51 protein-coding genes, 1 pseudogene and 1 riboswitch (2 of these 53 cut by a window edge) are annotated in these 57671 nt (G+C 47.6%); of the genes and pseudogenes, 21 read left to right on the top strand and 31 right to left on the bottom strand.

Annotated features, from left to right (window positions below; translation table 11 throughout):
* Positions 1–410, bottom strand: partial view of a PspA/IM30 family protein gene (locus tag GIW82_RS06040; protein WP_154748965.1) — the 5' portion only. The gene continues 307 nt to the left of window position 1, outside the view; only the first 410 of its 717 coding nucleotides appear in the window; it begins with the start codon at positions 408–410; the stop codon falls past the left edge of the window.
* A 256-nt stretch (positions 411–666) separates the two neighbouring features.
* Between GIW82_RS06040 and GIW82_RS06045 the strand changes: the two genes are divergently transcribed.
* Entirely contained in the window at positions 667–1032 is a 366-nt protein-coding gene (locus GIW82_RS06045; RefSeq protein ID WP_154748966.1) for an ArsR/SmtB family transcription factor, read from the top strand.
* The gene (locus GIW82_RS06050; protein WP_154748967.1) at positions 1025–3181 is read left to right on the top strand and encodes a heavy metal translocating P-type ATPase; all 2157 of its coding nucleotides are present in this window, start codon (positions 1025–1027) and stop codon (positions 3179–3181) included. Before GIW82_RS06045 ends, GIW82_RS06050 begins: the two co-directional genes overlap by 8 nt.
* A gap of 107 nt (positions 3182–3288) precedes the next feature.
* Here the strand turns inward: GIW82_RS06050 and GIW82_RS06055 are convergent, their stop codons facing one another.
* The 3 genes from GIW82_RS06055 to GIW82_RS06065 form a co-directional block, all read right to left on the bottom strand.
* Positions 3289–3516: a helix-turn-helix domain-containing protein gene (locus GIW82_RS06055; RefSeq protein ID WP_154748968.1), complete on the bottom strand. Its 228-nt coding sequence runs from the start codon at positions 3514–3516 to the stop codon at positions 3289–3291.
* 10 nt (positions 3517–3526) lie between these two features.
* Positions 3527–4006, bottom strand: coding sequence for a DUF2975 domain-containing protein (locus GIW82_RS06060; RefSeq protein WP_154748969.1), 480 nt, complete (start codon positions 4004–4006; stop codon positions 3527–3529).
* A 166-nt stretch (positions 4007–4172) separates the two neighbouring features.
* Positions 4173–5345: a M20 family metallopeptidase gene (locus GIW82_RS06065; RefSeq protein ID WP_154749626.1), complete on the bottom strand. Its 1173-nt coding sequence runs from the start codon at positions 5343–5345 to the stop codon at positions 4173–4175.
* A gap of 273 nt (positions 5346–5618) precedes the next feature.
* Between GIW82_RS06065 and GIW82_RS06070 the strand changes: the two genes are divergently transcribed.
* Positions 5619–6080 (top strand): MarR family winged helix-turn-helix transcriptional regulator, encoded by a 462-nt coding sequence (locus GIW82_RS06070; RefSeq protein WP_154748970.1) that lies wholly within the window; start codon positions 5619–5621, stop codon positions 6078–6080.
* Complete coding sequence (locus GIW82_RS06075; protein ID WP_154748971.1) at positions 6077–6553, top strand: glutathione peroxidase; 477 nt, start codon at positions 6077–6079, stop codon at positions 6551–6553. Before GIW82_RS06070 ends, GIW82_RS06075 begins: the two co-directional genes overlap by 4 nt.
* Positions 6554–6623: 70 nt before the next feature.
* On the opposite strand, the gene GIW82_RS06080 is transcribed toward GIW82_RS06075, so the two are convergent.
* The 6 genes from GIW82_RS06080 to GIW82_RS06105 form a co-directional block, all read right to left on the bottom strand.
* Complete coding sequence (locus GIW82_RS06080) at positions 6624–8153, bottom strand: tripartite tricarboxylate transporter permease (RefSeq protein ID WP_230309196.1); 1530 nt, start codon at positions 8151–8153, stop codon at positions 6624–6626.
* A gap of 24 nt (positions 8154–8177) precedes the next feature.
* Positions 8178–8651 (bottom strand): tripartite tricarboxylate transporter TctB family protein, encoded by a 474-nt coding sequence (locus tag GIW82_RS06085; protein ID WP_154748972.1) that lies wholly within the window; start codon positions 8649–8651, stop codon positions 8178–8180.
* Between the two features lie 75 nt (positions 8652–8726).
* Positions 8727–9695 (bottom strand): Bug family tripartite tricarboxylate transporter substrate binding protein, encoded by a 969-nt coding sequence (locus GIW82_RS06090; protein ID WP_195913963.1) that lies wholly within the window; start codon positions 9693–9695, stop codon positions 8727–8729.
* A 331-nt stretch (positions 9696–10026) separates the two neighbouring features.
* The gene (locus GIW82_RS06095; protein ID WP_370456109.1) at positions 10027–10578 is read right to left on the bottom strand and encodes a DUF488 domain-containing protein; all 552 of its coding nucleotides are present in this window, start codon (positions 10576–10578) and stop codon (positions 10027–10029) included.
* A 179-nt stretch (positions 10579–10757) separates the two neighbouring features.
* Positions 10758–11588 (bottom strand): MetQ/NlpA family ABC transporter substrate-binding protein, encoded by an 831-nt coding sequence (locus GIW82_RS06100; RefSeq protein ID WP_154748974.1) that lies wholly within the window; start codon positions 11586–11588, stop codon positions 10758–10760.
* The gene (locus tag GIW82_RS06105; protein ID WP_370456170.1) at positions 11585–12709 is read right to left on the bottom strand and encodes an iron-containing alcohol dehydrogenase family protein; all 1125 of its coding nucleotides are present in this window, start codon (positions 12707–12709) and stop codon (positions 11585–11587) included. The genes GIW82_RS06100 and GIW82_RS06105 overlap by 4 nt, the downstream gene beginning before the upstream one ends.
* Positions 12710–12796: 87 nt before the next feature.
* Positions 12797–12916: riboswitch (SAM riboswitch) on the bottom strand.
* A gap of 294 nt (positions 12917–13210) precedes the next feature.
* Here GIW82_RS06105 and GIW82_RS06110 point away from each other — a divergent pair.
* Positions 13211–14542 carry an FAD-dependent oxidoreductase gene (locus tag GIW82_RS06110; RefSeq protein ID WP_154748976.1) on the top strand — a complete coding sequence of 444 codons (1332 nt, stop codon included), beginning with the start codon at positions 13211–13213 and terminating at the stop codon, positions 14540–14542.
* 54 nt (positions 14543–14596) lie between these two features.
* On the opposite strand, the gene GIW82_RS06115 is transcribed toward GIW82_RS06110, so the two are convergent.
* Entirely contained in the window at positions 14597–16042 is a 1446-nt protein-coding gene (locus GIW82_RS06115; protein WP_154748977.1) for a purine-cytosine permease family protein, read from the bottom strand.
* Positions 16043–16460: 418 nt separating this feature from the next.
* Entirely contained in the window at positions 16461–17213 is a 753-nt protein-coding gene (locus GIW82_RS06120; RefSeq protein ID WP_195913964.1) for an SDR family NAD(P)-dependent oxidoreductase, read from the bottom strand.
* Positions 17214–17342: 129 nt separating this feature from the next.
* On the opposite strand from GIW82_RS06120, the gene GIW82_RS06125 reads away from it, so the two are divergent.
* On the top strand, positions 17343–17975 hold the full coding sequence (locus GIW82_RS06125) for a TetR/AcrR family transcriptional regulator (protein ID WP_154748978.1): 633 nt from the start codon (positions 17343–17345) through the stop codon (positions 17973–17975).
* 908 nt (positions 17976–18883) lie between these two features.
* On the opposite strand, the gene nagB is transcribed toward GIW82_RS06125, so the two are convergent.
* Together nagB and GIW82_RS06135 are read right to left on the bottom strand one after the other, a co-directional pair.
* Complete coding sequence (gene nagB, locus GIW82_RS06130; RefSeq protein ID WP_370456171.1) at positions 18884–19588, bottom strand: glucosamine-6-phosphate deaminase; 705 nt, start codon at positions 19586–19588, stop codon at positions 18884–18886.
* A 420-nt stretch (positions 19589–20008) separates the two neighbouring features.
* Positions 20009–20152 (bottom strand): hypothetical protein, encoded by a 144-nt coding sequence (locus GIW82_RS06135; protein ID WP_154748980.1) that lies wholly within the window; start codon positions 20150–20152, stop codon positions 20009–20011.
* Positions 20153–20186: 34 nt separating this feature from the next.
* On the opposite strand from GIW82_RS06135, the gene GIW82_RS06140 reads away from it, so the two are divergent.
* The 4 genes from GIW82_RS06140 to GIW82_RS06155 all read left to right on the top strand — a co-directional run bounded on the left by GIW82_RS06140 (position 20187) and on the right by GIW82_RS06155 (position 24747).
* A complete protein-coding gene (locus GIW82_RS06140; RefSeq protein WP_154748981.1) occupies positions 20187–21488 on the top strand; it encodes a hemolysin family protein in 1302 nt (433 codons plus the stop codon).
* 44 nt (positions 21489–21532) lie between these two features.
* Positions 21533–22588, top strand: coding sequence for a hemolysin family protein (locus GIW82_RS06145; protein WP_154748982.1), 1056 nt, complete (start codon positions 21533–21535; stop codon positions 22586–22588).
* A 144-nt stretch (positions 22589–22732) separates the two neighbouring features.
* Positions 22733–23221 (top strand): PH domain-containing protein, encoded by a 489-nt coding sequence (locus GIW82_RS15065; protein WP_154748983.1) that lies wholly within the window; start codon positions 22733–22735, stop codon positions 23219–23221.
* Complete coding sequence (locus GIW82_RS06155; RefSeq protein WP_154748984.1) at positions 23218–24747, top strand: PH domain-containing protein; 1530 nt, start codon at positions 23218–23220, stop codon at positions 24745–24747. The genes GIW82_RS15065 and GIW82_RS06155 overlap by 4 nt, the downstream gene beginning before the upstream one ends.
* Before the next feature lie 84 nt (positions 24748–24831).
* On the opposite strand, the gene GIW82_RS06160 is transcribed toward GIW82_RS06155, so the two are convergent.
* From GIW82_RS06160 to GIW82_RS06180, 5 genes are all read right to left on the bottom strand, one after another.
* On the bottom strand, positions 24832–25623 hold the full coding sequence (locus GIW82_RS06160; protein WP_370456110.1) for an MBL fold metallo-hydrolase: 792 nt from the start codon (positions 25621–25623) through the stop codon (positions 24832–24834).
* A gap of 119 nt (positions 25624–25742) precedes the next feature.
* Entirely contained in the window at positions 25743–26522 is a 780-nt protein-coding gene (ytvA, locus tag GIW82_RS06165) for a YtvA family blue-light photoreceptor (protein ID WP_230309327.1), read from the bottom strand.
* 368 nt (positions 26523–26890) lie between these two features.
* Positions 26891–28078: a MalY/PatB family protein gene (locus tag GIW82_RS06170; RefSeq protein WP_154748986.1), complete on the bottom strand. Its 1188-nt coding sequence runs from the start codon at positions 28076–28078 to the stop codon at positions 26891–26893.
* 135 nt (positions 28079–28213) lie between these two features.
* A complete protein-coding gene (locus GIW82_RS06175; protein ID WP_154748987.1) occupies positions 28214–28789 on the bottom strand; it encodes a competence protein ComK in 576 nt (191 codons plus the stop codon).
* 437 nt (positions 28790–29226) lie between these two features.
* Positions 29227–29661: a DUF1801 domain-containing protein gene (locus GIW82_RS06180; RefSeq protein WP_154748988.1), complete on the bottom strand. Its 435-nt coding sequence runs from the start codon at positions 29659–29661 to the stop codon at positions 29227–29229.
* 141 nt (positions 29662–29802) lie between these two features.
* Here GIW82_RS06180 and GIW82_RS06185 point away from each other — a divergent pair, with 141 nt between their 5' ends.
* Positions 29803–30264, top strand: coding sequence for a DUF948 domain-containing protein (locus GIW82_RS06185; RefSeq protein WP_154748989.1), 462 nt, complete (start codon positions 29803–29805; stop codon positions 30262–30264).
* Positions 30265–30407: 143 nt separating this feature from the next.
* The gene (locus tag GIW82_RS06190) at positions 30408–31511 is read left to right on the top strand and encodes an S-layer homology domain-containing protein (protein WP_154748990.1); all 1104 of its coding nucleotides are present in this window, start codon (positions 30408–30410) and stop codon (positions 31509–31511) included.
* A 53-nt stretch (positions 31512–31564) separates the two neighbouring features.
* Here GIW82_RS06190 and GIW82_RS06195 read toward each other — a convergent pair whose 3' ends face one another.
* From GIW82_RS06195 to GIW82_RS06210, 4 genes are all read right to left on the bottom strand, one after another.
* Positions 31565–32719, bottom strand: coding sequence for an ankyrin repeat domain-containing protein (locus GIW82_RS06195; protein WP_154748991.1), 1155 nt, complete (start codon positions 32717–32719; stop codon positions 31565–31567).
* On the bottom strand, positions 32716–33957 hold the full coding sequence (locus GIW82_RS06200; RefSeq protein WP_154748992.1) for an amidohydrolase: 1242 nt from the start codon (positions 33955–33957) through the stop codon (positions 32716–32718). Before GIW82_RS06200 ends, GIW82_RS06195 begins: the two co-directional genes overlap by 4 nt.
* A gap of 19 nt (positions 33958–33976) precedes the next feature.
* A complete protein-coding gene (locus GIW82_RS06205; RefSeq protein WP_154748993.1) occupies positions 33977–35203 on the bottom strand; it encodes an amidohydrolase family protein in 1227 nt (408 codons plus the stop codon).
* Between the two features lie 63 nt (positions 35204–35266).
* Complete coding sequence (locus GIW82_RS06210) at positions 35267–36838, bottom strand: glutathione ABC transporter substrate-binding protein (RefSeq protein WP_154748994.1); 1572 nt, start codon at positions 36836–36838, stop codon at positions 35267–35269.
* Positions 36839–37090: 252 nt separating this feature from the next.
* Here GIW82_RS06210 and GIW82_RS06215 point away from each other — a divergent pair, with 252 nt between their 5' ends.
* The 8 genes from GIW82_RS06215 to GIW82_RS06250 all read left to right on the top strand — a co-directional run bounded on the left by GIW82_RS06215 (position 37091) and on the right by GIW82_RS06250 (position 45356).
* Positions 37091–37993 carry an ABC transporter permease gene (locus GIW82_RS06215; protein WP_154748995.1) on the top strand — a complete coding sequence of 301 codons (903 nt, stop codon included), beginning with the start codon at positions 37091–37093 and terminating at the stop codon, positions 37991–37993.
* A gap of 28 nt (positions 37994–38021) precedes the next feature.
* The gene (gene nikB, locus GIW82_RS06220; protein ID WP_154748996.1) at positions 38022–38942 is read left to right on the top strand and encodes a nickel ABC transporter permease; all 921 of its coding nucleotides are present in this window, start codon (positions 38022–38024) and stop codon (positions 38940–38942) included.
* A 14-nt stretch (positions 38943–38956) separates the two neighbouring features.
* Positions 38957–39976, top strand: coding sequence for an ABC transporter ATP-binding protein (locus GIW82_RS06225; RefSeq protein ID WP_154748997.1), 1020 nt, complete (start codon positions 38957–38959; stop codon positions 39974–39976).
* Positions 39976–40971: an ABC transporter ATP-binding protein gene (locus tag GIW82_RS06230; RefSeq protein WP_154748998.1), complete on the top strand. Its 996-nt coding sequence runs from the start codon at positions 39976–39978 to the stop codon at positions 40969–40971. Before GIW82_RS06225 ends, GIW82_RS06230 begins: the two co-directional genes overlap by 1 nt.
* 162 nt (positions 40972–41133) lie before the next feature.
* Positions 41134–41889, top strand: coding sequence for a sensor histidine kinase (locus GIW82_RS06235; protein WP_154748999.1), 756 nt, complete (start codon positions 41134–41136; stop codon positions 41887–41889).
* 8 nt (positions 41890–41897) lie between these two features.
* Entirely contained in the window at positions 41898–42590 is a 693-nt protein-coding gene (locus tag GIW82_RS06240) for a response regulator transcription factor (RefSeq protein ID WP_154749000.1), read from the top strand.
* A complete protein-coding gene (locus GIW82_RS06245) occupies positions 42587–43930 on the top strand; it encodes an SLC5/6 family protein (RefSeq protein ID WP_230309198.1) in 1344 nt (447 codons plus the stop codon). The genes GIW82_RS06240 and GIW82_RS06245 overlap by 4 nt, the downstream gene beginning before the upstream one ends.
* Positions 43917–45356, top strand: coding sequence for a cytosine permease (locus GIW82_RS06250; RefSeq protein WP_154749001.1), 1440 nt, complete (start codon positions 43917–43919; stop codon positions 45354–45356). Before GIW82_RS06245 ends, GIW82_RS06250 begins: the two co-directional genes overlap by 14 nt.
* Before the next feature lie 84 nt (positions 45357–45440).
* Here GIW82_RS06250 and GIW82_RS06255 read toward each other — a convergent pair whose 3' ends face one another.
* The 4 genes and pseudogenes from GIW82_RS06255 to GIW82_RS06270 all read right to left on the bottom strand — a co-directional run bounded on the left by GIW82_RS06255 (position 45441) and on the right by GIW82_RS06270 (position 51543).
* A complete protein-coding gene (locus GIW82_RS06255; RefSeq protein WP_154749002.1) occupies positions 45441–46655 on the bottom strand; it encodes an amidohydrolase in 1215 nt (404 codons plus the stop codon).
* Positions 46656–46721: 66 nt separating this feature from the next.
* On the bottom strand, positions 46722–48245 hold the full coding sequence (locus tag GIW82_RS06260; protein ID WP_154749631.1) for a glutathione ABC transporter substrate-binding protein: 1524 nt from the start codon (positions 48243–48245) through the stop codon (positions 46722–46724).
* A gap of 141 nt (positions 48246–48386) precedes the next feature.
* Positions 48387–49865, bottom strand: coding sequence for an amidohydrolase family protein (locus GIW82_RS06265; RefSeq protein WP_370456111.1), 1479 nt, complete (start codon positions 49863–49865; stop codon positions 48387–48389).
* Between the two features lie 226 nt (positions 49866–50091).
* Positions 50092–51543 (bottom strand): annotated as a pseudogene (locus GIW82_RS06270) (alanine/glycine:cation symporter family protein).
* Positions 51544–52005: 462 nt separating this feature from the next.
* On the opposite strand from GIW82_RS06270, the gene GIW82_RS06275 reads away from it, so the two are divergent.
* Positions 52006–53370, top strand: a complete 1365-nt coding sequence (locus GIW82_RS06275; RefSeq protein WP_154749004.1) for an FAD-binding oxidoreductase — start codon at positions 52006–52008, stop codon at positions 53368–53370.
* Between the two features lie 77 nt (positions 53371–53447).
* On the opposite strand, the gene GIW82_RS06280 is transcribed toward GIW82_RS06275, so the two are convergent.
* The 4 genes in view from GIW82_RS06280 to allD are tightly spaced (at most 48 nt apart) and all read right to left on the bottom strand, a layout consistent with a single transcriptional unit that may run on beyond the window.
* Positions 53448–54356: a dihydrodipicolinate synthase family protein gene (locus tag GIW82_RS06280; RefSeq protein WP_154749005.1), complete on the bottom strand. Its 909-nt coding sequence runs from the start codon at positions 54354–54356 to the stop codon at positions 53448–53450.
* Positions 54357–54404: 48 nt separating this feature from the next.
* The gene (locus GIW82_RS06285) at positions 54405–55610 is read right to left on the bottom strand and encodes a hydroxyacid-oxoacid transhydrogenase (RefSeq protein ID WP_154749006.1); all 1206 of its coding nucleotides are present in this window, start codon (positions 55608–55610) and stop codon (positions 54405–54407) included.
* A 23-nt stretch (positions 55611–55633) separates the two neighbouring features.
* Positions 55634–57052 (bottom strand): aldehyde dehydrogenase family protein, encoded by a 1419-nt coding sequence (locus tag GIW82_RS06290; protein WP_154749007.1) that lies wholly within the window; start codon positions 57050–57052, stop codon positions 55634–55636.
* A 32-nt stretch (positions 57053–57084) separates the two neighbouring features.
* On the bottom strand, positions 57085–57671 hold the 3' portion of the coding sequence (allD, locus tag GIW82_RS06295; RefSeq protein WP_154749008.1) for an ureidoglycolate dehydrogenase. Its footprint extends 463 nt past the window's final position; the window shows 587 of its 1050 coding nt (coding positions 464–1050); its start codon lies off the right edge, out of view — the gene reads right to left on this strand; its stop codon occupies positions 57085–57087.

Raw genomic sequence — 57671 nt, forward strand, 5'->3', positions numbered from 1 at the left:
TGGCGACGTGACTCAAGCTCGCTGATATCCGACTCCAGCTTGTCGTGCATCTGGCGCATCTGCACCGTATTCGCCGCTGCAAGTTCCACAGATGTCTGCATATCTTTCTCACGTGATGTCACTTCCGCTTTGCGCTGAAGGAATTTCCGTGCATCGTCTTCGTTCCCCGCTTCAAGCGCTTTGACCGCATAGCGCTGCATATCATCGATTTCTTTTTGTAATTCTTGGAGCTCGCGACGTTCGCGTTTTTCTGCTGCCATGATCGCAGCTGTCTCCGATTTGACTTTGCCGAGGTCGCTATTCAAGTCGCGCAAGTACTGGTCGATCATTTTCTCCGGGTCCTCCGCCTTGTCCAGCATTGCATTGATATTGCTTGCCATGATGTCTTTGAATCGTTTCAGGATTTCCATAATCATTCTCCTTTTGATTTCATTTTTCTTTGTGCATGTTCCACTCCATCAAACTTTACCCTTTTCCACCGAAGAATATGCTCACTGTGGGAAATAAGCTTGTCCCGCTTTCCTAACTATAACTCTTTCTACATTTTCCCCTACATTCCTGCCGCACATTACTGTTGCCCTTTTTCACTCAAATAATGGTTTGACTAATCAAGATAAATACTCTATATTATAGTCAAATGATGGTTTGACTGAGGAGGATGGACAAATGACGATCGATACATGCGAAATCATGTGCGTAGACGAAGAGAAAGTGGAGCGCGTGCAACAACAATTGAGCAGCAAATCTCCTGCAGGTGTCGCAGAGATCTTCAAAGTACTGGCGGATGAAACACGTGTGAAAATCGCATACGCGCTGTCACTCGAAGACGAATTATGCGTCTGTGATGTCGCGAATATCGTCGGTGCTTCGACTGCGACGACTTCCTACCATTTAAGATTATTGAAGAAACTCGGGCTTGCGAAGTACCGGAAGGAAGGGAAACTCGCCTATTATTCACTCGATGACGACCACGTCCGGCAATTGATCACGCTTACGTTCGAGCACCAAAGCGAGGCGAAGTCCATTGGTTAATGTAGAGGAAGAAAAGAACGTCTACCGCATCGAAGGGTTTTCCTGCGCGAACTGTGCAGGGAAATTCGAACGCAACGTCCAGCAATTGCCTGGCGTCGAAGAGGCGAAAGTAAACTTCGGTGCTTCCAAATTAAGCGTCTCGGGCAAGACAACGATTGAAGAACTCGAACGTGCGGGCGCTTTTGAAAATTTGAAGGTGCTGCCGGAAAAACCGATCCTGAAGGATGACGATTCAACTGTACCTGTCGTGAAGCCTTCATTCTTCAAAAAGTATCGCTCATTGACCATAGCAAGTACGTTCCTTTTACTGGCGCTATCCGCAACAGTCTTTTTCGAAGAAGGCAGCCCCGTTCCTCCATTGTTATTCGTCGCCTCGATGCTTGCAAGTGGCACACAACTATTCAAGACAGGATTCTCGAACTTACTGAAGCTCGAGTTTGATATGAAAACGTTGATGACCGTTGCCGTTCTCGGCGGTGCGGCGATCGGTGAGTGGACAGAAATCGCCATCGTCGTCATTCTTTTCGCACTCAGCGAAGAATTGGAACGCTTCTCGATGGACCGCGCGCGCAGCTCGATCCGCTCCCTCATGGACATCGTCCCGAAACAGGCGATTGTCAGACGGGACGGTGTCGAATTGACGATTCCTGTCGGGCAGATCGTCATCGGCGACACAATGATCGTGAAGCCTGGCCAAAAAATCGCCATGGATGGCCGGATCCTGAGAGGGCACTCGTCCATCAACCAAGCATCCATCACCGGCGAGTCCGTGCCGGTCGATAAATCAACTGATGACAACGTCTTTGCCGGCACATTGAACGGTGAAGGGTTATTGGAAATCGCCATCACGAAGCTGGTTGAAGACACAACCATCGCGAAGATCATCCACCTCGTGGAAGAAGCACAAGGCGAACGCGCGCCGGCACAAGCATTCGTCGACCGGTTCGCGAAATATTATACACCGGTCATCATGGCCGTGGCTGCTCTTGTTGTCGTCGTGCCTCCCGTTTTTTTCGACGCACCGTGGGAAATTTGGATTTATCAAGGGTTAGCCGTCCTCGTCGTCGGTTGTCCATGCGCACTCGTCATTTCGACACCGATCGCCATCGTCTCTGCGATCGGGAACGCTGCAAAGCAAGGCGTCTTGATCAAAGGCGGTATCCACTTGGAAGAGATGGGCACTGTGAAAGCTATCGCGTTCGACAAAACTGGTACATTGACGAAAGGTGTACCAGCTGTCACTGATTTCATCCAGCTCGACAATACGCACAGTGAACAAGACATTTGGGCAATCGTCGCGGCACTTGAACACCGTGCACAGCACCCTCTTGCCTCTGCTTTCCTGAAAGGAGCGGAAGCAGCGGGTGCCAATCACGAAACATTGCATGTCGAAGGGTTCGCTTCCATTACCGGAAAAGGCATCACTGGTGTCATCGCAGGTATTACTTACCAGATCGGCAGCCCGAAGCTGTTCAGCGAAACGAATGCCGACCTTCTTTCCGACGATGTGCGGGCGCAACTGGGGACGCTTCAACAGCAAGGCAAGACTGTCATGTTCGCAGGAACGGAACAGGGGCTCCTCGCACTGTTCGCAGTCGCAGATGAAGTGCGCGAGACGAGTAAGAGCACCATCGCCAAACTGCACGCACTCGGCATGAAACAGACCATCATGTTGACTGGGGATAACAAAGGAACCGCCGAAGCGATCGGTGCCGCTGTGGGCGTCCGCAACGTCTATGCTGACTTGATGCCTGAGCAAAAATTAGATGCCATCAAGCAACTGAAAAAAGACTACGAGAAAGTCGCAATGGTCGGTGATGGTGTCAATGATGCACCGGCACTTGCTGCTTCCACTGTCGGCATCGCCATGGGAGGCGCTGGAACGGACACTGCCCTAGAAACGGCGGACATCGCGCTGATGGCTGATGACTTGCAGAAACTTCCGTTCACCATCAAATTGAGCCGGAAAACGCTCGCGATCATCAAAGCGAATATCATCTTCGCCATCTCGATTAAGTTCGTGGCCTTACTACTCGTCGTCCCGGGCTGGCTGACGCTTTGGATCGCCATCGCATCTGACATGGGCGCAACGCTTCTTGTCGCACTGAACGGCATGCGGCTGATGCGTGTGAAAAGCGACGAAGACTAAATGAATATGATGCAAGCGGAAAATTGCCTCAGCATGTTTTCCGCTTTTTTTTGTCTTTTTTTCAGGAATAGAAAAAAACAGTGCTCCGTTGAACACCGCTCTCATCTTTACCTGGTTCGAGACGAACCGGTTTCCCGCTGATATTCCAAAATGTCTCCAGGCTGGCACTCCAGCACTTCACAAATCGCTTCCAACGTCGAAAAGCGGATTGCTTTCGCCTTGCCATTCTTCAACACGGATAAGTTCGCCATCGTGATGCCGACACGCTCCGACAGTTCTGTGACACTCATTTTCCGCTGCGCCAATACGACATCCAGATTGATGATGATCGTCATCTGTTCCACCTCATATCGTCAACTCATTTTCAGCTTTCATTTCGATCGCATGCTCCAGAAGCTTCTGGAGAACCGCTGCGAAGACCGCGATGACAAGCGCACCCATCGGAATAATCATCCCGAGCCCGCCAAGCCCCGGCGCATCGTCCACTTCGGCCAAATTAACAATGACCGGCAAGCATAAAATATAGATGCCTGCAATGATCAAGGCGAAGCGCTTGATTAATTGAATCGCACGTACCGAGAAGTGTGAGAACGCGACGCCTTTGTCGATGAAGCTGAGGAGCTTCAACGTCTGGTAAAGCGCTGCGAAATAAAGAATCGCTGTCGAATAAACTGCAAGGAGGAATACGACCGGCAAGAATGGCAATGCCGGGAATACCGCTTGGATGAATCCACCGAATCCAGGCAAGACGAAAATGCACCCTGCGAGCACCGGAAGCGCCATGAAGACGACGACCATTTTCAAAAACCATGTTTCTTTTTTCATCCGCACACCTCTTCTGCTTTTCGTTCCACTCATATTATCACGGTGTTTATCGTTTATCAATAAATAATAATCTATATTCGATATTTATTTATCGATAATTATATTTTCCCTTATAAAAAAACACGAAGGAAATGACCATTCCTCCGTGCTCCATCATAAAATTCCATCACATATCTTCATGATAGGATAGTATAACCGCCGCCATCGCTTTGGCGCTGATTAAGAGCCCTTTTTCATTAAAGTCGAATTTCGGGTGATGATGCGGATAAGCTTCCCCATCGTCCGGTGCTGCTCCTACATAGAAGAAACAGCCTGGCTTTTCCTTCAAATAGTACGCGAAGTCTTCAGAAGGCGGCTGCGGATCCGCTTCTTCGACCGCTATGATTTCCGGGATGTCCGCCCGTTCCAAAGCATTTTTCACATGCTCTGTCTCGACAGGATCGTTGTATAGCACCGGATAATCATTGGCGTAAACGAGTTCCGTCGTCACGCCGAACGTCCCTTCCAATCCTTTTGCAAAATGGCGTACTTGTGTCTCGACCATCTCACGGGAAGCCGTCGACATCGTCCGGACGTCGCCTTCAAGCTCGACCGAATCCTGGATGACATTGAACTGCCCTTTGCCATCGAATGAACCGATCGTGACGACTGCCGTGTCGAACGGATTGATGCGGCGGCTAACAATCGTCTGGCAATTCATGACGAATGCACTTGCAGCGACGATCGCATCGTTCGCAAGGTGCGGTGATGACCCGTGTCCGCCTTTCCCTTGGATCTTCAACTGAAAACGCGCACGTCCAGTCATTGTATTACCGCTCCGCCAGTACACTTTTCCCGCAGGCATCGTCGACATGACATGAATCCCGAACACAGCATCGACACCTTCAAGCACACCCACTTTGATCATCGCGATTGCACCGCCCGGCGGCATCTCTTCTGCAGGCTGATGGATCACTTTCACGGTACCTGCGAGCTCGTCCTTCATTTCTGCCAGCGTTTCCGCCAGCACAAGCATATAAGCAGTATGGCCGTCATGACCGCATGCGTGCATGACGCCATCGACTTTAGAAGCATGAGGAAGACCTGTCTCTTCCTGGATCGGCAAGGCATCGAAGTCTGCACGGATGGCGATGGTCCTGCCCGGCTTCGCCCCCTTGATCGTCACGACGACACCGCGCTGACCGCCGAAATCCGTTTCGACTGAATCCACTGGGACCCCTTCATAAAAATTCACGATGAACGCCGCCGTCTGTTCTTCTTCGAATGACAATTCCGGGTGGGCATGCAGATGACGCCGGATCGCGATCATGCGCTCTTCTTTCGCTTCCAATGTCTTCATCAATTCTTTCACGTTAAAAAACCTCCTTCTCTCCAAATCAAAAATACCACCGCTTTATCGATGCCTGATTCTGTTCCATCTATCTGTTTTTCGGGATGCCGGCCAGCTGCACCTTTTCTCGTCATGAGCATTCCTCCTAAAAACAGTATTAACAAACTTTACCCGCTCTGCACCTCTGTAATCGAAACAGTTATAGGTTCAGGCAAATTCCTTTACATCGCACACGATCTACTTTATCTTTTAAGTACGAGGTGAAGAAAGGAGAATGCACGCTTGAAACTGGAACAGCAATTATGCTTCGAAGTGTACAGGGCATCCAGCAATTTCACGAAATTGTATGCGCGTGTGCTTGAACCGTTCAGTCTGACATTCCCCCAATACCTTGTCTTGCTTGTGCTGTGGGAAGAAGATGCAGTTCCGATGAAAGACATCGGCACACGCCTCGGCCTCGGCACCGGAACACTGAATCCGATCATCAGCCGGATGCAAACGCAAGGCTGGGTGGAAAAAAGCCGCTCTTCCTTAGATAAGCGGGCAACACTCATTACACTGACAGACAGAGCTAGAAACGAACATAAAGCAATTTGCAGAGCGATTCAAGAGCGGTTGGAAACCTATCACTTCTTCGATATCGATGCAATCCAATTGATGAAGAACTTAAAGAATTTGAATGCAAAGTTCGCAGAAATGAAAATAGAACAGGAAGAAAATGCGAAAGGAGCAAAACAATCATGACACTTTATGATCTGAAAGCGAAAAAAACGGATGGCAACACGTATGAACTGGGAGAATACGCCGGAAAAGCGATGCTCATTGTCAACACGGCGACGAAATGCGGGTTACGCAACCAGTTCGATGGACTCGAACAACTTCACAAAACGTATGCGGACGATGGTCTCGTCGTCCTCGGCTTTCCTTCCGACCAGTTCGGCCAAGAACTTGAAGACGGTGCAGAAGCTGAACAGTCATGCCGCATGAGCTATGGTGTGTCTTTTCCGATGCATGAACTCGTCAAAGTGAACGGCAAAGATGCCGATCCGATCTTCAAATACTTGACCGAACATAGTAAAGGATTTCTCGGAAGCGCCGTCAAATGGAATTTCACGAAGTTCCTGGTAGACAAGCAAGGTAACGTCGTCGCCCGTTTCGCACCGAAGGATTCACCGGAATCGTTCGAGAACGAAATCAAGAAAGTTTTGGCCGAATAATCGTAAGCTCAAAGAAGCAAGCAAAAAATCCCGCTCCTTGAACGACTTGTCCTTGGAAGCGGGATTTTTTCTATTCCACTTGCTCCATTTTCTTTATCCGATGGTTCGTCTTATACGACTGCCAAATGGTGAAGAAAATGGACAATGCAGCGAGGATCAGGAAAATCAGTGAAATCGGGCGTGTCAGGAACAACGTCCAGTCCGGATCTGCCATGACAGCTCTTCTCAGATTCACTTCAGCAATCGGGCCAAGGATGACACCGATGATGGCAGGCGCGAGCGAGAATTTATACTTGGTGAACAAGTAACCGATCAAGCCCATGGCAAGCAAGATGTACAAATCCGTAAATCGGTTATTGAGCACGAATGTCCCGATGACACAGAGGACTAGAATGACCGGAATCAAAATGTGTACCGGTACTTGCGTCACTTTCATGAAGAAACGCATACCGAGAAATTGTGCGAATAACATCCAGAATGATGCCACGAGGAAGGCGAAGAAAATTCCACCGACGACGTTCGGTTCATTCGTGATCAGAAGCGGTCCCGGCGTGATGCCGTGTACCATCAAAGCTGAAAGCAACACTGCCGTTACAGCAGATCCCGGGATGCCGAGTGCGACTGTCGGGATCAAGTCTCCCCCTACAGTAGAGTTATTTCCAGCCTCGGAAGCAATGACGCCTTCCTCACAGCCGGTCCCGAACTTCTCGGGATTCTTCGACCATTTTTTCGCTTGGTCATAGGCGACAATGTTCGCGATGCTTCCGCCAGCTCCAGGAATCGCACCGATAATCGATCCGATTGCGGAAGAACCGATCAATGTGCCCGGTTTTTTCAAGACGGTAATCAAGGTCTTGATCGGCTTCAAAACAAACTTGACGTTTTTCAACTTATCTTTTGCCCGGTTATCAGCATCTTTGTTCATTTCCGTCGTCTCCAATGAAACTAAAAGACGTGAAATGGCAAACATCCCGATTAGGACGACAAGGAATGGGATTCCTGCACGCAGTACCGTTAAGTCGAATGAAAATCGGGCGATTCCCGAAATCGGATCCGCTCCGACGGTGGCAATCAAAATACCGAAAAGCCCCGCAATCAGCCCTTTTACAACTGATTCTCCCGTTACACTGGCAATGATCGTCAATGCGACAACAATGAGCGAGAACATTTCCCACGGCCCCATCATCAATGCAAACCGGGAAATTTGCGGTGCAATCGACACCAATATGATAAAGCTGATAATCGAACTTAAAAAGGAAGCCCAAACGCCGATGGATAATGCTTTCCCTGGCTCTCCATTTTGAGTCATCGGGTAAGCGTCAAAAGTGGTTGCCACTGATGAAGGTGTCCCGGGAATACCGAGCAATGCCGCAGTTATGAGTCCGCCAGACATCCCGCCGACAAACACACCGATCATGGCCGATACACCAGCTACAGGGTCCATACCGAACGTCAGCGGCAAAGTCAGTACGATTGCCATGGCCACCGTAAAGCCAGGAATCAAGCCAGCCAATATGCCAACGATGACGCCGATCATAATGATGATGAGAATACGCAACTGAAAAATTTCAGCGATTCCAAGTACAAGTAAATCGAGCAATTCAATAACCCCCTTCCTGCCCCATCAGAAGAATATGCCTGATGGGAAACGAATATAAAGCACATTTTCAAAGAAGAAATAAGTACTTAATGTCACGATGACTGCAACGCTTGATATGATGATCAGATCCTTTTTCTTTCTTGATCCGATGAGCACACCGGCACCGATGATGAACAAGATCGTCGTCACGACAAAGCCGATAAATTGCATTAAGAATATGTAAACAATGAATAGCAACACTGTCAGAAGAACTAATCTGTATTCCGTGTAAAATTCTTTCAGTGATTTCTTTGGCTTCGTTGCAGGCTTTCTTTTCCTCAATTCCACTACTTTCCCGATGATCAAAATCAAACTGAGGAAAGTCAATAATGCTGCGATCAATGTAGGAAAAGATCCCGGATCCAAATGCATTTCCGTCAAAGACGTATAATTGCCGGATTCCAGATAAACGACCAGACATAGCGCAATCAAAGCGAGGCCAATCAATATTTCTCCCATTCACTCTTCACCTCCATCAAGTTCTTAAAAACAAAAAAGGGCCTGCCCGCCCCCTTTTGTTTACAGCCGTTTCATTTATTCCGCGATCTCCGCAGTGATTTCAGCAATCATGTCATTTTGTTCATTCAAGTATTCTTTATATGCTTCCGGTCCCATGAAGTTCACTGAAGAACCTACGTTTTCGATCGCATCGATGTATTCCTGATTGTTCGCTGTCGCTTCGAAAGCATCTCCGAGCGCCTCGATGATCGCCGGATCCGTTCCTTCCGGTGCAACGTATCCACGGTTGATACTCATCGACATTTCATAACCGCTCTCCTTAAATGTCGGGACGTCCGGCAAGTTGTCCACCCGTTCCTGTGTCCCGATGGCGATGAACTTCATATGACCTGCTTCGACGAATTCATTCGCTGATGAATAATCGACGATCGCCGCGTCAATATGTCCGCCCGCCAGTGCTTGGATCGCTTCACTCAATCCTTCATAGCCGACCAAGTTATAATCGATTTCCAGTTCACGCCCAAGCTGCTCCACCCAGACGCGTGGGATGCCGGCGACTGTACCACCGAAGCGGACTTCGTTGCTCTTGCCGTATTCCACGAACTCTTCCAATGTCTCTACGCCAAGATTATTGGACACCGCCAAAATTTGATCGGAGGAGCTCATCGAAGCGATTGGAATGAACGTGTCATAGTTGATCGATGTAATATCCGTGTGGTGTGCAACAAGTAGGCCTTCGTGAATTTGTCCGATGTTATAGCCGTTCGCCGGTTTCTCGGATAGCTCCTCTAGGCCGACTGTCCCGCCAACACCCGCTGAGTTGATGACAACGAATGAAGTGTCGATATTTTCCGAAGTGTGCTCTGCGACGAGACGCCCTTCAATGTCACTTCCTCCACCTGGTGCCCAAGGAATGATCAGCTCAATTTCCCGCTCCGGAAAATCTTCGGCAGATTCCGCGTTATCCGAACACCCTACTAGTGCAATCGCAGCAAGCGCCAAGGCTGCTGTTTGAAACAATGACTTCATTGATTTCTTCTTCATTTTCATCATCCTCCGGTTATAGTATTGTCGGGTCCACCCGTGCAGCCATTTCATCTCGAATCGGCGTGCCATTCCTAAGTATCGTGTCCTCCTTCATTTTCCGATCACAACGATGCAGGTTTCTGCAAAAGCAGTAACGAATTAATATATTTCTTTAAACATTACAAAAATTATCATGGAAAGTAAAATTAAATATATTCACTATTATGATTAATAAAAATCATCATAGATTCAAATCTCTTTATCCGTCATTTTCATTCCAGCAAAAAAAGTACTGACAAGATTGTCAGCACTCTTCTATATCACGCTATTGGATCACGTAAAACGGCAGTTATTCCTTCTTCGGATAGAGGACCCTCCCGTCCCCTTTCTCGATAGCAGGCGCACCCCACACCGCCAATTCATGGTCAACCAGTTCTACCGTTTCCTTCTTGCCGTCGATGATATGCTTCACCTCGTGGCCGTTCGCAACTAGCCAATTGCTGATCAACAGTCTATGGCAACGTGCCGGATGCCGCTCCGAGCAGCAATAGGCCACTTTCTGCATCGACGCCTTCTCCAGGAGTTCGTCGATTCCCTGCTGGAATTCTTTCGACAATGTATAATCTGCATAGTTGTGGAACGATTGATTGCGCCACCCTGCATTCACTTCGCTGTCCACATCCTTCGATTTCCGGCGTCTCCCGCCGAGCTTCGGAAAATGCTCATAGACGATTCCTTCAGCTTCAAGCCACACAGGAAACAGACCTTTTGAAAACTGTGGCCATTTGCGGCTTCCTGGATACGCCCGCACATCCGCCAGCATTTCGATGCCTGTTTCTTTCAGCATCTTTTCAAAAAATTCCTTCGAATGATTCGAGTGCCCGATTGTATAAATGATCACCGGTTTCCCTCCTTACAGCTCTTCCTCCTTCTATTCCTGTGTTGCTGCAAAACTAAACGTTAAGCCCCAGGAGTTATTGCCGCTTCCTGCCTTTTCTCAGGCACATGAAAAGACTGTCCGAATTTCCCGACAGCCTTTACCTAGATGATTCACTTGTAGTGCCAGATACCCTATGCCAATTACCAAGAAGGGATGATCGCCCCGCTGAATTCTTCTTCGATGAATTGCTTCACTTCATCGCTGTGGTACAGCTCCAAGAACTGCTTGATCGCCTCGTCATCCTTATTTTCTGTACGCGAAGCGACAAGATTCACGAACGGCGAGTCGCTAGATTCACTGAAAATCGAATCTTCTGCAGGATTGTAGCCTGCCTCAAGTGCGAAGTTCGTGTTGATTGCTGCAGCGTCCAATTCGTTCAATTGGCGCGGAATTTGCGCCGAGTCCAATTCGATGAACTCATAATTATTTTCGTTTTCTGCAATGTCAAGAATCGTCGCAGCAAGCCCGACGCCTTCCTCTACTTTCAAAAGTCCTGCCTGTTCAAACAAGGCAAGAGCGCGTCCGCTATTGGTCGGGTCACTCGGCAAACCGATTCGTGCGCCTTCCGGCAAGTCTTTGATGTCCGTATACTCAAGTGAGTAGATCCCCATTGGGAATGTCACTGTATCGTCGACACGTACTAGGTCAAGACCGCGGCTTTCATTCATCTCATCGAAAAACGGTTCTGTCTGAAATGAATTCAAATCGATTTCCCCTTCAGAGAGCGCAACGTTCGGCATCACATAATCCGAGAACACTTGCGTTTCGATGGTGAATTCGAGTCCTTGCTCTTCTGCAAGTTCAGCTACTTTATTGACCACCTCTTCGTGCGGCCCGCCCGTTACACCGACAGTCAAAACACCGTCGTCCACTAAGCTTTCTGCTTCGCCGCTTGACGCCTCTTCTCCACCACAAGCTCCAAGTACCGCTACTGATAATACCAATAAACTTCCTGCTAATAATTTCTTCATGCCAATTCCCCTTCCAATGTCTCAATATGTTGTGTTTTACTTTCCACTCTTTTAATCGCTTCTCGAACGGAAGCTTCGGTGATCTCCTGTTCCATGTAATGGATCGATTCTTGCGGCAAGACCGCTTTTTTGACGACTTGGCTAATCAACGCTTCGTCTTTCACATCCACCGAGAGATCTGATAGACGGATCGGCAAGCCCCACGTCTTGTAGTACTCGATGAGGCTGTCGAGTTCTTGCCAGTCCTCTTCAATCGCAAGCTGGACAAGAAGGCCATATGCGACCAGTTCCCCGTGCAGATGCTTCCGCGTGCCAGGTGCTGCTGTCAAACCGTTATGGATGGAGTGCGCTGCTGCGACGCGCCCTGCCTTCCCCCCGAACCCACCGACCATGCCGCCCGCCATGAAGATCTTCTCGGTGACACGCTTAAGTGCGTCAGTAACGATTCCTTGTTCAGCAGCTTGAATCGCTCCCGATGCGTCTTCCAACAAGACACCCTTGCACAGTTCCGCTGCCTGCTGGGAAATGCGGATCCGTACTGGCAACGTCTGCCCTTCATAAAATGCATCGAGCAGCGTCCGCGCCTCGTAGTATTTCGCGAGTGTATCCGCGATGCCAGCCTTCAAATAGCGCACCGGGGCCTCTGCGATGATCGCGGGCTCTGCCAGGACGAGCGTATTCACTTCCGGGAATTCCGTGAAGTGTGTGAAAGTCCCCGACTCATCATAAAATACGCTGAGCGGTGCCCATGCAGCGCATGTCGCGGCGATTGACGGAATCAAAACGACTTTGACGCCTGTCAATGCCGCCGCTGCTTTCGCCGTATCGAGCACGGTACCGCCCCCGATGCCGATGATCGCGTCCACCTGCTTCTCAGAAGCCTCCGAAGCGATTTTCTCAGCAACCTCTAACGTGCAGTGGCCTTCTAAGAACGTCGTATTTCCTTGTGCTTTGACCAATACTTCCTCCGGCAAATATGGCGCTGTCTTTTGCCACGCAGTGACACCTGCCACGACATGAAATTGTTTGATTGCTAACGTGTCGAGCAATGCCAGCAATTGTTCCAATACACCTTCACCGGTATCGAAATGTCCCGGTGCCCCTTTTACTATTGTCTCCACCAAGCGGAACAACCCCTTTCCGAAAATAAGAAAATGCCTCTCTAAAAATAGAGAGGCATCAAAATAGACGATTTTGAGTTTATACCTCTCTTATCTTTCAAAATACAATGTGTATTTTGCAGGATGTAGCACCTTTTCCAAGTCATCTTGACTTGGAGTGGTTGCCGGGCTTCACAGGACCTGTCCCTCCGCCGCTCTTTATAAGAGATGTGCATATTCAGTTTTCTTCTTTTCATACTATTCTAATATACAAATAATTGCAAGGGGCAAATTCAGTTCCTTTACTGCTGATTGAAAAAGAGAGCATTTTGAAATCCGAATGAGAGAGATCAGCCTGGAAGCGAAGAGAACTTTTTCCTCCTGGGCGTGTACCTTCTCTATGACTACCCAAAAGCCGTTTGATCCCGTCCATTCGCTGTTTACTCCCGATGCAAAAGGGAACATACTAGGTGAGATGGCAGCAAGGACGAACCTTGCTGCAGCAGAAAGGTGGATGTATGGATGCAGCAGTTTGATGCGTTGATTATCGGATTCGGGAAAGCCGGAAAGACAGTAGCCGCAGGACTCGCGAAGAAAGGGTGGAAAGTCGCCCTCGTCGAGAAGGATGAAGAGATGTACGGAGGCACGTGCATCAACATCGCTTGCATCCCGACGAAAGCTCTCGTCCATGACGGCTTGCACGGAAAGCCTTATCAAGAAGCGATCGAGCGGAAAAATGCAGTTGTCGAGAAGTTGCGTGGAAAGAACTACGCCAGTCTGGCCGGACTCGACGAAGTGACGGTCTTCCATGCAACCGCACGTTTTCTTTCCGACAAAGAAGTGGAAATTGATCGTGACGGAACGAAAGAAACCGTGAAAGCGAAACATATTTTCATCAATACAGGAGCTGAAAGCATCATCCCGCCGATCAAAGGCGACGTCAATGCAGAAAACGTCTATACAAGCACGACACTGATGGAAACGAAGGAACTGCCAGAGCGGCTCGCAGTTGTCGGAGCCGGTCCGATCGGCCTTGAATTCGCTTCGATGTATGCATCATTCGGTTCGGAAGTGACCCTCATTTCGCCGGATGATGCACTGCTTCCGGATGAAGATGAGGAAATCGCGTCTGAAGTTCAGAAGGAAATGGAAGCAGCCGGCATCTCTTTCGAATTCAGCGTGAAAGCGGAACGGATCGAGAAACGGGAGAACGGTTCGGTGAGACTAAGCTTGTCGGACGGTGGACAAGTAACGGCGGATGCAGTACTCCTTGCGACCGGACGCAAACCGAATACAGAAGGGCTCGGGTTGGAGAACACCGGCGTACAGATGGATGACCACGGCGCGATTAAAGTGAACGCCAATTTGGAGACCGCTGTCGAAGGCATTTATGCACTCGGCGACGTGAAAGGTGGGCCGCAATTTACCTACATCTCGCTCGATGACTCACGTATCGTCATGGATGCCCTGTTCAAGGACGGCAAACGCACACGCGACTCTCGCAGCAACGTTCCTTACTCCATTTTCATCGATCCACCGCTCGCACGCGTTGGGCTGACTGCGCGCCAAGCGGAAGCGCAAGGATTCGCGATCATGGAAGGTTCGCTTGAAATCGTTGCACATCCGAAAGCTCATGTCATCGATGATTTGCGCGGACTATTTAAAGCCGTTGTCGACAAAAAAACCGGACACATCCTTGGTGCCAGCTTATTTGGTCCTTCCTCTCCGGAGTTGATCAATCTCATTAAGATGGCGATGGATCTTGACGTAACGTATACGTTTCTGCGTGATCAGATTTACAATCACCCAGTCATGACCGAAGCGTTCAATACATTGTTCGATATCGAAAAATAAAGGCAAAAAAGCTGCACGGCCATAAAATGGCGAGCGCAGCTTTTTCGTGTTCAATTAGGCGATCCAGTCCTCTTTCGGAATGTCTCCCGTTTCTTCTCTCATGTAGTACTTCCCTCTCGTTGCAACAGCCAAGACGACCGTCAAGATGGAAGCAAGGATCAAGGCGAAGAATGCCGCTGTACTTTGCAGGAACGTTCCCATAAAGCCAAGCGCTGCAATGGTACCAATGATGGTCGGCACGACAAGTGCAATGACGCCGACCGGATTCCACTTAAACAAGTTGAACTGCCGCGATTCGTAATAACCCGGTCCGATCTTCAAGATTTTCTTGACGACGAAAGCATCCGTCACAAGCACTGCCGCCCAGCTCATCAAAGCGACACCTTGGAATGTCATCGCCGTGCCGAGGTGATCGACGATGCCGCCAAGCATCAAGAACAATGCAGCAAGCGCAGAAACGATGACCCAAAAACGGCGCCCGGGCTTGAAGCCGAACATGTTCTCGAAGAAGCTCGACAAGGAAAGCGAAGAACTGTAAATATTCGTGATGTTGATACGGAGCTGTGTCAATACGGTAAAGAGCACACCACCAAGGCCGAGCAAGACAACGATGTATACTCCTGGGTTCGTTTCACCGAGCGTAACACCGAACCAAATACCGAGACCGCCCATCACACCGAAACAGAAAATCTGCGGGATGAAACCGATCATGATCGAACCGATTTTCAAATCTTTCGGTTTCAGGAACCGTGCATAATCGGAAGCGATCAGTGCCGTGAGTCCCATGATTCCGTGTTGCATGCCGATACATAGTAGAAGCGCTGTTCCACCTACTTGTACACCTTCAGGCATGTAAGACCAAAAGCTGCCGGCATAGACGGATTCATAATTAAAAGCGAAGACGATCGCTGCAATCAGGAAAATGAAAAATATCGGCAACGACCATTTTTGGAGCTTGTCCAATTGCTTGATGCCGAACCAGTTCAGTGGGATGACCACCAAACCGAAAACAACGATTAAGAGCCACATGGGGATGGCGGGGAAAAATGCATGCACTGCTGCAACAAGGATCATTCCTTCGAATGCACAATACATGATAAAGTTAGATGCGTAAATTAATGAGGTGAGTGAGGCTCCGATATAACCGAATCCTCCGCGGGATAGTAAATTGACGTTCATTCCTGATTTTGCTGATAAGTAGACGATGACCGATCCCAGGATTCCTGCGACGATGATCGCATAAGCGGCTGAGATGATCGCGTTTGCCGCTCCGAATTGCAGCGCCATGACGCTTCCCATCTGGAAGTAGAAGATGGCGGTCGCGATGCCGAAGACAATGTTCGTGATGCTGAGCCAGCCCATTTTCCGTTCTTCTCGCGGTACGCGTTCGAAAGAGTAATCGGCTGTCGCTTCTTCTGGTACTTCATACTTCTCTACTCGTTCTTTTTCTTTTTCTTTTTCTTTTTCTCGTTCTCGATCTAATGCAATACTTGATTTCATTCCATCAATCCTTTCTTTCGTCACCGTTCTGTCTTTCTGAGAACATGTAAGGAAAGCTCGGATTTCCAACATTCGTGTAAAGCAGGCCAATAAATGAGGATACAGAGGCTCGGATTATGCATCCGCTGCCTGCAAAGACAAATAAAAAAACGGTGAATCGTCTCTGTTGAACCAGATTTTCCAACAGAGTAATTCTCGTCCTTTTATTATTCTAACATTTTTTTTGTACCTTTTTAAAGTTTCACTCAAAAATGAGTCTTCGGAATTACATATCAGGAAGTAGTTGGCTCGTATTCCGCAAACAAAACGTGTATATTATATGGTTATCTTTTTTTATTAGAAAAGCCGCTCGTCCCAAAAATGGATGAGCGGCTTTTCATTATGGATTCCATTCAGGACAACAAACAGCTTTCTCCGTTTATTTCGCTGTGACGCCGCCATCAACCGGCAATTCGATGCCGCTGATGTGGTTCGCTTCGTCTGAAGCAAGGAAGAGCATCGCATTCGCCACTTCGATCGCTTTGCCGAGTTCCGGAAGCGCAATCTGTGAAAGGAAATACGGACGGAATTGATCGCTTTCCATGTACTCTTTACTCATCGGCGTCACGATGTAACCTGGGTGGATCGAGTTAACGCGGATGTTTTTCTTGCCGTAGTCGACAGCCGCCGCTTTCGTGATCGCGCGAACTGCCCCTTTCGATGCCGTGTATACACCAGCGCCTGACATTCCAACGAGTCCTGCGATCGATGACACGTTGACGATCGAGCCGCCGCCATTTTGTTCCATGTGTGGAATGGCCGCCTGCATCCCGAACATGACACTGTTCGTATTGACTGCGAAGCCTTTCGCAAAATCTTCTTCCGTTTGTTCCATGAAATCTTTCGAAACCGAAATGCCCGCATTGTTGATTAAAATATCGATTTTGCCATAAGCTTCAATCGTTTTTGCTATCACTTCGTCCCAGTCCGCTTTTGCCGCAACGTTGTGCTTGATGGCAATCGCTTCGCCACCATTTTCATTGATTTTCGCGACGACTGCTTCCACCGCTTCCAAGTTGATATCCGTTGCGATGACTTTCGCACCTTGCTTCGCAAAAAGCTCCACTGCTGCTTCGCCCATTCCAGATCCTCCACCAGTGATGATCGCTACTTTGTTTTCCAATCTCATCATCCAACACCTCTTTCGTATTATTGATAGTCAAACTATCACTTTATTTCATTATAACCCGCTTTCTCCACTTTTTCAAACATAAGTACTTCGGAAAAGCGGTATACTAAACACAAGGGAGTGAACTGCTATATGCAATCCAAACGTCAAGAAAACAAAGAGGTCCAGCGCCGCAAAATCATTGAGGCCGCACGCATCTGCTTCACTGAAAAAGGGCTCGCGGATGTGCAAATGAAAGAAGTTGCCCAACAAGCCGGTGTCGGAGTCGCCACCGTCTTCCGCTATTTCCCGAAAAAAGACGAACTCATCGTCGCAGTGGCCACTCGCTCACTCGACTTCATCGAAGAAGAATTTGCGCGGATCGCCGCTTTGCCGCTCAGCGCCTATGAACGTCTCGACCAATTACTGACGGTACTGCTCGATAACCAAAAAGCTGACGCTTACGAATCCGGCCGCTTCCGCGAAGCATTCGAAAGCTACGCTTCGTTCCAACGGGAGCCGCTGCCCAACATCGACGGCTATCTTGCACGCCAAACCGTCATCATGCAAAACTTGGCGCCGATTATCGAAGACGGGCAGCGCGATGGCTCCATCCGCCGCGACATGCCGGCCAAGCCGCTCATCGTTACCATCATCAACAGCTACGCGACATTCATCAACAACGTCGCCTTGAAGTCCTCGATCTCGTACCTGGACGAAGATATTCAGCCCGAGACGCAGCAGGACATCCTTAAGCAGATCCTGCTGAGCTATTGTAGAGGGTGAGTATGCAGGAGTTCTTTGAGGCATTTCAAGTCTGGCTGACCTGCATTCTAGAGTTTCGACACGCTAAAGGGTAAGAGTCACATAGAACTTAGGGAATTTGGATGAACAACGCAGCACAGCCTTCGTCGCTTTCTATCAGAAAGTGTTAAATCATCTCGTATGATTTCAAGAAGACTCTGCATTTTGGATTTGTCGATACAAGTGCAGACATAATCAGTCTCCGCGCAATTGATATCGCGTTTCGTCAGGTCGATATCGCGGTTCACTTGTTTGAAATCGCGGTTCGTGCAATCCATATCGCAGTTCACCATTTTGGGATGAATTTGCCCCTGAATAAGAAAGCATCAATAATGAGTTGTTCCTTTTTACTTTTCCACTCACCACTGGCACAACCACAGCGGCCTACGCAGTCAGCCGCCAAACTGCTATTCAACACCAAAAACAGAAAGAAACACCAACTGCTCCTCTCTCCCAATCCACCCACACCACAGCGAAGGGGCTCGCTTGGACTGGGCGGAGGAAGAAGACGAGCGTTCCTCAGCCTGGCTTCTTCCGGGAGCCCTGTCCGAAGCCCCAAGCAGATTTCTATACGACACCCAACCTCTCATTTCTACTCAACACCACCACAACCACTGCGGCCTACGCAGTCAGCCGCCAAACTACTATTCAACACCAAAAACAGAAAGAAACACCAACTGCCTCCTCTCTCCCAATTCACCCACAAACCAGCGAAGGGGCTCGCTTGGACTGGGCGGAGGAAGAAGACGAGCGTTCCTCAGCTTGGCTTCTTCCGGGAGCCCTGTCCGAAGCCCCAAGCAGATTTTTATACGACACCCACTCCCCCAAAAAAAGCACAACAAAAAAAGCCCCACGTTCCATGTTTTCACACAGACCGCAAGGCCACACACTTATTTCCCGTAAAACACCGTCACATTCCCATGCAAATGCAAGACACTCGCGGGGAAATCTTCCGTCACTTCACCAGAACGCAAACGCTCATAAGCTTCCGCTTTTTCTTCACCAAAAATAAGCATAATGATCTTTTTAGCATTCATGATTGTTTGAAGACCTGCAGTCAACGCCTTCTCCGGTACTTCCCCGTCCGGGAAATGCTCCGAGTTCTTGTTGCGCGTAGACTCAGTCAGCTTCACCACATGCGTCAACGAATCGAATGACGTACCCGGCTCGTTGAAACCGATGTGGCCATTGACGCCGATGCCGAGCAGTTGTAAGTCGAGGCCACCGCTAGCTGCGATCGCCGCTTCGTACTCGCTGCATTCTTTCGCAAGATCTGCAGCTTCGCCATTCGGCACATGCGCACGTGACAGTGGCATATCGATTTTGCTGAACAATGTGTCGTGCATATAATAGTGGTAACTCGTTTCGTCTTTCGCACCAAGGCCAACATATTCATCCAAGTTATAGCTTGTTGCTTCCGCGAATGATATCCTGCCTTCCGCTGTACGACGGATCAATTCCTCGTAGACGCCAAGCGGACTGTTCCCTGTCGCCAAGCCCAACACACTATCTTTCTTAGCCGACAGCTGCTGTTCGAATAGATCCGCTGCCAAACGGCTCATTTCTTCGTAATTTTTTACTTCTACCCATTCAATCGGGTGAACAATTGCTTTCTTCATTTCTTTCTCCTCCACACTTTAAACGGAATGACAGTTTCACGTGTACCATTTCGATGCACCCGCCAGTTTTTAATAAACGTTATCGTTATCAGAACAAATTTCACTGCACGAACAATGTCAGACGATCTTGAAACTACCTCTTAATATACTTTTAATGCCAAACGATTTCAAGAAACTTTCATTGCCCCTGCTGTTTTTCGACTATATTTCTTTTTGTATCACGGCAAAGTCCGCTATATAGACCGTTGTTGTCGTGAACTTGCCACATTTCCTTCAGCTCTCCCATTCATCTAGCTGTAAAAATCTCCGAGCAAATGGTATTCTATTCTTACTTTAAGAATGGGAGGCGTTTGCATTGGGAAGGCAGTAGACCGCATGAAGAGAACAGAATTCGGCTCATTTCATGGATCCTGCATCCATGCGATTCAGACGCTCCAACGGATCGAGCCGGTTCAATGAACCCAGTAATGGATTGAATACGAAACGAAGCAAGTTGGATGAGGCAGCCTGGTCTGCAGCACTTGCTTCACCCAAAAACACGGAGGTGAATCCCTTTTAGATAAGGGAGAGATAATTGGATATAGTCACGATTCTGAATGTTGCATTACTTGTGCTTTTACTCGCGCTGACTGCATTTTTTGTCGGCTCGGAATTTGCGGTCGTCAAAATCCGGATGTCCCGGATCGACCAATTGATTGCAGAAGGCAATAAGAAAGCAATACTCGTCAAGAAAGTTTCAAGCGACCTGGATTATTATTTATCCGCATGTCAGCTTGGCATCACGGTGACCGCACTTGGACTCGGGGCTCTCGGGAAACCGACAGTGGAGCGGCTCCTGTATCCGGCATTCGACTTCTTTTCGATTCCGGACGCAACGGCTTCTGCCGCTTCGTACGCGATCGCCTTCCTGTTGGTCACGTACTTGCACGTCGTTCTCGGGGAAATGGCGCCAAAAACACTGGCGATCGAACATGCCGAAAGAATGTCCTTGGTTCTCGCGCCTTGGCTTTACCGTTTCGGGGCAGTCATGAAGCCATTCATCTGGCTCTTGAACGGTGCGGCGCGCCTTTTGCTCCGTGCGTTCGGAGTCAAGCCATCGACGAAGGATTCCGCCTACTCGGAAGATGAACTGAAGATCGTCATGGCACAGAGCTACGAAGGCGGTGCCATCAATGAAACCGAATTGTCTTACATGGAGAACGTCTTCACATTCGATGAACGCTCTGCCAAAGATATCATGGTCCCTCGCACCGAAATGGTCGCGCTTGATAAAGAGACGCCTTTAAAGGAAGTTGTAGAAATTCTCGATGAAAATAATTACACACGCTACCCTGTGACAGAAGACGGCGACAAAGACCGGATCCTCGGTTTCGTCAGCACGAAGAAAATCTTGCCGCACATTGTCGCGGAAGAGCCTTGGCAAATGGAGAATTTCATCCAGGAGATGCCGAGCGTCTTTGAAATGACGGGGCTCCAAGATGCCCTTCTGAAGATGCAGAATGCCCGCGTGCATATCGCAGCTGTTGCGGATGAGTACGGCGGAACTGCTGGCATCATCACACTGGAAGATATCCTGGAAGAGATCGTCGGTGAAATCCACGATGAATTCGATGAAGATGAAATCGCGGATATCGAACAAGTCGCCGAACATCAATATTTGATCAACGGGCGGGTCCTTCTCGAAGATATCGAAGACCGTTTCGGCTTGAGTTTCGAGGAAAGCGAAGAAATTTCCACAATCGGCGGCTGGGTCCATTACCAAAGCCTGGAAGACGTCGAAGTCGGCCAGACATTCGAGATGAATGACACGATCTGGACCGTAACAGAAATGGATAACCAACAGATCAAGCAAGTCATGTTCCATACACAATCCTGAAAAATTAAACGGAGGTGAACCTCTCTTTCACGGAGAGGATACGTTTGGACGTCCAAATAACCATCAATTTACTGCTTGTTGCATTAATGATTTTGGCGACAGCCTTTTTCGTAGGCGCCGAATTCGCCATCTTAAAAGTGCGGATGTCACGGATCGACCAATTGATTGCAGAAGGGCATAAAGGGGCGATCGTCGCGAAGAAAGTGGCGTACAACCTCGATTATTACTTGTCTGCGTGCCAACTCGGCATCACAGTGACTGCATTGATTCTCGGTGCACTCGGTGAACCGACAGTCGAGCGGCTATTGAACCCATTATTCGAAGAGTTCAACGTCCCGGCTGCACTTGCCACTGTCCTATCGTATGCGATCGCCTTGTCGATCGTAACGTTCTTGCACGTCGTCATCGGCGAACTCGCACCGAAGACACTCGCGATCCAATATGCGGAGCACATGACCTTACTGCTTGCACGTCCGTTGTACTGGTTCGGCAAAATCATGAACCCGTTCATCTGGTTGCTGAATGGATCTGCGCAGCTTTTCCTTCGCCTCTTCAATCTTGAACCGAGCGGACATGGTGACACGCATTCTGAGGAAGAACTGAAATTGATCATGGCCGAAAGTTTCCAGAGCGGCGAGATCAATCAGACCGAATTGACGTACTTGAAGAATATTTTTGCATTTGACGAACGAATCGTCAAACAGATCATGATTCCGAAAGAGAAAATCATCTCCGTCGAGCAGAGTTTATCCCGTGATAATCTATTCGAAGTGATGAAACTTCATGAATACACACGATACCCTGTGACTTCCGCTACGCATAAGAACCGCTTTCTTGGTTTCCTGAATACGAAAGAGATCTTGACCAGCATCGCGGCTGGAAGGAAGCAGGAAGCCGCTTCATTCATCCACGAAATGCCGAGCTTTGCCGAAACTGCCCCGATCCGGAAAGTATGGACAAGCATGCAGCAAAAACGCGCACACATGGCGATCATTCTCGACAAAGATGGGAATACGGCAGGTCTCGTGACAATGGAAGACATTCTGGAAGAAATCGTCGGCGAAATCCGCGATGAATCGCCGGGAGTCGATCCGGCTTAATAAAAGTTGTTGAGAAGCTGGGAATTTTTCCAGCTTCTTTTTTTATAAGGGGGATGGAATTGAATGAAATTCACTCATTTCCGAAACTTCCACCACCCTCATCTCGTATAAATACTATCCTAGAAAAATGGTGGTGCTGCATAGATGAATGATTGGAATTTAACAGAACAGCTGGCACCGAAAGCTGTTCCTTACTGGCGGATGTATGAACTCGTCACAAATATCATTTCTGCCCTCGTCCTGGGCGTCTTATTCTTCCTCGACTGGCGCTTTGACTGGTATACATGGATCGGCTGGGTACTCATCGGGATCGCTGTACTCTTCTTACTCAGCGTCATCTGGTCCATTATCAGCCCGCCGCTCCTCTACAAAAGCTGGCGCTACGACTTAGACGCAGAATTCTTATACTTGCAATTCGGCATCTGGGAGCGGACAGAACAAGTCATCCCGATGTCCAAGATTCAAGCAGTCGCGATGAAGCAAGGGCCCATAATGCGTAAGTACGGCCTCGCTTCACTGTCCGTCGATACGATGGGGTCGAACCATGCAATCCCGGCGTTGCCGAAAAACATCGCTGAACAACTGCGTGAGCGCATCGCCCAGTTCGCGAAGATCAAAGAGGTGGAACAATGATTGCGAAACGCCGCCATCATCCGGCTTCCATCTTGTTCAAGTACGGCCTTCTTGTGCGCAATCTGTTTTTCCTGTTTCTCATCTTGTTCATCTTCAACCGGACAGACCCATCGACGATCATTACATACGGCCGGTATGCTTTCCTTGCCTACCTTGCCTATTCGATCGTCTCGACATTGTTGACTTGGCTGACGTCTTCCTACGCACTTGATGCGGAACGGTTCCATCTGTACAATGGCATCTTCAATAAAACCGAACGGACCATTCCTTTCGCAAAAGTCCAGAACATCAACCGCCACACATCGTTTTTCCACAAAGTTCTCGGTCTGACCTCGATCCGCTTCGAAACGGCGACAGCTGGTGAAGAAGCTTCCGTGAAGTTTGATGTGCTGACAAAAAAAGGAGCGGCACGGATCGAAGAAATTGTCGAGGCGAAGCGCAAACCGGAAGTACGTGAGGAAACGGAAATTGGCGCTAAAGAGGATGACGCTCCATCTGCAGAGATTCCCTTGGCGAAGCCGAAAGCACCGGCACGCACCATCCATTTCCGCCCGACGACAAGAGAACTCGTGAAGGCATCTTTCACTTCGTTCAGCTTCCTCTTGTTGGTTCCGCTTCTCGGCTCGCTTTACTACAACATCTCGGACTTCATCAACCTGGAAGATCGCGTGGATGGCTTAGTTGGTGACGTGATGAGCTCAGGCTGGATTATCGCCGCGACCGTCCTTGTCATCCTTCTCGCATCCCTCGCGTTCGGCATTTTCCAGACATTCCGTAAATACGGCAAGTACGAAATCGCGTCTGACGACAAACGGATCTATATCCAAAAAGGGATCTTGTCGGAAACCTCCTTCTCCATCGCCAAAGACCGTGTACAGGCGATTGAAGTGAATCAGTCCTTCATCAAACGCCTGCTCGGTCTTGCGGAAGTGAAACTGATCAGTGCCGGCAGCTTGTCACTCGGTGAAGACAATCTCGACATCAGCTCGCTTTATCCATTCCTGCCGAAAGCGAAAGCGTACGCCATTGTTTCGGAACTGTTGCCGTCCTATACAATCCAAGAGGAGATGGAACGGTTGCCGCGCCGTTCACTCTGGCTCCGGATGCTCAAGCCGAGCTGGCTGTGGATCATTGTGACCGCGCTGCTTGTGTTTTTCAAACCGGATTTCTTCCGCATCGAGCAGACGTGGTGGATTGCTTCAGCCTTGCTGCTCGTGCTCATCATCATGTCACGCGTGCTCGACTTTCTCCACACCCGTTTCTGCTTGAACGGTCAATTAATTCAGTTCAAGACTGGCGGCTTTACGACGTCGTTGTTCGTGACGAAGCGGGAAAAAGTCATCGAAGTCAAAGTGACGCAAAATGGTCTCCAGCGGCTGTTCGGGCTCCGTTCACTCGAAACCGTGACACGTGCAAAGCCTGTGCATCACTCGTACTTAACCGATGCGCCAGAGACGTTAGCGAGCGACTTCCATCAGTGGTACCGCGAACGGACGAACGAAATCGAACTTGAACCAGTTGAATAACGTCAAAAAGCCGCTCCGGAGAAGATCTCCGGAGCGGTTTCCGTTCGGCAATCAAGCCGGCACAATCAAATAGTAGACGCATTCTTAGTCATCCTGATTCGCCAAGATAGACGTCACGATATGCATTGAATCCCACTCCGTGCCTGAAAATGCGATGATCGGATACCTTTTCGGGAACAGCTCTTCCCTGATCTCCTCAACCGTCATCCCTTGCCCGTGCATGCGCTTCAGTTGAGCCGACAAATTCTCAAGATATGCGAGCTTCTCCTCCAACTTGCTTCTCCCGTTCTCCACATAGCCCGCGTGGCTGCAAAAAATCGATGTGAATTCGTATTCAAGCAGCTTTCGGATCGATTGCATGATCTGCGGAATCGATTCATCACGCATGATGACTTTCGTTCGCGGATTGACGTACAAATCGCCCGTGAACATCACTTTCGACTCACCGTCGTAAAAAGCGACATGATCCCGCGCATGCCCTGGCGTCTCGATCACTTGCCAGTTCCGGCTGCGGGACGACACCACCGACTCCAGTGGCTGCGCTTCAAAAGGTGCACGCCTCCCCCACGTCTGAATCCGGTACTCTGGATAAGGCGTATCCTCGCTGCATTCTGTAAGCCCTTTCGGATGGACAAAAATCGGAATGCCGAACTGTTGCTGAAGCCACGGTGCTGTGCCCGTATGATCTTCGTGGTTATGTGTCAAAACGACTTGGTCGATCGGATATTTGTTGTAGAAGGCGATTAATTCTTTCTCACATAGTTGTGGTCCCGCATCCACAAGCATGCCGTCGACGAAAAACACATAAACCTTTCCCATCTTCTCGACCGACATCTCCGCACAGACGACTCCTTCTTTTTCATCTACTACAAACACGATGTTCCCTCCCTCATTTTGCAATCTATTTCTCCACTTTACCACTAAGTTGAGTGAATAGTCACTCACTTATTTAATCGCATTTAAAAACATGCCGCGTGTGACGGCATGCTCATTAATTATTGGACTGTCACGGTCCGGGCATGTGCAATCGCTTGCTGCACCGTCGAGAATGTCAGGAATCCATCGTTACCCGCTCCTGTTATCTCAATGGCCATCTTCGGATTGATCCCGGTCACGTACAGATGGCTGCCCATGAGACGCAGCACATCCTGGATGATTATCAGCTGTTGTGCCGGGAAATGGTCTTCCCAGATGATACCCGAAATATCGATGATGATGTGCATCGTTGCAGACTGTTTGACGTACTCGCTCAATTTGGTCGTCAAGATGCTGAAGCGGTCGTTGTCCATTCTCCCGACAAGCGACACAGCAGCAAGGTTTTCGTCGACCGGTAAGATCGGCAGCATCAAGCGGCTGATTTCCTCTTCTTTTTCCGTGAGCAAGACACGCTGTTCTTCTTCCACGGAGACGTTCGTCTGTGTTCCGATAAAGAATAATTGATCCTCAACACGGACCGGTGCGATGTGCAGCCGATTCCAAAAAGACGAGCCGTCTTTCCGGAAATTCTTCAACACGACCGTTACTGACTTCTCATTCTCGATTGCTTCCCGGACTTTTTTCACTTGTCCAGGATTCGTCCCATCCCCTTGCAGGAAGCGGCAATTCTTTCCTTCGATTTCTTCCCGTGAATAGCCCGTCAGCTTTTCAAAGGTCCGATTCGTATAGATGATCGGATTGTCTTTCAATTGTGGATCTGTCACGACCGTCGCCACTTCGCTTCCTTCAAGCATGGCTTCAAATAACGTGCTTATTGTTGATTCGCTTAAATTCTTCATCAAAAAACTCCCACCTTTTTTATCATTCGCACAGGCAAGATGCCCTTGCCTGAACTCTTCTCCATTTCCCCTTTGCATCAAAAAACGAATTCCGAGAAAAAATGCGCTGTCTCTATTTTATCGAAAAGTGCGCTAGGTGCGCAATCCATGAATATTGAGCACAAAAATACTTCATCAAAAACAGAGTAACTCTCTTTCCTCTTGCCTAATCAGCTTCAGTTTAAACATCTTTGCGGGCATTCATTGCAATTCCATTGAAAGCGCACGAATCCCATTCAAAAGAATTGGTCGGCTTATCGCAAAAAGCAATAGCTGCATGATGACAGAAAAAAAGAACACCCGCGCCTCCCTGGCCGGATGTTCTGCACCTATGACAAATCTTCGAAAGCCTTCGCGATGCGTGTCATCGCTTCTTGGATCAACGGTCGCGGTGACGGTGTGCAAATGCGCTGGAACTGACTGCCTTCCTCACCGAACAAATGGCCATCCTCAAGCAGCACGTTCGCCTGATTGTAGATGCGGTCGTGGATCTCATCCGGCGTCAGTCCGTAACCGCCGAAGTCCAGCCACATGACGTACGTCCCGTCCGGAATCGACGTCTTCACTTTCGGCATCTTCTCCTTCAGGAACGTCTCGATCCACTCCATCGTGCCATCGATATATTCCTTCAGCTGATCCAGCCAGTCTTCGCCTTCATTATAAACCGCGATCACCGCAGAAATCGCGAATGGTGACGCGAGTTGCATCCCCATCTCAAGGGCATATTTCGCACGGAGGTCCGGATCTGTAATGATGACATTCGTGCAATGCAGTCCTGCAGTATTGAACGTCTTATTGATCGCGGTACATGTAATGATATGAGATGAATCTTCCACTGCCTTCGCCATCGGCATGAACGTCTTCCCTTGTCTCACTAAGTCTCCATGGATTTCATCCGCGATGATCAGCACATCATGTTTCCGGCAAATCTCCGCCATCCGGCTCAGTTCCTCTTTCGTATACACTTTCCCGGTCGGGTTGTGAGGGTGGCAAAGAATAAACAGCTTCGTATTGTCGTCAGCGGCTTTCGCTTCGAAATCCTCAAGATCCAAAACATACTTCCCGTTTTCCAAGACGAGTGGGTTGTTGACGACTACGCGCGCGTTCCCTTCGATCGCAGAAGTGAACGGCGGGTACACCGGCCGCTGGATCAGCACTCCATCTCCCGGCTCCGTGAGCGCTTTGACCGCCACGTTCAGCGCATGCACAGTCCCCGGGCTATAGACGATCGCCTCTTTCGGAAAATGCCAATCGTGGCGCTTTTGGAACCAATGCTGGATCGCTGCGAAATACTCATCAGGAAAGACCGAATAGCCGTAAATCCGGTGATCGACTGTCTTGTGCAGTGCATCGACGAGCGGCTGCGGCACTGGCAAATCCATATCTGCTGTGAAAAGTGGAATCGTCTCTGCGTCATAACGCTCCGTTAAACCGAACTCCTTGATTAACTCTGCGCCGTCCCATTTCAGTGAATACGTATTTCTTCGATTGATGAACTCATCGAAATTATACTTCAAGTAAATCTGCCTCCTCTGATGTATGTGCTCACGTCCTGCACTTACTTCGCAGGAAGTCTCCCATTTCCTTCTATTATACATGACGCCATTGAAAAAACCGATGCATGAGCATTGCACTCACGCACCGGTGGATTTTCAAAAAATCCGCTTGCTTTCTTCTGACGGACTCAGCTCGAAATTCAAGCGGTTCCCGTCTTTTTTCAAATGGTACACTTCCGACGGCTCGTTGATCAGCGCGACGAATTCACGCTTTCGCGTCAGCGTCTTATACCTCAGTTCATACGCTTTCTTCAATCGTGTATCGAACCCCAATTTGCTGATGTTCGCGATGATTGTCCCCCCGCTGCTCATATGGACGAGCGTTTCATCCGCGCCGTGCTTCTCGGTCTTGCGGATGTGGCGGATGGAAAACCAGATACAGTCGTGACGCTTCGGTGAAACGCAAGGCATCAAGATAATATCGAGTTCTTCATTGATCACCAGCGGATAGCGGTGACTCGCGCCGATCAGTGCCTTGGAGCTGAGTGTCGCTCCGTGGATGCTCGAACCGAGATACTGGAGATTCCGTTCGATCAGTTCAAATGGACTCATATCCGCGACCGTCGTCCCTTGGCGGTGACACATCAATGTATGCAAATATCCAAACTCATCATGTTGCGGCAAAATCGCCATCGTATCCGGTTTGATCGCATATTGCTTTTCTAATCCCATTGAAAAAAATCCCCCTTTTGTCGTTTGCACTTAATTTATGCACAAAAAAGGAGTATACTTGGACATAAGGTTGGTATACTCCTTCCCTAGACCCCCGGGTGTTCGTCGGTCAGACAATCACACCCGGGGATTTCTTATGTAAAGCGTCTGCTTCACAATGCATCCCCCCAATCTTCAACTTTATCGGCGGTATTTTTTATGCGCTTATTTACGGATTTTAGAACCATATTCCACCATTTATTCAAGCGCTCTACTGCCGTTATTTAGATTATATAGGCAAACAATCCCATCTGTCTAACTCTTTTTAATTTTCTTTCAAATTATATTTTAATCGCTTAAAACCCTTTTATAACGGTGTTTTCAGTATGTGCAATTTTTAAGACAAATAGGTCTGAGGAGGCAGTTTCGCTTTTTTTCTAGAAATCGAGAGTGAAGCTTTATACCTGCTCGCCGTTGCCAGGATAAAGTTCCTCGATATACACTTTCGTTTCGGCGATTAATTGCTCCAAGACTACTTCGTCCACATCCGGCAATTTATTGATATACACGCACGATTTCCCACTCGTATATTTCCCAAGCTTCGCAAGCAACTCGTTCCGCGTATCCTCATCCGTCGTGAAGTACAAGCTGTGCTTCGTTTTTCGCGGGGAAAATCCGACAATCGGCGCATCGCCTTCGTGCCCTGTCGCGTACACGTAATGATATGAACCGAATCCGATGATACTCGGCCCCCACATTTTCGGCGGATAGCCACTCACCCGCTCGAACATCTCCAGTAAGCGGTACGCATCTTCCCGCTTGGCCGGCCGTTCGATCTCCTCGATGAACGCGATGACATCCGCATCCGTCTCAGTCGTTTTCTGCTTATACATACGTCTCATCCTCCTTCTTTTCTTACAAGTAGCTTTCTCGAACAACTTCCCGAACTCCTTCTTTGTCCCGCCATGTTAATCTCCATCGAAGAAAGGGTATAATGAAATCAATACGCCATTACATAACAAGGAGGAACTCACATGGATACGACTTTAATCTTGTGGATTGCGCTCGGCCTCGTCATTCTCGGACTCGTGATCGCAGTCATCGGCATCCTGCTGCTGCTCAAAGGCATGAAAGGCCCGATGAAAGAAATCAAAGGCTCTGCAGATAATCTGAAAGAGCGCATGGAGAACATCCAGCTCGAAACGTCGAAGCTCTCGCATACAGCGAACGAGCTGAAAGTCGACATTGACGGGAAGAAAGAAAAAATCACCACTGTCGTCGATGCCGGCAAAGGAACAGTCAACTCGGTCGTCGACATGAACTCAAGCGTCCGCGTCATCACATCCAACATTTCGGAACGCGTCTCCAACAGTAAACAGAACGAAGCGGAAGTGAACCAATGGACAGGTGTCGCAGCAAACCTCCTCGGTATGTGGGAAGCTTACCGAGATGGGAAGAAAACCGGCAACGCACCAACTGAACGTTCAAGATATTGAAAAAAGACAGCCGCGGCTGTCTTTTTCTTGTGCGTTTATTTAACTATTTTCCGGGCGTAAAAACATATCTGAAATTTCAGATACAAAAGATTACAAACAGAAAAAATCGTGGTAAAATGAAAACAAAATGGGAGGGTTTCAAGATGAAAACGCTCGGTTCTCTTCTTGCTGCTGCCGTCCTCACGTTCGGTTTATTTTCTTCTCCCGCCACTGCGATCGTCCTGTTTGATGACGTCAATGCAGATCATTCGTTTGCGTTCGAAATCGCGTATTTGCATGAGGAAGGAATCATCAACAGCTATACTGATGGCACGTTCCGTCCAAATGCACCAGTTACAAGAGCTCACGCTGCCGCGATGATCGTCCGTGCACTGGACTTGGATGATTCACCGCGCCAAACAGGCTTCCGTGATGTGCCAGCAAGCCACACCTTTTCCGGTCCTATTGCAGCAGCTGTTGACGAAGAAATCGTCTTTGGCTTCGCCAACAATTATTTCGGGCCAGGTTTGGCTGTCACACGTGCACAGGTCGCTGCAATGCTTGACCGTGCATTTTACTTCCCTGAAGCATCTGACAATGGATTCACGGACATGCACGCTAATCACTTTGCATTCGATTCAGTCTCTCGACTCGCGGATGCGGGCGTTGCACTCGGCTATCCTGACAACCGTTTCCGACCAGACGCTCCGGTAACGCGTGCACAATTCTCCGCTTTCCTAGCACGCACCATCGAGCCGTCCTTCATTCCTGAGAAAAAGGAACTGCTGACGATGGCGAATGAAATCTTGGCTGATCTGAAAGTCGAAAACTTCGTGGATGTTGCAACATATGTCGGCACAGAAAATGGCCTGACGTTCTGTCCGTATAGTGGTGGATGCTTCGAAGATGGTGGCGTCACTTTTGCGAAGGCCGAGCTTCCTGCCTTCATGACGGATGAGACCGAGCGGCTTTGGGGCTATGAAGACGGCAGCGGATTCGCAATTAAAGAAACACCTGCCGAATACTATGACGACTACTTGCTCGATGCCAACTATACTTCAAAAACACGCTTTGACCGGACCGAGCAGCCGATGACCCAAGACTGGATCCACATGCTTTACCCGGAAGCGACCATCGTCGAATTCTACTTCCCGGGCACTGCGCAGTACGAGGGCATGGATTGGCAAAGCTTGAACATGGTCTTCGAGAAAACAGCCAGTGGCGACTGGATTCTCGTCGCGATCATTAATGACCGTTGGACGATTTGAGTAGAGAATGAAGGAGAACCGCCTGCCGCGGATGCGGGGCGGTTCTCCTTTTTTTAACTGTGTGCAGTAACTTTTTCGAGTGACTGTGATCGGTGCTCGACAAACAATTCATTTCCCGGATCCAACGAAGTCGCCAACTCCATTGCTTTGGCCGCTTTTTCGTACGCGCCGATTGTCGTTAAACTATTTGCTTGGTGGAACAAATAATCCGTTCGCTCCGGTGAACTTTCCAGCAACTGCTCTATGGCCGCAATCGCCTCCGAATGCCGATCGAATTCACGTAAATAATTCGATTTATGATACAGGTAAAACGTGGGGGCTGCGCTCACTGCAATTGCTTGATTGAGAATTTCGAGCGCTTCTTCTTGCCTTTTTATCATCCGGAAGCAATTTGCCACGTAGAAGTAAAATTGTTCGCTCCCCACTTCCGATGTGATCCCTTTCGTGAAGGCAACGATAGCACGGTCAAATTGCTTCAGTTCTTGTAGGAATAATCCCTCCCAAAAGTACAATTCACCTTTTTCTTCGTTCGCAAAAGCTCTTTCGACATGTGCCAACCCTTCTTCATACTTTCCTTCTTTGAAAAATGAAAGGAATTGAGAGGTCTCGGAGCTGTCTCTAAGAACATCGCTCTCAAAAAGTTGCTCTATTTGAGATTGCGAAAGGATTTTGGCATAGTCAGCTGGTGATAAGCCACTTCGATCTTTCACATCTGCATCCGCACCGGCTTCTAGCAAGAGCTTTGCGATGAGTGTGTATAAATAGCCTCCATCTCCTAATATTACTGCCTCATGCAATGCGCTCCAGCCAAGTCTGTTCATATGATTGACTGGTACGCCCTGTTCTAAGCATATCTGAACTGTTTTGAGATAGCCTTTTTCACTGGAAGGAAGCAATGCAGTGCCGCCGAACCGGTTCACAATCGTGACATCCGCTCCGTATGACAGCATCAAGTCAAGTAGCTCCGAAAAGCCGTTCGCTCCCGCAGCAATAAACGGGCTAAGACCATTCGCATTTTTATGATTCGGATCGCTTCCAGCTTCTAAAAGAAATCGGGAAACTGTGAAATCATTTGCGAGAACAGCATGCATTAACGCCGTTTGTCCGGATTCATCTTGGACAAGCACATCCGCTCCCTTGCTGAGAAGATCCACTACTAAATCCTGGTTACCAGTTGCACTCGCTTCTATTAATAAGCTCCCGCTCAATTTTGCACTTTACTTCTTTCTAGTTTTCCGTACACAACATTTCCTTGGAATACGACCGCTTCTCTTTCCGGTGTGCGTGCGACCGCTTCTGCTGAGCAAGATGCGTTAACGAACACGAAGTCCGCGGCATCTCCGACTTTTGGCCATAACACATCTCCGCCATTTGAAAGCGGCACGATTCCACCCGTGATAAATTTCAAAGACTCAGCCAGTGAACGTTCATCGCTCTTCCGGTAAACCTCACTGTAGCGCGTACTCTTCTCTAGAAGATCTCCCGTTCCATAAGGTGACCACGAATCATAAAATCCATCACAACCGAAATGGACCTTCACACCACTCTGATCAAGTAAAGCAATCGGCGGCATCGTTCGGTTTAGCGGAATCGTCGACATGATGGCAATCCCTGTCTCACTTAATTCATATGCAATTTTCTCTTGTTGAGGAAGTACAACATCTCCTAGGCTGAACGCATGGCTGACTGCTACACGGTTTTCCCATTTCGCATCCTTCGTCAGTTCGATGAGCTTCTCAACGGTGTAATAGCCGACTTGACCACCGTCGTGTAAATGAATATCGACATCCGCATCATATTGCGTCGCAATCCCCATCATCGTATCCATTGATTTCTCGATGTTCTTGTCGATTCCGGCAGGGTCCAAGCCGCCGACCATCGTCGCACCATTTCGCATCGCTTCCCTCATTAGCTCAGGAACATCCCCGTTCAAGAGGCCGTGCTGTGGGAATGCGACGATTTCATAACTCATTTGGTCCGCATGTGCTTCTAAAGCTGCACGGACACTTTCAAGGTTTTTCAGTCCGATATACGGGTCGATATTCACATGTGTCCGAATGTGCGTCGCGCCTTTTGACTGCAAGAGTCGAATCATTGCAGTCGCGCGCTGCTCACCAGTTTCCGCAAGCTCAGTCAATTCAATGGCTTCCAGATCCAAACGCTCTTTCAAGCTAGAGACGGGGTGACAAGCTTTCCAATCAAGCGACAAGTACGTTTTGTCCAAGTGGTTATGCATTTCCTTGAAAGAAGGCAGCCCTAACAATCCGTTCGCATCCAAACTGTGGACTCCTGGTTCTGTTAAAGTTCCTGCCGGTTCTTTTCGTTCAATCCTTCCATCCTCGATTTTCAAGTCGTAAAGAGCAGTTAAGGTTTCAACCGCTTGCTCGGAAGTAGTAGTTAGACCATCTTCCAAAAGCACATTTTTAATCCAGGTAATGTTTTTCATATCGAATCCTCCTCCATCTTCACTGCATCTGCGGCAGTCTGTTTTTGATTTCCTGACCATTAAAGAAGACTGCTTTTACACCCGCTCTTCTCGCAATCGCCTCGGAAGTACAAGTGGCGTTCACCAAAATCATCGATGCATCATCCCCGACTTTCGGCCACACTCTTTCTCCTTCATTATCAAGTGGCGTTATGCCACCTGTCGCATATTTCAATATTCGATTCAATGAGAATTCATCCACACACTTGAAGCGCTCTGCTAATATATTTAGCTTTTGAATTGTGTTCCCTGTCCCGAACGGAGACCAGTGATCCGTGATACTGTCATGTCCAAGTGAAATCCCGATTCCTGCTTTATCCATTTCTAACACTGGAATTGTCGGACGGTTTACAGGAATTGTCGTCGTCACATCAATTCGATTCGCCCGCAGTTCAGCAAGAATCTCATCTAGTGCATCACCCGAGAAGTCGCCAAGTGCCATTCCATGGCTGATTGTGACATTCCCTTGCATCTTCGCTTCTTCTGTATATTGTGCTAGGCGGCTAAACGTATACGCACCGAGCGTATCCACATCATGAAGGTGCAAATCAATCCCTTTATTAGACTCTGCAGCAATGTCGAAGACCGTTGTCAGTGAGCGCTCGATGTGGCGATCAACAGTTGCCGGGTCCACTCCACCAACAAGTGTTGCACCATTCCTCATCGCATCTCTCACTAACTGCACAGAATCACTTCGAAGCAGCCCGTGCTGCGGGAAAGCAACGATATCGTATGTAATCCGGCCCTTGTATTTCTCGAGCGCTCGGACCGTCGCCTCAAGATTTTTCAACCCGATTACCGGATCCACGTTACAGTGCGTCCGAATATGCGTATGTCCGTTGTTGATCAAAAGATCGATCATCTTCTCCGCCCGATCTTGCGCAGTCGGCAGCAGTTTCGGTAACAGCTCTTTTTCTTCTTCCAACCGAGTAAAGATGCCTTTTGTGATCGGCGTACACGCTTTCCACGGTCCGCCGTAATACGTCTTGTCAATGTGAATGTGCATTTCCCGCAGTGATGGGAGCAATAGAAGATTCGCAGCGTCATATTGTACTGCTGCTTGAGCCGGGATATGACTGGAGACGCTCTTGATTTTTCCATCTTCGATTTCCAAATGGACCGTTTCAGTTTCCGTCCCAACAATTCGACCGTCCACTTTTTTGAATCCTTTTTCGATAAGTACATTACTGATCCAATGATTCGTCATTTTCCTACCTCCATTGAAAATAGAAAAAGCACGGACATCGCGCTTTTTCTATTTTATTGTTGTTTATTTTTCTATTTCGACATCGTTGATCATCAAGTAGTTCGCTGCGTTCAACCAGTAGCCACTTACACTCTCGTTATTCGCTGCCATGTGCTCGTAGTTACGGATTGGCACATAAACCGCTTCATCGAGTTCAATTTGTGCTAATTCCTCGTAAAGCGCCAATCGTTTATTCTCATCAGTTTCTTCGCGTGCGCTCTCGATTTTTTCATCTACTTCTTCATTCGTATAATAGAACGAGTTACCTGCTGGACCATGTGAGATGGAGTGGAACAAGTTGTATTGGTTATAGTCCCCATCTCCAGTCGCATTCCCCCAACCACTGATGAACATTTGGTGCTCGCCATTGTTGGTCATTTCGATGAACGTTCCATATTCGACGACTTGGATCTTGACGTCTACGCCAATCCCTTTCAGCTGGGACTGGATGACTTCTGCCATGTTGATCCGTTCTTTCCGGTCACTCGTCAGCAAGGAAATCTCCAAGTTCTCCGCTCCAGCTTCTTTAAGAAGAGCTTTTGCTTCGTTCAAATCGTATTCTGCCGGTTTCGTATTTTCGCTATGTCCGAAGACTTTTGGGCTCATCGCAGAATTCGCCAACGTTCCCGCGTTATTATAGACGCCTGAAATGATCGATTCGCGCTCAATCGCATGGCTGATCGCTTTTCGCACGCGCACGTCATCAAGTGGTGCTTTTGCTGTGTTGAAGCCGAGGTATTCGACCGCAAGCCCTTCCGTACGAACCAAGTCCATTGTGTCCGATGCGTCGATGCGCTCGATTTCAGTGACCGGAACTTGGTCATTGATGTGCGCTTCTCCTGTCTCGATCATCGCAAGTCTTGTCGCATCTTCCGGGACGACTTTGAATACGACACGCTGAATATTCGGTTTGTCTCCCCAATACTCTTCATTTCTCACTAACGAAATCTCTTGACCGCTCTTCCAATTCTCGAATACGAACGGGCCGGTCCCGACTGGTTTCTTCTTTAAAGATTCCGGATCTTCCGCTAGTACTTTCGGGCTCATGATGCCGCCTTCCTGACTCGCTAAGATGGAAAGCAGTGGTGCATACGGGTAATCCAGAAGCAATTGAACCGTGTACGGATCGATCACTTTCACTTCATTGATCATTGCGAATTTCTCACGCTGCGGTGAACCCGTTGCCGGATCCAGCAAGCGATCGAACGTCGCTTTAACCGCTTCTGCATTGAATGGTTCGCCATCGTGGAACGTGATGCCTTCATTCAATTTGAATTCCCAAGTTGTATCGTCGATGATTTCCCATTCTTTCGCCAAGGATGGCTGAAGGACAAAGTTTTCATCCGGTTTGACCAACCCTTCATAGACTTTCTGATAGTTGATGTTCGCAGATGGGATATCAGTGATGAAATGCGGATCCAAGCTTGTTGCATCCGATAGTCTGACGACATGCAATGTTCCTCCCATTGTATTCTCACCGGCTGTTGCCTCATTTTCGGATGATTGGTTGGAATTCGTGGAGCATGCTGCGAGCATAAAAATTGCACATATTAACATAACCCCTGATACAACATGCCTGAAGCTTTTCTTTTTCATCGGGTTCCCTCTTTCCTCTTCGTATTTTGGTTGAGCAGCGTTTAGTTCTTCCAAGCTCATCTCTAATACTAATTTAATAGTTTGAATATTTTTTATAATATCTATACATAAAATTTAACTATTTCGACTACTATCGGGAATTACATTTACTTTTACTGTGAGTCTGCTAATTTAAAATGAATCAGCTGCTACTTCTTCCATACACGTAGAAGCTTTTCGTTCCAAAAAAACAACTTTTTAGGGAGGGGCATCATGGCTATCGAATTGAATAAAGAAGAACCCGTCATCGTTACACAAACAATCGACCACCCAAGGCAATCCGTCATTTCCAATTTCTTTTCCGTGTTCTTAGAAAACAAGGCTGCCGTAGTGGGAGGACTGATCATTCTCTTCTATATCTTCATCGCAATTTTCGCACCGTTCCTGGCACCTTACCATCCACATGAAATCAACTTGGAGAACAAACTCGTGCCACCATCAATGGATCATTGGATGGGAACAGATGATAAAGGAAGAGATATCCTCAGCCGCATCCTTTATGGCTCCAGACTTTCCATGGGCGTCGGTTTTGCAGCCGTCATCTTCGGGGCATTCTTCGGAATCACCCTCGGACTGATCGCTGGGTATTACGGCAAGTGGGTCGATTCCATCATCATGCGTTGCATGGATGTACTCTTGGCTTTCCCAGGAATTTTGTTGGCCTTAGCTATCGTAAGCGCGCTCGGACCAAGTTTGATCAACGTCACGATCGCCGTCGGTGCTTTCTCGGTACCACTGTTCGCCCGTATCGTCAGGGGATCAACATTAGAAGTGAAACAACTCGAATACATTGATGCCATCCGGACGCTCGGAGCGAATGACGGCACGATCATCTTCAAACACATCTTGCCAAATATCTTATCACCGATCATCGTCCAAGGAACATTACGTGTCGCAACAGCCATTCTATCTGCGGCTGGATTGTCATTCCTAGGGTTAGGTGCACAGCCTCCCTCTTCAGAATGGGGAACGATGTTAAGCAGCGGACGTGACTTCTTGTTCACTGCACCCTACATCGCCATCTTCCCGGGTCTTGCAATTGCATTGCTTGTTCTCGGCTTCAATATCTTCGGCGATGGACTACGGGATGCATTCGATCCACGGATGAAAAAATAACAGCGAGTAACTAAAGGAGGTTCTTCCCATGCTAATGTTCATTTTAAGACGTCTTGTCCAGACCATTCCCGTCATTTTCGGGGTAACGATTGTCGTATTCATCATCATGCAACTTGTCCCCGGAGATCCGGCCGTTCTACTCGCTGGTGAAGGTGCGACAAAAGAAACGATCGAAGCACTGCGCGTCCAACTCGGTCTTCATCAACCGTTATACGCTCAATATATCGACTACGTCACGAATATTTTCCGCGGTGACTTGGGAACTTCCTTAAAAAATAACCAGCCTGTACTCGATGAAATCTTGATCCGCCTACCGATTACATTGGAACTTGCGATCATCAGTACATTCATCACAGTCGTTCTTGGAATGGCTGCAGGAATCATCTCAGCAGTTAAGCCTTACTCAATCATCGACACAGTTGTTATGATCCTTGCACTACTTGGAATTTCACTTCCTAGCTTCTGGTTCGGTTTAATGCTTATGTATGGTTTCTCTGTGAAGCTTCAAATCTTCCCAGTTGCAGGCTGGGATAGCATGGCACATATCGTGTTGCCTGCCTTCACTCTCGGCGCTGGAGGAGCCGCAATCGTTGCCCGGATGACCCGCTCCAGTATGCTCGAGGTCATCCGACAAGATTACATCCGTACTGCTCGTGCCAAAGGGGTAAAAGAACGTGTCATCATTTACAAACACGCATTGCGTAACGCACTGATTCCTGTCATCACAGTTGTCGGCCTCCAATTCGGTGCACTGCTTGGTGGAACAGTACTTGTCGAATCAATCTTTGCGATTAATGGTCTCGGACGAATGATCGTCGACTCCATCAGAATGCGGGACTTGCCAATGGTACAAGGTGGCGTACTCGTTGCCTCACTTGTATTCGTAGTCGTCAATCTCTTAGTCGACATTCTCTACAGATTCTTCAACAAACGGATTGAATTAAACTAAAAGGTGGGAGCAATATGACTGAACTGAATGAAATTCTATTAGAAGTGAAGGACTTAAAAACCCACTTCCATACAAAACACGGTGTCAGTAAAGCGGTCGATGGCATCGATTTCACATTAAGAAAAGGTGAAACGCTAGGTATCGTCGGTGAGTCAGGCTGTGGGAAAAGTATCACGTCATTATCCATCTTGCGCCTGATCCCTTCTCCTCCAGGAAAGATTGCTGGAGGACAGATTTTATATAAAGGCCGTGATTTAGTGACGCTCCCGGATAACGAAATGCGAAAGATCCGCGGAAATGATATTTCGATGATTTTCCAAGAGCCAATGACTTCACTGAATCCGGTCATTCCAGTCGGCGAACAAATCGCCGAAGCAATCCGTCTTCACCAAAAGATGAGTAAAAAAGAAGCACGACTGAAAGCAGTCGATATGTTGAAACTCGTCGGCATCCCCTCTCCCGAGAAACGCGCAAAACAAGAACCGTTCCAGTTGAGTGGCGGAATGCGCCAGCGAGTTATGATCGCGATGGCCCTGTCGTGTAATCCGGAAGTGTTGATTGCAGATGAACCGACAACAGCACTCGATGTAACGATTCAGGCCCAAATCCTTGAGTTGATCAAAGAGTTGCAAGCACGTCTCGGAATGGGTGTCATGATGATCACACACGACCTCGGAGTTGTCGCAGAAACATGCGATACAGTAGCAGTCATGTATGCAGGCAATATTGTAGAGCATGCATCTACTCAAAACTTATTCGACGATCCGAAGCACCCATATACACGAGGACTCCTCGCTTCCCTTCCGAAAATCGATGAAGACCGCGACGAGTTATATACGATCGAAGGAAGCGTTCCAAGTGCATACAATATGCCTGTAGGCTGCCGCTTCGCATCCAGATGTGAATTCGCACAAGCCGTTTGTCTAGAGAAAAAGCCTGATCTCATCGAACAAAGCGACGGCACGAAAGTCCGTTGCTGGATGTACTCGGACGAATGGGCTGGAGCAAAACCAACTGAGGAGGTATTCAACTAATGAAGATAGCAGAAGAGAAAAAAGTCTTATTAGAGGTTGCTAACCTGAAACAATACTTCTCGGTCAAGAAAGATTCCATCTTTAAACCAAAGACATACGTCAAAGCAGTCGATGATATCTCGTTCGTCGTCAATGAAGGCGAAACGTTGAGCATTGTCGGCGAGTCCGGTTGCGGAAAATCCACAACGGGCCGCTCGATTTTGAAGCTCGACGAACCGACAGGCGGCAAAGTGATCTACGCTGGGAGAAACCTTGTTGATTTATCACGAAAGGAAATGCGTGACTTACGAGGAGACCTACAAGTCATCTTCCAAGATCCATTTGCTTCCTTGAACCCTAGACAGACCATCAAACAAATTTTAACGGAAGCGATGACGATCCAACAGTCTGTTCCTAAGCCGCTACAAAAGGATCGGATGGCTGAGCTCTTGAACCTTGTCGGGCTCCCTACCGAAGCATTGAACCGCTATCCTCATGAATTCAGTGGTGGGCAGCGTCAACGGATTGGGATTGCACGCGCTCTTGCTGTAGACCCGAAACTGATCATTTGTGATGAAGCGGTATCTGCTCTGGACGTTTCCATCCAAGCGCAAATCTTAAACTTACTCAAAAAGCTTCAGAAGCAGTTCCAACTGACGTTTTTATTCATCTCCCACGACTTGAGCGTCGTCCGTCACATTTCGGATCGGGTAATGGTTATGTACCTTGGGAAAATTGTAGAGATCTCGGATAAGAAGGATTTGTTCGACAATCCGCTACACCCTTATACGAAGGCGTTGTTGTCTTCCATTCCTGCAACGAATCCTTCTATCAAGAATGAACGTATTTTATTGAAAGGTGACGTCCCTTCTCCGATTAATCCGCCGAGCGGCTGTCGATTCCACACACGCTGTCCGTTCGCTGCAGATCGATGCAAAACTGAAGAACCTGCTTTACGTGAACTGGAGCCAGACCACTTTGTCAGCTGCCATTTCGCTGAAGAGCTCGCACAATGACCTGGAAGCTTACTATATTAACAAAATAATTTGATATTCCTATTGAGCATTTCTGAATTTCGGTTAAGGTTTAAGTGAGAGAACCTCCGGAAGCAGAATGCTCTCCTTTTATTCTCTCGTCCTACTAACCCCTATCATGCAACGTGAGGAGTAATACATGAAATGATGACGATAGAAGCTTTTTCTCTTTATATCATGATCTGTGTACTTGCCCCTCTAATAGGCGCTTTCACACTGCTGTTCTTATTTGTTTTTGAAAAACGTATTGATTTAGTCGAAAAGGAAAAGAACGAAATCGCGCTGGAAAACGAATTGCAAAAGGCGCAGTACAACCAATTGACGCAAGAAATTCAGCCGCATTTCTTTTTCAATACGATGAATTCTATCTTGAGTCTTGCAAGGCTCGAGCGAAAACAGGAATTGATTCATTCCATCGAGACTTTCTCGAAAATCTTGAAGCACAAATACAAAACGAACACGACATTCATTACGCTCGATGAAGAATTATCGTATATCACTGCCTATTTGGACATCCAAAAGATCCGCTTTCGTGAACGTCTCGATTATGAAATCATCGCTGACGACACTGTCCGGAAAGCGATTATCTTACCGTTCCTCCTCCAGACACTTGTCGAGAATGCCTTCAAGCACTCTTTCGATAAGAAAGCTGGGAAGGCTGATTTGAAAATCCAAGTCGAGCAACATGAAAACACGCTTTCCATCAACGTTATCAATAGTCTTCCGAATGAAGAGGAACACACTGCAGCTGGTACCGGAATCGGACTTTCCAATATCACGAAGCGGCTGAACATCCTTTTTCCGAACGATGAAAAATCGGTCGGCATCAAACATTCTTCTGAATACACCACCGTCACGGTTACGTTTCCCCTTGTCTTTAAAAATGAACTGAAGGAGTGAATATTCCCATGAACATTTTACTTGTCGATGATGAACCTCTCGAACTGGAGCAAATGGAATACTTGATCAACAAAAACTTTCCGATGTGGGATATTTACAAAGCGCAAGATGCTTCACAAGCGTTGAAAATACTGAACAGCCGCGATATTTTATTGGCGTTCTTAGACATTCAATTGCCTGGAAAGACCGGACTCGAGCTAGCGAAAGAAATGCAATCCATTTCGGATGCAGATATCGTTATGGTGACGGCTTACCAGAGCTTCGAATATGCACAATCAGCAATCAAGATCGGCGTCGTTGACTACATAACGAAGCCAGTCATAGAAGAAGATCTTGTAAAAGTCTTGAACAATTACGCGAACGTCACGCACTACTCCGAAAATATCCAGCAATCGATTCGACTGATACACCAAAACTACGAAGAGAAAATCACACTTAGCTATTTGGCGGAGAAAATCCACATCAATCCGGCATATTTGAGCCGGAAGTTCCAAGAAGAAGTGAAAGTCGGATTTTCCGAGTACGTAAACAATTACCGTCTGATGATGGCGAAGAAAATGTTAATCGAGCATGCGGAAGTAAGCATTGGGGAAGTTTCTGAGCGATGCGGATTCAATAGCCAGCACTACTTCAGCCAGATGTTTCGGAAAGAGACCGGACTGTCTCCACGGGAGTTCCGGATGAAGGAACACCACCAGTGAAAAAGAAAAGCTTTGATTTTTATATTCAAGGAGCGGTCCAGCTCGGAATCGCTTTTGGCGTCGTCAGCCTCCTCGCTAGATGGATCACTGGGAACACCATTCTTTCTTCTCCTGAGACACTTATCCAGTACGGCTTAATCGGCGGCATCGGCTACGCATTCATGGGCGGACTCGCACTCATTCTCTTCGGCTTCGTCGCACGGAAAATCAGCTATACATTCTTAGGGAAAATGACCATTGGAGACGTCTTAAAGCAAAAGCTCAATCCATTTGGCTATTGGTACATGATGGCCCTGCTCATCTCGATGAGTATTTACACGCTGTTCATCCAAGTGATGGGAGCCGGATTACTATTGCATATCCTATTTCCGGTCCCGCTCTTTATCGGCATGTCGATTTTCCTGTTCTTTCTGTTCTTGATCGGCGGCATTGGCGGTCTTTACCGGATTCACCAATTGGCTGGAATCAGCGTCATCTTAGTATTCGGCACCATCATTCTCATTCCTGTTTACTCTTACATGCAGGAAGGTGTGACGGTGATTTTCGAAGGCATCCGGCTGTACCACCCTTATTTGCTCTTCACGACAAATAAGGAATCTCTCTGGTTCATCTCGACCGGACTGCTTATCTTTTTCGGACAAATGATTACGGACCGGGCTACATGGCAGCGCGTCTTTGTGATTAAGAAGGAAAAAGTCAAAATGGTCTTCATCTTGACTGGATTGATCTGGTTCACGGTTCCGATTGCCATTACATCCCTTTTTCTACTTGCCATCTCTGGCCGGTCATTCGATAACATTTATTCGCTCATCTTCGAACTAATCAACATATTAGAATCTAACATGCTGATTTTCGTCTTCATCCTGTTTTGTTTCGCGGCGATTCTATCCGCTGCTAGCTCCGAACTACATGCGCTAAACTCGTTATTCGTCCGCAATATTGTCGGTGAATTTAAGAGCTTAACAAACCACCAGAAGTTTAAATATAAAAACATCTTCTCGCTCGTACTAATCTCGATGCTACTTATAACAGCGATTGTACTGACGCCATATCCACTTGAATTACTGTTTTTCTTTGGCCATGTTTACAGTTCGATGATTTTTGCCATGCTCTACATCGTATTCAGTAAAGGAAAAGATACGCTTCCGCCCGTTCTTTCTTCGTTCATCGGAGCAGTAGGCGGACTCGTTGCAACGTCTTTTACTTCGTATTTTGAATCGATTTGGGTCAGTTTCTTCCTTTCAGCCATCATCATCAGTTTGTTTGTCTTGAAAAATTTGCTCCAACATCATTCCCGGTCGAGGAGGAATCTGGAGGACAGTTCACATGACGCACATTAAGCAAGAAGACAATCGTTTCCTTTCGGTTAATCCGGATTTACTCCCAACCCTTTCAGAGAACCGAACATGGAACTTCAGCCATTACTTTTCAGTCTGGATGGGATCGGTACATAATATTCCTTCGTACGTAACGATTGGTGGATTTTTTGCGCTTGGTCTCTCTACAGGCCAAGTATTCACCGTCATCTGTTTTGCAGCACTTTTAGTTGCCGTCTTGCTCGTCTTGAATGGACACGCAGGGAATAAATATGGTATTCCCTTTTCCATTTTGCTGCGTGCAAGTTATGGTGGAAAAGGCGCGATACTCCCCGGATTCTTCCGAGGAATCATTGCAGGAATTATGTGGTTCGGCTTGCAAACATATGCCGGTAGTATCGCGGTTTCCATTTTCATCGGTACGTTTTATCCAAGCTATTTGACACTCGGCGGAGATTTCTCATTCCTTGGGTTGAACTTTTCGAGCCTTCTATCGTTTCTGATCTTTTGGTTCATCAATTTGATTTTCATTTTCGCTGATGTCAACGCGCTCGGGAAATTGACAAAAAGTGTGACGGTCCTCGTCTTTGTCGTGTTTGGCGGCATGTCGATCTGGTCGATCCAATTGGCTGGTGGCATCCAGCCGATCTTAGCGTTCGAACCTGCCCATGACATCGAAGTCAGTGTCTTCTTATTGATTTCTTGTGTCTCTGCTATTGTCGCTACATGGGTCGCTCCGATCTTGAGCGTTTCGGATATCACCCGCTATTCACGCACGAAAAAAGCACATGCAGGCGGTCAATTCATCGGCATCATGGCCACTTATCTACTGTTCGCACTCGCCAGTATTTCTATCATTATCGGATCCGAAATCGCCTTCGGTGTCCCAGTCTGGAATGTCCTTGAAGTAGTTGATAAATTCGACAGCATCTTCGCGATTATTCTTTCACTGACCACACTAGCTCTTGCGACGTTGTCTGTGAATATTGTCGGGAACGTCATTCCAGCAGCCAATCAATTGACTGCACTGTTTCCACGTAAATTAAGCTTCAAGAAAAGCGCCTTTCTCGTCGCCGTCCTAGGTACGATGCTACTTCCTTGGAAGCTCATGGAGAACTCGACGAGCATCTTCGCATTCTTGAATCTGGTCGGTGCACTGCTCAGTCCTGTGATCGGGGTCATGCTGACACATTATTATATTGTCTCGAAGAGGAAGATCGATATCGACGCATTATATGGCTTGTCCACTAGCCAGCCTATTACTTCAGTTCAAATTCCTGCATTGCTAGCCACTCTTCTGACAGGAGGCCTGAGTCTGCTCGGCAGTCAAGTGGCTACGCTTGAAGTATTCTATTCGATGTCTTCTCTACTCGGCATCTTCATCTCAGCCGTCTTGTATTTCAGTTTCTATCAGATTCAACTACATCTTCGCCAAAGAAAACTTCATTAAAAAGGAAGCACCGGATTTCTACTATCAGAAACCCGGTGCTTCTCTTTTGATTTGCTATTACCTCTACACGACACAAGTAATTTTTCAATCGAGTTTTCCCGCCACTATGACTCCTCTACGGAATACCGCTTTTCGCGTTGCACGCCTTGCCACTGCTTCAGCAGCACACTGTGCGTCGACAAGAACGAAGTCAGCTACATCGCCTGCATTCGGCCACATCTGCTCACCGTCCCGATTAAGTGGTGTCTTTCCATTTGTGATGAAACGCAACGACTGAGACAACGACAACTCATCTGTCCAGCGATTGATTTCTATTAACCTGCCTAGCCGCTCCAAAATATCGCCATTCCCAGTCGGCCACCATGAATCATAAATATTATCGTTCCCCAGTGCCACGTTCACACCAACTTCATCCAGCATGCCGATGGGCGGGAGAATCCTTCCAGTAGGAAGACTTGAGATGATCGTGATGTCCGCTTCCTTCAACTCTTCCGCCACTTCTCTAGCTTCGGATGGTTGAACGTCTCCTAATCCAAACGCATGGCTGATCGCGACTTTCCCTTGTAGTCCCGCTTCGATCGTCAAAGCTGTCAAACGTTTCATCGTGAAGGTCCCTAAATGTCCAGGGTCATGCAAATGTAAATCAATCTCCACATTCCCTTCGACTGCGATATCAACCAATTCCATAAGGGATGCTTCGATATTCAAATCGACCGTTGCCGGATCGACTGCGCCGACGATGCCCGCTCCATTTCGCACAGCTTCCCTGATCAACTGTGCCGTATTCCCTTTCAGCAAGCCGTGCTGAGCAAAAGCCACGACTTCCGAATCAATGCGATGCCGATAGTCGAGCAGCGCTTCCTGTACACCCTGTAGGTTCGCCAGACCGGCTTCCGGGTAAATATCGACATGTGTACGTACAGACGTCGAGCCATGGGATTGGAGTACGTCTAGCAGCTTTTTTGCCCGTTGTTGCGTCGAAGCCTCCATGGAATTCAGGATATTCATTTCAATCGTACTTCTTTCCACGACAGAAGAAGCCGGCACACACGCACGCCACGCTTCGCCCATATACGTCTTATCGAGATGGACATGCTGCTCTTTAAAGGAAGGCAAGACAAGCAAACCGTTGCCATCCAGCGTCTCAAGTTCTTGTGGAAACTGTTCGTTCTGATTTAGAATCTCTATAATCCGACCATCCGAAATCTTCAAATGAACCAGCTCCGTTTCCGTCGCTCTTACTTGTCCATCTTCTTTTCGATAACCTGTCTCCAATAAAACATCCTTTAAAATATACATGACGCCCCTCCAAATTTTTTCAAATGAAGAGGGATATCCTTATGCGGATATCCCTCTGTATTTTGTTCACTTAATTGAAACGTTATTGATTTCCAAATAACCTGATGGGCTGATTTCAAAACCGCTTACATCTTTCGAGATTGCTGCAACGTTCTCAATGACACGCACCGGGATATAGATTACTTCGTCCATTTGGATTTCCTGTGCTTTTGCATAAAGTTCAACACGTTTGTCAGAATCCGCTTCTACACGTGCCTCCTCGATCAACTGATCCACCTCAGGGTTGTCGTAGAATGACGTATTCCCGTTCGCTCCTTGTGAGTTTGAGTGCATTAAGTTGTACTGGTTGTAGTCCGCATCACCAGTCGCGTTTCTCCAGCTGATGATGAACATCTCCGTGTTCCCAGAGTGTGTCGTATCGACAAACGTTCCGTATTCCATTACTTCGATATTTACTTTGATTCCGATGCCCTTCAATTGAGATTGCACGACTTCTGCTAAATTGATGCGCTCTTTGTTATCCATCGTCGTCAATTTGATTTCGAGACCATCCGCGTATCCCGCTTCGCTCAACAAGCGTTTCGCTTCAGCCAGATTGTATTCATAAGGCTCCAGTCCATCGTGGTAGCCGAATACTTTCGAGCCTAATAGTGAATTCGCTTCGCCACCGACGTTGTTGTAGACACCTTTACGGATCGCGTCCATCTCAATCGCGTGTGCAATCGCTTTTCTCACTCTCACATCGTTGAACGGTTCTTTCGAAACGTTGAATGTGATGTACTCTGTACCAAACCCTTCACTTTGGTACACTTCCGAATTTTGAGAGGCGTTTACTGCATCGAATTGTGCGATTGAGAGTGGTTCAGCAATATGTGCTTCTCCCGTCTCCACCATCGATGTTCGCGTCGTTTCTTCCGGAATCACTTTGAATTCGACTCTGCCGACTTTCGCCGGTGTTCCCCAATACTCTTCATTCCGGTTCAAGATGATTTCTTTTCCTGGTGTCCATGATTCAAATGTGAAAGGGCCTGTTCCGTTCGGCTCCCGGATGGCTTCCCCACTATATTCTTCGATTGATTTCGGGTTCAATATGCCACCTTCGTGACTGGCAAGGATGGAAAGCAGTGGCGAATAAGGTTCAGTTAAGTGAAATTGTACAGTATGTTCTTCGACGATTTTCACTTCTTCGACCATCGCCAAGACACCTGCTCTTGGTGATCCGACTTCCGGATCCAGTAGTCGATCGAACGTCGCTTTTACAGCTTCGGCAGTAAATTCTGTTCCATCATGGAATTTCACGTCTTGGCGTAATTTGAATTCCCATACCGTGTCTTCGAGCTGTTCCCAACTCTCTGCAAGCAAAGGCTGCAACTCAGCGTTTTTATCTCGGCCAACTAATCCTTCATAAATCTTTCCGTGGGTGATGCTCGCAGCATTGATCGTTGACATGAATTGATGATCTAAACTTTCCGCATCGGAGAGTCTTGCAACAATTAACGTATCTTCAGCGTCAGAAGCTTTCACTTCTCCTTTTTCTGTCGATGCATTTTTATCTCCTGTGGAACACCCTGCAAGAAACAGTAGAAGCATTAATAAAACAATCCCTAACCTTCTCTTATGAACCTTATTCAAATCGCTTCCCCCTCACACTCTGATGTATTATTAAAATTATAGGAAAAATTCTGATAATTAGGTTTCATTTTCTTTACTTTCTTTTACACAATCTTTACCTTATCGACTTTTGTTGAGATTTACGTGTGTAAAGGAGGGATTGAAACGCTCTCTGTCTTCCAACTGTTGATAATCCCGCTCCCCATATGCCTTCTTCATTTTTTTGAAATAAGCTTGAGCTTTCGACTTCAGTTCATCCAAATCAACACCTGGAATCTTTCTATCCTTCATGACGACGCGCCCATTTATAATGGACATCTTGACATCTCTCCCTGATCCACTCATGATCATCGTACGAATTGGATCATCCGTGATTCCCATATGATAGCCGTCCAAGTCGATGACAATCACATCCGCCTTCGCTCCAACCACCAGTCGCCCTAGGTCTTCCCTTCCTAAAAACTTCGCGCCACCGAGTGTAGCAGCTCGGTAGAAATCAGCGAATGAAGAACTTTGAAGCCGTTTTTCATGGAGGCGTGAAATCATACTGCCTGCCCGGATATTTTGAAAAATGTCAGGTGGGAATGTGTCTGTACCAATCGCGATATTGACGCCTGACTCCTTATATCTCGCAAAGGATTCCAAGCCGCTTCCACGTCGTCCCATAATGATCGGACAATGGATGACAGTCGTCTCTGTTTCATTGAGAATTGCGATATCATCGCCCTCTCCCCCGTTTGCTTCGCTATATCCCGCGATGAAGTTCGCATGCGGAATCCCTGTCTGTGGCCCTAAAAAGCCAAGGCTATTCAAATATTGGAGTGGCGTGACACCATGCTTTTCGAGAAGGCTATGATATTCAAAACTGCCTTGGGCTGCGTGTAGTTTAATCGGCGCTCCCAGTTCCTCACTATAAGCTTTTGTCTTTCTCAAACTCTCCTCCGTCTGGCTCTCAATCCGCTCCGGTGCAAACATCCCTTTCACGAGCCCGTCATAAGCACCGTCAAACTCTTTGACAAATTGGACCGCTTCCTCCAAGCCCACTCGTCCCGCTTCTTCATCCCACTGAACTTCAATCGTTCCGTCATCTTTCACAACACGCATGCCAAATTGATAGCTCGGGCCTAAGTAAATTCGCAGACCTAATTTTCCCGCATGTTTCGCAGCTGCTGCAGATTCAGCGTAAGTCTCTGCCCATTTTTTATAGAATACAGATGTAATCGGCATCGCTGTCGTGACGCCATTCAGAATTAGCTGAGTGTATGCATAAAGTGATTTGAACGCTTCTTCCTCTTGTGTCATCGCTTCTTTTGAACTGTTTTTCATATAATCCTCTGACCACAATAAATTCTTCATTCGTTCCTCATCCGCTTCGATATGCAAAATGTCATGATCGATATCTCCAAGCGCATTCAAATCAATGAATCCAGGACTAATCACTGCATTGCCACATTCGATTATTTCATCGACTACTCCATCATATTCGTTGCCGACATAAACAATCGATTGTTCTTCGTATACCACTTCTCCATTTGTAAGTAACACGTGATCCTCTTCGTGATAACCGATTACATACTTCGCCTTTAATTTCGTCTTCACCATATTGCCTCCTCTAGTATGAAAAATTGATTATCACAATTATAAAGAAAATGTTGGCCTTTTAATTGCTTAAATAATACGACTTTTTAAACTATTTATACTTATTTTTTGAAGTCAAGTTTTGATGTATATCACTTCGGCGTCTATAAGAAAACGCCTTCTGCAATTGAATTGCAGAAGGCGTTTTTTCATTCTTTATACAAACGAACTTTCTAATCGCTCAACTTCACTTCTTCGGCTGCTGATACTCATTTTCCCAGAAATCCGCGTCTTTGATTCCTAATTTCACCGGATCAAAGACCGGGTCTTTCCCTTCGCGTTTTTGTTTCTCATAATCCCGCAGAATTTTAATCGCAGGCTTAGTCAAGAACAGAATCGCTACGAAGTTAAGCCATGCCATACTTCCCATTCCGAGATCGCCGAATGCCCAGGCAAGATCAGCAGAAGCAATGCTTCCATAGTAAATCATGCCGAGCAGAACGACTTTCAAAATATGGTTCGGCCATGCGCTTTTGATTTCGCGGTCTTTGCTTAAGAACACGAGACAAGTTTCCGCTTTGTAATAATAAGACATGACCGTTGTGAAACAAAAGAAAAACAGTGAAATGGCCAGGAACGCTGCGCCAAAGCCGGGCAGGACGGATTCCACTGCCAATTGCGTGTAAATGGACGGAACAGCCGCGCCATCGAGGTTGGATGTAATCGCTGCTCCCCCGTCCGGCTTCACATCGTACATGCCCGTCAAAAGAATCATGAAAGCAGTTGCCGTACAGATGACCAATGTATCGATGTAAACAGAGAAGGATTGCACTAATCCCTGTTTAGCAGGATGCGAGACTTCTGCTGCACCTGAGTCGAAAGTTTCGCTCCCGATACCCGCAGCGTTGGAGAAAGCTCCACGCTGTACACCCCATGCAATCGCAGAGCCTACAATCCCGCCGAAAGCGGCGTCAGTGCCAATTGCACTCCCGACAATCAAGGAAAAGAGCGCTGGTATATCAGTGACATTGAATAAAAGGATGATCAAGCACATGCCGATATAAATGAATGCCATGACCGGCACGACAATTTCAGCCGCTTTCGCGATCCGTTTGACTCCACCGAAAATGATGATCCCGAGAATCACCATCAGTAAAACACCTGTGATGACCGGGTCAATGCCGAATGCATTTTCAACGGATATCGCAATCGTATTGGCTTGCAGGCTTGGCCACAGTATCCCCATGACAATCAAGGTAATAATGGCAAAGAGAATGGCAAACCATTTCATCTTAAGTCCTTTTTCGATGTAATAAGGGACACCACCACGATATTCTCCGTCAATCTTACTTTTATAAACTTGCGTCAATGTAATTTCGATGAACGATGTGGCCCCGCCAAATATGGCCATGACCCACATCCAAAAGACGGCTCCAGGGCCACCGAAAGCGATGGCGGTCGCAACCCCCGCGATATTCCCCGTACCGACACGGCTTCCAAGCGACATTGAAAATGCCTAGAAAGAAGAAACACCTGCTCGCGAAGTACCGCCCTTAAAGGTCAAATTGAACATATCCTTAAACATGCGCACTTGCACAAAACGAGTAAAAATCGAATAAAATAACCCGATCAATAAAAACGCATAAACCAATGCAGAACTCCAAACAATGTCATTCAGCCAACCTACTATATCTTCCATGCAGCCTCCCCCTAATACTTCCTGCTGTGCTTCAGATGAATTTTTTCAGAAGTATTATTCGTTTTTTAGTATGTTCCATTCTCCTTGTTGATGATGATCATTCGTATGTAATCAAACTGCTTGCCATGCCGCAGTTTCCAACGCGCCCCTATTCCTTGAGTCGTAAAACGGTTGACTCCCGATTTAACTTCTTGCCCAATCCTTGTATACCCTAAAAAAATCATTAAATGATTTAAAAACCTAGGATGTAGTATAGTATTCCTTAAATAAGACCCTCCTTTTCTTCACAGGGAGAAGATTGTCGATATTTTTTCAGAATACTATATTTATTGTAACATATATGTAAAAGTGGCTTTAAAATTGTGTACTAGACATCTCATGTTTAGTGTCTGAGTACCCTTTCCCCCTCCAAAAAGCGGTATAATAGAAGTATATGATCGATACTTCAGGAGGCGAAAACGGATGTTGAAAAGTTTTGCAGAATTGTGTTTGGCTACATTCAAGAAAGATCAGCTGAGCAGCAGTGAGAGTGAGTTGTACCGCCATAGTCACGATGAATCGCACCATGCGGGTGTTGAACCGGATTATGTCTTTTTCCCAGAAAGTACAGAAGACGTCCGGAAGATGACTGAGATCGCGACGCAGTTCGAGATTTCGATGACGGCTTTCGGAGTAGGCTCTGGTCTTGAAGGACAAGCGATTCCTCTTCAAAAAGGGGTGTCTATCAACTTCGAGCGGATGAACAAAGTAATCGAATTCTCACCAGAAGATATGTTGATTACTGTTCAGCCAGGCATCACACGGCTTGAACTAAACAGCGTCGTTAATAAACACGGTCTATACTTCCCAATCGACCCTGGTGCAGACGCAACAATCGGTGGAATGGTCGCAACGAATGCCAGCGGAACGACGGCAGTGCGCTACGGATCGATGCGTGACCAGTTGCTTGATTTAGAAGTTGTGCTTGCGAACGGCACGGTCTTACATACAGGAACGAAAGCAAAGAAATCTTCATCTGGGCTTCATTTAACGGGCCTTTTCGCCGGCTCTGAGGGGACACTCGGATTCATCACGGAAGTCTCCTTGAAATTGCACGGCATTCCGGAACACTCGATTGCTGCAACATGCACGTTCGCGGATCCAAAGCTTTGTGCGGAAGCAGCGAATATCATCTTGATGAGCGGCATCCCTGTCTTGCGCATTGAATTCGTGGATGCGCTGAGCATCAAGCAAGTGAATCAATACGGCAATTATACGATTCCAGAGGAGCACTCCCTGTTCATCGAATTTGCTGGTATGCAAAAAGCGGTCGAAGAAGAGGTCCTTCTTGCAGAAAGCTTGCTGGAAGAAATGGGCTCCAAACGCTGGAAAGTTGCGACCGAGTCGACGGAACGCGCACAGCTATGGAAAGCACGCCACGAAATGTCGTATGCATTCCGACATAACAAAGGAACACAAGTAACAGACGGTGATGTCTGTGTTCCGATTTCCAAGCTTCCCATCCTTGTTGAGTACGCACGTGAATTGATCAATGAGAGCGGATTGCAAGGTGGCATCCTCGGACATATTGGAGATGGAAACTTCCACACACTAATCATGTTCGATCCGACGAGCACGGATGAATTCCAAAAAGCCGAAACCATCAACTCAAAACTGGCCGAGAAAGCGATTGAATTCGGCGGTACTTGTACTGGTGAACACGGCGTCGGAATCGGCAAGAAGAAATACCAGTTGAAAGAACACGGCGAAGCACTCGCAATCATGAAGAGTGTAAAGCAACTGTTCGATCCGAAAAACTTGATGAATCCTCAAAAGATTTTCGATTGAATAGCTAGAGTCTAAAACACTCCAAACAAACGAAAAACCTTCCAAAAGCAGCGGCTGCTTCTGGAAGGTTTTTCGTTTTATTTCCCTAATAGATCGAGCTGTTTCATAAGCGCTTCGATTTTGCCAATTTGCTCTTCGTTAATGGAACGAGAAGGTGGCAAGACCGTCGTAGAAATATCAATTCCACGTAATTTCACCGCTTCTTTTACAATACTCAAGAAAGGTGTTTCCAACTCGTAAAGTGAAGGCATCAACGCTAACTTCTTGTGTTGTTCAACGGCTGCTTTGTAGTCGCCTTCTTTGTACGCCTTGTACACACCGACCGCTAACTGCGGTGCGAAGTTCGAGCTCCCCGGAATGGCGCCGTCCCCGCCAGTAATCAATGTATTCAACAAGTGATCGTCAAACCCGGCAAGTACCGAAAAATGTGGATGCTTACTTTTGACGTTCTGCACCATCTTGCGAATATGTGCAGTGCTATCGATCGTTTCTTTGATCCCTACGATATTCGAGTGTGCATCTGCCAGTCGCAGTACAAGCTCAGGAGATAGATCCTGCCCCGTCAATGTCGGGAAGTTGTACAAGATGATCGGACCTTTCACTGCCTCAGCGATTTCATGGTAGTGCAAGTACAAATTCTCTTCCGACAATCCCCAGTAATAAGGGTTGATGATCACTACGCCGTCCGCTCCGTGTTCTTCAGCGTGGTGGCTCAGTTCGATGACTTCCTGTGTACTTGTTCCACCTGTCCCGATTAATACAGGCAAGCGTTTGTCCACATAGCGGATCGCAAATTCTGCGACTTGCTTACGCTGAGCAACGCTCATCTGGCTGAACTCTCCCCCGCTCCCAAGGAAGAAGAGACCGTCGACACCTTCATCGATCAAAAAGTCGATGAGTCTCCCCATTCCTGCTTCATCCAAATTGTACGATTCATCGAAAATTGTTGATACCGGTGGAATAATCCCTTTAAATTTTACGCTCATTTGTCAGCACCTCCATTTCAATCGAATGGTCTTATTAATACATCTCTCTTATAGCGCTTTATACAGAAGTTCTTTCAAGTTGTCGACTGTCGAGACACGCGGGTTGTTTCGGATCAATCGATCGATCGTCAACGTCGTCTTCGCAATGTGTTCGATGTTTTCTTCTTTGATGCCGATTTCGCTTAGCTTCGTCGGCAATCCAATTTTCTTCAACAGCCCCAACACAGCTTGTGAAGCAGCCGTAGCCGCCTCTTCTTTAGAAAGTTCAGCCGTATTCACATCGAATAGCTGAGCAATCTTCTCCATTTTATCCAGTTGAACGGATGCGTTGAAGTCCATTACGTAAGGCATTAAGAGCCCTGTCACTTCACCGTGCGGAGATTTTACTAGGCCTCCAATTGGATACGCAAGTGCGTGAGCAGCTGCATTTCCTGCGTTCGAGAATGCCATTCCCGCGAGCAAGCTAGCAAGCATCATGTTTGAGCGAGCTTCCAAGTTGCTTCCTTGCTGGACTGCGAGTACAAGGTTGTCCGCAACCAATTCGATTGCTTGGACAGCAAGTGCATCCGCAATCGGAATTGCTCCTTGAAACACGAGCTCTCCTTCTGCTTGGATATAAGCATACGGCTTAGCTGTATACGATTCGATCGCATGGGACAAAGCATCAATCCCTGAGCATGCCGTAACGTACGCAGGCAATCCAACTGTCAGTTCAGGATCTAGCAATGCAACAAGTGGGCGCAAGTGGTTATCTGAGATACCGAGCTTCAAGTTGTTCGCAACGTCCGTCACAACCGCAACAGAAGTTACTTCTGAGCCTGTCCCTGCTGTTGTAGGGATCGCGATGAGCGGTGTTACCGGTCCTGGCACTTGGCTCTCTCCGCTTGCATAGTCCATCGGGTGACCGCCGTGTGCAGTTAACAATGCGACAAGTTTCGCCATGTCGATGCTGCTCCCGCCGCCAAGGCCGATGATTGCATCTGTATCCATCTGCTCCTTCGCGAACTCGTAACACTCTACCGCCGAGTCTACAGGTGGTTCTGGAACGACTTGGTCATAGACGACTACTTTATAGCCTGCTTCCGCTAGCATATCCGTAATGCGATCGACAATCCCTGCTTGTTTGATTCCTGGATCGGTGATCAACAAGACGTTCTTCGCTTTCAATTGCTGAAGTACTTTATCTAATTTCTGGATGGAGCCATTCCCGAATACAATTTTCTGTGTAGATAAGAATTCCCAAGTATTCCTCATATTTTCCACGTCCTCTTCACGGATTATAAATCGATTACTACCAATCGTTCGTCAGTCATTTCTTCGACTGCATAATGCGGACCTTCCTTGCCTACGCCGCTGTCTTTCACTCCGCCGTAAGGCATGACATCCGTCCGGTAAGTCGAAACGTTGTTGATGATGACGCCGCCGAATTGCAGTTCCTGTGCGGCGCGCATCGCTAGACCGATATTTGAAGTGAAGAGTCCGACTTGCAGACCCATGTTAGAATCATTCGCTTGTGCGAAAGCTTCGTCGATATCGTTGTAGATCAAGATGCTGATAACTGGTGCGAATACTTCTTCACAAACGACTTTCATCGTGCTTGTTACGTTCGTCAAAACAGTCGGCTGTAGAACCGAACCTTCTCGCTTGCCACCAACTGCGATTTTCGCACCTTGTTCGACCGCTTCCTGAATCCATTGGTCTGCACGTTTTGCTTCAGACTCGCTGATCATCGGTCCGACATCCGTTGAAGGGTCTTCCGGGTTTCCGACTTTCAAACTTTCAGTAGTGCTGACTACTTTTTCGATGAACTTTTCTGCGATGTCTTCGTGGACATAAATGCGCTGAACGGAAATACATGCTTGCCCAGCATTCGAGAAACCGCGCGTCGCGCAAAGCTCTGCAGCCTGCTCCACATCTGGTGCATCTTTATGGACGATGTTCGGAGAGTTATTCCCGAGCTCCAATGCCACTTTACGGATTCCAGTTTTGCTCTTCAAGTGTTTCCCTATAGCAGGGCTTCCAGTGAACGTGTACATATTGATTCGCTCGTCTTCAAGCAAGTACTCGCCCGTTTCGCTTCCTGATCCATTCACTAGGTTCAAGAATCCTGCTGGCAGGCCAGCTTCTGTCAAAATGTCGACCATCTTACATGCGATGATCGGCGTCACTTTCGTCGGCTTCAATACAACTGTGTTACCTGCCGCAATTGCTGGTCCGATTTTATGTGCAGTCAAGTTGAACGGGAAGTTGAACGGCGTGATTGCTGCTACGACACCAACCGGGACACGGACAGTGAATGCGATTTTATTTTCACCACCGCCCAAGTTCAACGGAATCCCTTTACCGACGATTCGTTTCGCTTCCTCAGCAGATGCGATGAACGTCTGGATGCCGCGGTCAATCTCAGCTGCTGCATCTTTCATCACTTTCCCAGCTTCATAAACAAGGATGTTCGCCAACTCTTCACGGCGCTCCTTGAAGAGTTCTGCTGCTTTCATTAAGATGTTGTAACGCTCGACTTCACTTAGTTTCTTCGTCTTGAACGTCGTTTCAGCGTTCTCGATCGCTCTAGAGACCATTGCCCGGTCCGCTTTTCCGATCCGTGCAAACTCTTCACCAGAGTATTTGTGGTAGACAGGAATCCATTCTTCGCTTTGAATCCATTCTCCGTTAATATAATGTCCGTAAGTTTCCATTTCTAATTCCTCCTTGTATTCAATTCATATTTTCAATCGGCAAAAGGATCGTAATTGTGATAACGGTCGTGGTGAATTGCATCCGAAACGAGATACTCATAAATCTCATCTACGATTTCGATACCGTTCTCTTCACTTGCCAGCGCTCTCGCTTCGCTTCCTTGACCTGGGTATTGGACGCTTTCATAGCCTGGTGCCGGCTTCATGTTGTTCATGTCCGCCATCGTCTGCTCGATGTTCGCCTTGAATGTCTCGAGATCTGAGTAGAACGCCGGGTTGATGACGATATGCAATTGGCCGAGGTTTCTGTCCTGCGTCAAATCACCGTAAAGTGGACTGACTTGGTTTCCAAAAGGAAGGCCGAGAAGAACACCGGAAAGGATATCGACCATCATCGCCAGGCCGAAACCTTTAGCTCCAGCAATCGGCAATAGACCTCCAACTTTGAACGGATCCCTCGTTGGGTTCCCTTCGTTATCCACTGCCCATGTATCGGGAATCATTTCGTTCTTCGAGCGGGCCTCTAAGATCCTGCCCCAAGCTTTCACCGTCGTCGCCATATCGAATGTAATCATCTTGCCATTCTTTCCAGGTGCTGCGAACGCAATCGGATTCGTGC

It is taken from the genome of Planomicrobium sp. YIM 101495 (assembly GCF_009707665.1).
GTDB lineage: Bacteria > Bacillota > Bacilli > Bacillales_A > Planococcaceae > Planococcus.

Bases quoted from the DNA above. Each gene is read 5' to 3' on its own strand.
- GIW82_RS06045 (WP_154748966.1), top strand. From the start codon at position 667: ATGACGATCGATACATGCGAAATCATGTGCGTAGACGAAGAGAAAGTG.
- GIW82_RS06055 (WP_154748968.1), bottom strand. From the start codon at position 3,516: ATGACGATCATCATCAATCTGGATGTCGTATTGGCGCAGCGGAAAATG.
- GIW82_RS06060 (WP_154748969.1), bottom strand. From the start codon at position 4,006: ATGAAAAAAGAAACATGGTTTTTGAAAATGGTCGTCGTCTTCATGGCG.
- GIW82_RS06065 (WP_154749626.1), bottom strand. From the start codon at position 5,345: ATGAAGACATTGGAAGCGAAAGAAGAGCGCATGATCGCGATCCGGCGT.
- GIW82_RS06075 (WP_154748971.1), top strand. From the start codon at position 6,077: ATGACACTTTATGATCTGAAAGCGAAAAAAACGGATGGCAACACGTAT.
- GIW82_RS06085 (WP_154748972.1), bottom strand. From the start codon at position 8,651: ATGGGAGAAATATTGATTGGCCTCGCTTTGATTGCGCTATGTCTGGTC.
- GIW82_RS06090 (WP_195913963.1), bottom strand. From the start codon at position 9,695: ATGAAGAAGAAATCAATGAAGTCATTGTTTCAAACAGCAGCCTTGGCG.
- GIW82_RS06100 (WP_154748974.1), bottom strand. From the start codon at position 11,588: ATGAAGAAATTATTAGCAGGAAGTTTATTGGTATTATCAGTAGCGGTA.
- GIW82_RS06110 (WP_154748976.1), top strand. From the start codon at position 13,211: ATGCAGCAGTTTGATGCGTTGATTATCGGATTCGGGAAAGCCGGAAAG.
- GIW82_RS06115 (WP_154748977.1), bottom strand. From the start codon at position 16,042: ATGAAATCAAGTATTGCATTAGATCGAGAACGAGAAAAAGAAAAAGAA.
- GIW82_RS06120 (WP_195913964.1), bottom strand. From the start codon at position 17,213: ATGATGAGATTGGAAAACAAAGTAGCGATCATCACTGGTGGAGGATCT.
- GIW82_RS06125 (WP_154748978.1), top strand. From the start codon at position 17,343: ATGCAATCCAAACGTCAAGAAAACAAAGAGGTCCAGCGCCGCAAAATC.
- GIW82_RS15065 (WP_154748983.1), top strand. From the start codon at position 22,733: ATGAATGATTGGAATTTAACAGAACAGCTGGCACCGAAAGCTGTTCCT.
- GIW82_RS06155 (WP_154748984.1), top strand. From the start codon at position 23,218: ATGATTGCGAAACGCCGCCATCATCCGGCTTCCATCTTGTTCAAGTAC.
- ytvA (WP_230309327.1), bottom strand. From the start codon at position 26,522: ATGAAGAATTTAAGCGAATCAACAATAAGCACGTTATTTGAAGCCATG.
- GIW82_RS06175 (WP_154748987.1), bottom strand. From the start codon at position 28,789: ATGGGATTAGAAAAGCAATATGCGATCAAACCGGATACGATGGCGATT.
- GIW82_RS06180 (WP_154748988.1), bottom strand. From the start codon at position 29,661: ATGTATAAGCAGAAAACGACTGAGACGGATGCGGATGTCATCGCGTTC.
- GIW82_RS06185 (WP_154748989.1), top strand. From the start codon at position 29,803: ATGGATACGACTTTAATCTTGTGGATTGCGCTCGGCCTCGTCATTCTC.
- GIW82_RS06190 (WP_154748990.1), top strand. From the start codon at position 30,408: ATGAAAACGCTCGGTTCTCTTCTTGCTGCTGCCGTCCTCACGTTCGGT.
- GIW82_RS06200 (WP_154748992.1), bottom strand. From the start codon at position 33,957: ATGAAAAACATTACCTGGATTAAAAATGTGCTTTTGGAAGATGGTCTA.
- GIW82_RS06205 (WP_154748993.1), bottom strand. From the start codon at position 35,203: ATGACGAATCATTGGATCAGTAATGTACTTATCGAAAAAGGATTCAAA.
- GIW82_RS06210 (WP_154748994.1), bottom strand. From the start codon at position 36,838: ATGAAAAAGAAAAGCTTCAGGCATGTTGTATCAGGGGTTATGTTAATA.
- GIW82_RS06215 (WP_154748995.1), top strand. From the start codon at position 37,091: ATGGCTATCGAATTGAATAAAGAAGAACCCGTCATCGTTACACAAACA.
- nikB (WP_154748996.1), top strand. From the start codon at position 38,022: ATGCTAATGTTCATTTTAAGACGTCTTGTCCAGACCATTCCCGTCATT.
- GIW82_RS06225 (WP_154748997.1), top strand. From the start codon at position 38,957: ATGACTGAACTGAATGAAATTCTATTAGAAGTGAAGGACTTAAAAACC.
- GIW82_RS06230 (WP_154748998.1), top strand. From the start codon at position 39,976: ATGAAGATAGCAGAAGAGAAAAAAGTCTTATTAGAGGTTGCTAACCTG.
- GIW82_RS06235 (WP_154748999.1), top strand. From the start codon at position 41,134: ATGATGACGATAGAAGCTTTTTCTCTTTATATCATGATCTGTGTACTT.
- GIW82_RS06240 (WP_154749000.1), top strand. From the start codon at position 41,898: ATGAACATTTTACTTGTCGATGATGAACCTCTCGAACTGGAGCAAATG.
- GIW82_RS06250 (WP_154749001.1), top strand. From the start codon at position 43,917: ATGACGCACATTAAGCAAGAAGACAATCGTTTCCTTTCGGTTAATCCG.
- GIW82_RS06255 (WP_154749002.1), bottom strand. From the start codon at position 46,655: ATGTATATTTTAAAGGATGTTTTATTGGAGACAGGTTATCGAAAAGAA.
- GIW82_RS06260 (WP_154749631.1), bottom strand. From the start codon at position 48,245: ATGCTTCTACTGTTTCTTGCAGGGTGTTCCACAGGAGATAAAAATGCA.
- GIW82_RS06275 (WP_154749004.1), top strand. From the start codon at position 52,006: ATGTTGAAAAGTTTTGCAGAATTGTGTTTGGCTACATTCAAGAAAGAT.
- GIW82_RS06280 (WP_154749005.1), bottom strand. From the start codon at position 54,356: ATGAGCGTAAAATTTAAAGGGATTATTCCACCGGTATCAACAATTTTC.
- GIW82_RS06285 (WP_154749006.1), bottom strand. From the start codon at position 55,610: ATGAGGAATACTTGGGAATTCTTATCTACACAGAAAATTGTATTCGGG.
- GIW82_RS06290 (WP_154749007.1), bottom strand. From the start codon at position 57,052: ATGGAAACTTACGGACATTATATTAACGGAGAATGGATTCAAAGCGAA.